The following is a 57,004-nucleotide window of genomic DNA, read 5'->3' as shown; positions in this document are numbered from 1 at the left end:
AAGGGGAGAAGGCTACGCACTCCACCGTCGCGCCATTAAATTTTATCCACGCCCCCAGCCACTCCCCGTATCCTCCACCCATCGCCCTCGTTGGGAACTCTGGTGCGCACCGGGGATCAGAGGGGGGCGGCGGTGTCCGGGCTGGTTGCACAACGGTAGTGCGATCTGGAGGTAATCAGTCCTCCCCAAGTCCGGGCCACGAGCCGGTTTAGTGCTGGTTCCGAGGGGCCTCCCAGGGGGAGGACGAACGGATCAGCCCACCGGTTTCGCGGCAAGAGCACCGATGGACGCGAAACCACCCGCGCCGTATCTAAAACAATCAAAGGCGCGGGATTTCGCGTCCCCTTCCCAAGCTTGGCGCGCGGGAAGTCGGACGCGTATGCGCCACAGCAGGAGCCATCCGGCCACCTGCGTTCTTTGACAATGACCGAGGAGACCCGTTGAAGCTCGCTCGATCACAAGCAGCAAAACTGGAACAGTGAGGTGCGTCCTTCGAGGCTCGCTGCGCTCGCACCTCAGGATGAGGACCCCTGGCAGATGCCACATTTTAATCAGACGGCGCCTCTTCCCCAACGCTCCTCATCCGGAGGTGCGAGCCCGCATAGGGTTAGATGGTGTTGAGCCAACCCATCGGGGCGAGCCTCGAAGGACGCACCTCGCCTACTCGCCTAATCACCAGCCAAGATCCCCGCATCCAGCCGCCGCGCCCGCACTGTTCGCGCCAGCGTCAAACCATCCCAGTCCTTACGCATCACAGACAGCGCGTCTGCCTTGGACACAAGGAGCCCCGCGCGTAAGCCCGGGCGCTTTAACGACAGCCGCTCCCAGAAACCGAGCCGCGTCGGCGTAAAACGCGCCGCACCGCCATCCATCGCAACGTGGCGCCGCACTTCATCGGTCCAGCCATCGACCAGCCGTGCGCCCAGTTCGATCAGCAGCAGCCAATCCCCTCGCGCGCGTTGCATCCCATCACTCAGCGACGCTTCGGCCAAAAACACGCAGCCCGCATGATCTGCCACACGGCTCGTACCATCCGTCGAGCCGCGATCCAGAACGATGACCTCGCGCACCATCCCTTCCACGGCGGCACTCACCAGCGAGGCCAGTGTGCGGGCCAAGGCTTCCTCGTGGTTTCTGGTCTCGATCAAAACGGACAGCATCACTGACATTTACCGGAAGCCGTGCGCAGACGCCATGATCACGGGGAACGATTTTGTTCTTGCTTCGTTCTGTTTGCGCCTCTAGGAATACATTCATCCACACCACGCGATTCGACCGTAGCGTCGATCATCAGGAGCGGGTTTGATGCAGAGTTTCGAACAGATTAGCCGAGCCGACCGGGCAGCCTTCACCAATGGCGGCGCTGCCTTGGCCAATGCCATTGTCGGCGAAAGTGGCATGCGCATTGCGCCCGATCGGCGGCGAGGCCGCTCAGCGGGGATCAATCCGTCCGGGCGGTTCGAGCCAACCAGCCGCCATGTCTTTGACGACGGCTGGAACACGCTGGAAGAGCTACCGCCCTTCAAGACGGAAGTGCAGGTCGAAAAACCTCGCACGATCATCACGCGCAATGAATCACCCGACATCTCCTTCGATCGCTCGATCAATCCCTATCGCGGCTGCGAGCATGGCTGCGTGTATTGCTTCGCGCGACCGACGCACAGCTATATGGGGCTATCCGCCGGGCTGGACTTCGAAGCCAAACTTTTTGCCAAGCCGGATGCGGCCAAGCTCCTGGAAAAGGAGCTCGCCAGGCCGGGCTACGAGGTCCGCACCATCGCAATCGGCACCAACACCGATCCCTACCAGCCGATCGAGAAGACGCATCGCATCATGCGCGAAATCCTGGAAGTGCTTGATGCGCACAACCATCCGGTGGGCATCGTCACCAAGTCCGCGCTTGTCATGCGCGACATCGACATTCTGCAGCGCATGGCCGAGCGCGGTCTCGCCAAGGTCGCCTTGTCAATCACCACGCTCGACCGCAAGCTCGCCCGCACCATGGAGCCGCGTGCGGCCACTCCGACGCGCCGGCTCGAAGCCTTGCGCGCGCTGAACGAAGCCGGCATTCCCGTATCCGTTCTGGTTGCGCCGATCATTCCCGGTTTGAACGATCCGGAAATCGAGCGCATCCTCGATTCGGCGGCGTCGCTCGGCGTGAAGGAAGCAGGCTACGTCTTGCTGCGGCTGCCGCTCGAAGTCGCGCCAATCTTCAAGGACTGGCTGCTGACGCACTACCCCGACCGTTATCGCCATGTGATGTCGCTGGTTCGCTCCATGCGCGACGGCAAGGATTACGATGCCGAATGGGGCAAGCGTATGAAGGGCAGCGGTCCTTATGCCTGGCAGATCGGCCGTCGCTTTGAGCTTGCCGCCAAGCGCCTCGGCCTCAATGCGAACAAGCGCCCTTTGCGGACCGATCTCTTTGAAGCGCCTGAGCCTGCCGGCAAGCAGTTGCAGCTGCTTTGAAGTCGCGCTCGGCCGGCGGGATCTAGGCCGACATGATGCCATTCCGTTTGGCCGGATCGTTCCCTTGGCGGCCAGCGGTTTCCTTTCCGGCAACGCCCCTTATGCCGGGAAGGACTTGCGGAGAATCGGGGGTGGTGCGAGCTTCGCCGCAACATGGCTCGCGCGCGTTCTGATTCTCCGCCCCTCTTCGAGGTTGTCTCGACCCCCGACTTCGCGCGCGAAAAGCGTGCGATCAAGGCCGAGCAGTGGCCGGTCGCCGGCGTCGATGAAGCGGGCCGCGGCCCCCTCGCCGGCCCGGTCGTTGCCGCGGCCGTCATTCTCGACCCTAAGCGCATCCCGAAAGGCCTGGACGATTCCAAGCGCCTGTCCGCCGACGCGCGCGAGGCCTTGTTCGCCAAGATCCTGAAAGGCGCGCTTGCGGTCAGCGTGTCGTCGATCTGCGCGGAATGCGTCGATGACATCAACATCCTGCGCGCCAGTCTGACCGCCATGAAGCGCGCGGTGGACGGCCTGATCCTTCAGCCGAAGCTCGTGATTGCCGATGGACGCGATGTCCCGCCCGGCCTGCCCTGTGCTGGCGAAGCGTTGATCAAGGGCGACCAGCGCTCACAATCCATTGCCGCGGCATCGATCGTCGCCAAGGTCATGCGCGACCGCATGATGACCCGATGCAGCGCGCATCATGATGCCTACGGCTTCGACAGCCATATGGGCTACGGCACCGTTCTCCATCGCGACGCGATCACCGCGCATGGACCCATCTCGCGTCTTCACCGCATGACCTTCGCTCCGCTGAAGGCTGGTCCCGATGTCGGCATTCAAACCGACTTCCTGCCGGAGGAAGAGCTTGCTGATGTGCAGCGGCGCGTTGCAGGCTAGGGCGCGAGCTTAGCTCAGCTCGCCGAAGCGAACGGTTTGGCCACTTCCCGTTAGCACGTGCTGAGATCGTCACTCGACAATCCATCCACGTCTCAACGTAGCCTGAGCTTGAGTGATCTTAGATGATCACTCCAAGACCGGTATGGTTATGTTGCAGCGTGGAGGGCGGCGTCCTCCACCAAACAAAAAGGCCGCTGGATCACTCCAACGGCCTTTCTTCGTTACTGTAAGCTGAACCTTGTCAGTTCAGCTTGGTTTTCACTTCTGCGAGCGACGCCTGGAAGGCATTTGGTGCGGCATCGCCCTGCTGGGCGAGAACCCGTCGCGCGGCTTCAACGGCAATGTCCACCGCGCTGGAGCGAACCGCGTTGACGGCTTCCCGCTCAGCCTGAGCGATCTTCTGCTCGGCCATCGTGGTGCGGCGAGCGACGTATTCGTCGGCCTTGGTCTTGGCGTCCTGGCGCAGGGCTTCCGCCTCGCGACCGGCTGCCGCGACGATGTCGCCTGCTTCCTTTTCGGCTTCCGTACGCTTGCGCTGGTACTCGGCGAGCAGCTGCTGCGCTTCTTCGCGCAGGCGGCGAGCTTCCTCGAGTTCGTCGCGGATGCGATCGGCACGTTCGTCGAGCGACTTCGTCACCAAACCCGGGACCTTGAGGTATACCATCAAGGCGAGAAAAAGGATGAGACCAACGGTTGCCCAGAATGTTGCGTCAAAATGCATGGCGCTCAGCTCCGTTCAGCAGCAACAGCCGAGGCGATTGCAGCACCATCGGCGCGCCCGCCCAAAGCTTCCACGATCGCGGCAGCGGTTTCCTCGGCGATTGCGCCGACTTCCGACATGGCGGCGTTCTTGATCGATGCGATGCGGGTTTCGGCCTCGGCAAGCCTCGTGTCGAGACCGGCTTCGGTCGCGCGACGGCTGGCTTCGGCTTCGGCCTTGGCGCGATCACGCGCTTCCTGGCCGATCACATTGGCCTTGGCGCGGGCATCGGCAAGGTCCTGCTCGTATGCGGCGACGGCCGCATCGGCCTCTTCCTTCATGCGAGCAGCCGTGTCGAGATCCTGTGCGATTCGATCGCGACGGACTTCGAGGATATGGCCGAGGCGCGGCAGAACCACCTTGTTCAGGAACAGGTAGAACAGGCCGAAAATGATCGCCAGCCAGAGAATCTGCGAGGGGTAGAACGTGCTGTCGAAGGGTGGAAACCCTGCGCTATGCTCCGTACCCGCTTCATGCACCGTCGTGCCTTCCATGGCAGGCGGCGTGTTGGTCAGCGGCTCGTTATGCGTGCCTGGTGCTTGTTCTTGCGCAAAAGCGGGCGCGACGAACATCGGCTTCCCCTGTGAATTGAAACCCGACCGCGGTTATCGCGATCGGGAAAGCCTCCGGTACGTCTGTCCAGAACCGCCCCATCAAGGACGGTTCGTCTTCGATCTCAACCGAAGAGCAGGAGCAGAGCGATGAGGAGCGAGAAAATGCCCAGAGCTTCCGTCACCGCGAAGCCGAACACGAGGCGGCCGAACTGGCCGTCAGCAGCCGACGGATTGCGCAGAGCGCCCGAGAGATAGCTGCCGAAGATGTTGCCGAGGCCGAGTGCCGTACCGGCCATGCCGAAGCAGGCAAGTCCTGCGCCGATTGCCTTTGCTGCTTCCACTTCCATTGTAGGCTCCTTTTGAGGGGTCTTTTGTCGAGGATAAACTGAGGCGGGATCCGCCGGTGAAGGATAGCGGCCGTTTAGTGGCCGCCGGGATGCACCGCGTCGTTGAGGTACATGCAGGTGAGAACGGCGAAAACGTAGGCCTGCAGGAAAGCGACGAGGAACTCAAGTCCGGTCAGCGCAACCGTCATGGCCAGCGGCAGGATGGCGCCACCGATGCCCACGGCGCCCATCGCACCAAGCGACGCGACGAAGCCGGCAAAGACTTTCAGCGTAATGTGGCCGGCCAGCATGTTGGCGAACAAACGAACCGAAAGGCTGATCGGGCGCGACAGGAAGGAAATGACTTCGATCAGCGCAACAATCGGCACGATCGCGGTCGGAACGCCGCTCGGGACGAAGATCTTGAAGAAGCCAACACCGTGCTTCATCAGGCCATAAACGATCACGGTCAGGATCACGAACAGCGCCAGCATGAAGGTGACGATGAGGTGGCTGGTGACGGTGAAGAAGTAGGGGAACATGCCGAACAGGTTCGCGACCAGCACAAACATGAACAGCGAAAACACCATCGGGAAGAACTTCATGCCCCCGCTGCCGGCAGAATCCCGCAGCATCCCCGCAATGAACTCATAGGACATTTCGGAGATCGACTGCAGCCGGCCGGGGATCAGGCCGCGGCTGGACGTCGACAGAAACAGGAATGCGCCAGCCGTTGCGACCGTCAGCGCCATGAAAAGCGACGAGTTGGTGAATGAGAAATCCAGCCCGCCGATCTCGATCGGAACCAGGCGGGAGATCTGAAACTGGTGGATCGGATCGTTGGCCACCGCTACCCCTTGCTCTTCCATCGGGCCCGAAGGCCAGTTCACATGATGCGGCGGATGCCGCGTCTTATCGAAATACGACCGAAGCCGCTACTTGCGATCCGTGTCGGCCGGCGGCGCATCCGACGAGTGTAAGCCCGCATCCGCCACAAGCCCCGCAGACCGCAGGACATTCAGAACACCGGCACCAAATCCGAGAAGCAAGAAAATGATCAAGCCCCAAGGAGACGTACCGGCAAAGCGATCAACGATCCAGCCTAGCCCAGCGCCAACGACGATCCCCGCGATGAACTCGCTGGAAAGCTTCATTGCCTGGCCATAACCGGTCGCGCCACGCGATTTTGCATCTCCGGCCCCGACTTGCGTCTCGGGGCGCCGCGACGCCAGTTTGGCGCCAAGGTCGCGCCGACGTCTATCGAGACCGTCGTCGCCTGATGCGTCGGCACCGCCCGTATAGGCCCGCTCGTTGGAAGGATCTTCAGGCCTGTTGTTTCCGGCCATCCGCGTCCTCCCGTCAGAGCAGGCACCCGATAGGACCGCCGCTTCAAAGTCGGCCGCACCATAGTTAGGTCACAATCCCCCGTCAAGCCGCGAAAGTCGCGCTTCACACATGCTTTTTCAGGTTCGAAAACAGGCACTTAGCTTTGTGCGACAATGCGCCCGCAGCGATCCTCGACGCCTGGAACGCGAATCCCCCTTTTCGCGGTCAGCTCCAACCGCCTCCATAGGTGCGGTAGAAGATGTGCAGGCCGATCTTCTTCATCTCTTCCATTGTCTTGTTCCAGCGCGGATTGACATAGGTTGCGTGGTAATGGGTCGATGACCCCACCTCGGGAATGAAGATCTTTCCAGCCGTCACCGCCAGCGCCACTTCCTCCGCCATGCGGTAATGCGAGCGGCTGGTGATGATGTCGGGAATGCCATCGCAGGCAAAGGAGAATTGGCAGCGATTGCGCCAGTTCTTGTTCTGGTAGACGACGCCGCAGATGGTATTCGGGTAGGTCGGGTTGCGCACGCGATTCAGGATCACCTGCGCCACGGCCGCTTGGCCCTTTTCGCTTTCGCCGCGCGCTTCGAAATAGACACCGGTGGCCAGGCACTTCTGCTCGGCAGCGGAAAAGACTTCCGGCGGCAGCGGCTGGCTCATCCAGTCATGATCGCCATCGGCGATTGGCGGGATGAAGCGCCCATCATTGGGATTGCTGCCGCGCAGAAGCGATTCGAAGGGGGATGCGGACGCGTAATCCGGTTCGACAGGCGCGTAAGCCGTTGCGAGAATGTCGGCCTTTTCGTTGGTCACGAGTGCTGCAAGGGCAGTCGGCAGCATCGGATCGGGCTTGCGCACGGCATGCGGGTGAAACTCGGCGGCGATCTGGATCTCCTTGCCGCCGAGATCAGGCTGCACGAAAGCCATCTTGTGATCGTCACCGTTGGTGGAGCGCAGGATCATGCTGGTGCGCTCGAACACCGAACCGGCGGTAAAGGCTTTGGGCGGGGCGACCGGCGCAATGCGCACAATGCGCCCCTTCTTGTCGGAGCGCGTGACGCGATCTTCGTCCGGTGCGTCCGATTTGCCGGCCTTGCCGTTGAAGGCGACGATGCCCAGCGCCTTGGTCTTGCGGCCGGCACCCGAAAGGCTGGCATTCATGACGCTTGCGCCGAACTTCATGTCGGCCTGCTGAACCGATCCGGCAGCGGCTTTTTCGAGATAGGCGTTCCAGCGCGAGCTTACGGCCTCGGCGCCCGAAACCATGCTGGTCATGTCCTGCATCGCGATCTCGGCCGGAAAGCCGACCCAGATACCGAGACCCACGATCAGGGGAGACACAAAGGACCGCAGGCGGTCCGACGCAGCAAACCGCCGCGGCAAAACTCGATCTAGCACCGACCCACTCTCCAGAAACGCAACCGACCCGTTCCCGAAAAGAAATGATCGATTAACCTTGATGAGCGGTTAATTTTGCAGGGTCGCTCAAAGCAAAGCGGCCGGCGCATGGCACCGGCCGCTTCAGAAAAGCGTGATCGTAGGTAACGCGACGAGCCTAGCGGCCTTTGGGCGCAAACGGATTTTCAGACGCGCGCAGCATCATGCGGATCGGCACGCCGGGCATGTCGAAGGCTTCGCGCAAACCGTTGACGAGGTAACGGACATAGGATTGCGGCACGGCTTCCGGCCGGGTGCAGGACAAAACAAAGCCCGGCGGACGCGCCTTCACCTGCGTGATGTACTTGATCTTGAGGCGACGACCGGCGACGGCGGGTGGCGGATGGTGGCCGACCACGCCTTCCAGCCAGCGGTTGAGACGGCCGGTAGAGATACGGCGGTTCCAGACCTCGTGAGTCTTGACGATCCCGTCCATCAGGCGATCGATGCCGCGGCCCGTCTCGGCCGAAACCGGAATGGCGAGCAGCCCCCTCACCTGCGGCAGAAGCCGGGTGGTCTTTTCGTGAAGCTCGATCAGATAAGCCTGCTTGTCTTCGATCAGGTCCCACTTGTTGAAGGCGAGAACCAATGCGCGACCTTCGCGGATGATGAGGTCGGCGATCTGCAGGTCCTGCTTCTCGAACGGGATCGTGGCGTCGAACACGACAACCACCACTTCGGCAAAGCGGATGGCGCGCAGGCCATCGGCAACCGAGAGCTTCTCGAGTTTTTCCTGAACGCGCGCCTTGCGCCGCATGCCGGCGGTGTCGAACAGCTTAAGCTCGCGGCCCTTCCATTCCCATTCAACGGAGATGGAATCGCGGGTAATGCCAGCTTCCGGACCGGTCAGCAGGCGCTCTTCGCCGATCATCTGATTGATCAGCGTCGACTTGCCGGCATTCGGGCGCCCGACAATGGCGATGCGCATCGGCTTGGTTTCGTCATAGGCTGGTTCGGCGTCGGGATCCGTGATGTCCTCGCCGATCAGTACCTCGCCGAGTTCGGCAACCAGCGCATCCGCTTCGTCTTCCTCGAAAGCGCGTTCCTTGCCTATTGCTTCCACTACGGCGTCGCGCAGATCGGCCATGCCGAGACCATGCTCGGCGGAGATCTCGATCGGCTGGCCAAGACCCAGTTCCCAGGCCTCCATCGCGCCTGCCTCGGCAGCGCGGCCTTCGGTCTTGTTGGCGACCAGCACCAGCGGCTTGCCGGCGCGGCGCACGATGTCGGCAAAGGTGCGATCGTCCGGCGTGAGGCCGACGCGCGCATCGATCATGAAGAGGATGACATCGGCTTCTTCGATCGCGATGTCGGTTTGCGCGCGCATGCGGCCGGCCAGCGACTCGTTCGGTGCGATCTCGAGGCCGGCCGTATCGACGACTTCGAATTGCAGATCGTAGAGCTTGGCATCATGAACGCGACGGTCGCGCGTCACGCCCGGCGTGTCATCGACGATCGCGATCTTGCGGCCAACCAGGCGGTTGAAAAGCGTGGACTTGCCGACATTCGGGCGGCCGATGATCGCGAGGGTGAAACCCATGATGCCGGCCTAGTTGACGCCGGAGCCGCGGATCAGCTCGACCATCATCGTGGCGCGCTGACGCAGATTGCCGGGGGCGGCCTGATCGTCAATGATCTGCTGGAACATCGGCAGGGCATCTGCCGGACGGTTTTCCTTCCAGGCCGACAAAGCGAGCGCTTCGCGCGCCGAGTGGCGCAGCGGGTTGGTGTCGGCGTTCAACGGGCCGACGCGCGCTTCCACATCGGCAAAGCTGCCGTGATCCACGAGCACAAGACCGGCGCGCAGCTTGGCGACATCGCGCAGCCCTTGCGGAATGGCGCTGTCGGCAGCCACCTGGTCGAGGGCAGCGACCGAACCGGTGAAGTCGCCCTTCTGAGCAAGCACGGTTGCCATGCGCAGACGCGCGAGCAGCGGATAAGCGCCGACGCCATTGTCTTCGAGCGTTTGCAGGGCGGCAGCGGCTTCATCCGTCTTGCCTTCGCTGGCGAGTTGAAGGGCCTGCGAGAACTGGTCGCCCGACGCGTTGGCTTTGTTGGTCGACCACCAGTCGTAAAGAACCCAGCCGCCGGTCGCGAGAACGATCAGCAGCGCAACAACGATGGCGATCGGGCCGAAGCGGGTCCAGATCGCCTGAGCCTGCGCCTGCCGCATCTCTTGATTGACTTCGCGGAAGAAGGTGTCCGACATCCGTTTCGCTTTGCTCGATTGGCCGGCAAAGAACCGGCGTCCGGCGTAGTGCCGGCTTTGATTGAAGTTCTGCGTTTTAGCGAGTTTTGGCGGGCATGGAAGAGGCCGCGCGAAAAAGCCCAACCCTTCTCTTCAAGTTGGCGTCAGCCGGCGAGCTGCGGCAGGGGATAAACGCCGATCAGCCAGTAATGCACGCGCCACAGGAACAGAAGGTAGAACACGAACGCAACGATCACGGCGATGAGGTCCCACTTCGCCGGACCGGGAGCCGGCGTGCGGACATGACGGCGTTTCACCGAAATGCGGTCGAACACCGCCCAGATGAGAAACGTACCAAACAGCAAGACCGAAGCAAGGTCGCCATTGGCGAGAAGATGCGCGAAGGCCCAAAGCTTGATGGCCACCAGCATCGGATGCTTGAGCTTGGCCTTCAGCTTGCCAGCCGGAAGAGCGTAAACGGCGAGCGCGATGAAGGAGAGCAGCATCAAGAGCAAGGCGACGTGCCGCAGGCCCATTGGCGGCTCATAGAGCACGACGCCCTCGTTGCGTGCCGCACCATAGCCCCAGATCAGCAGGATCAGGCCGAGAAGGGCGAAGACGGAATAGATGCCTTTCCAGGTCCCCTCGCCCATGCGCTCGACTTGGCGCTGCCGCCAGGCGGGCGCGACGATGTCGACGGAATGGATTCCGAGAAACAGGATGATGCCGAGAAGAAGGATCGTCATGAGGCTGGCTTTCAGGCTGGCGCGACTACTTTCCCTAGCACCAAGCAGTGCGGCCGCCCATCCCCTTCGCGTCCGCATCCCCGCCATATTCGGGTTCTAGCCCGCAGCCTCCTTCGAGAGGGGATCGATGTTCGTTCAACGCCATGCCGCTGTCGCCGCCATTCTGGCTGCTGCTTTTCCAACCGCCCTATTCGCTCAGGAGGCGGCGCCTCAGGCTAATCCACAATATGTGGTAATCTCGTTCGATGGCGCGCATGACAATGCGTTGTGGCAGCGAAGCCGCGCGCTGGCGACCCAAACGGGCGCGCATTTCACCTACTTCCTGTCCTGCGTTTACCTGCTTTCGCCGGAAACCAAGTCCGCCTACCAGGCACCGCATCATTCACGCGGCCGCTCGAATGTGGGCTTTGCGGAAACACGCGAGGATGTCGTCGGACGGCTCCAGCAGATCTGGACAGCCCGAAGCGAAGGTCACGAGATCGGTAGCCACGGCTGCGGCCATTACGATGGCAAGGACTGGTCGAAGGCCGATTGGCTGACGGAGTTCGACAGCTTCAGCAAGATCGTGCGCGATGCCTACACCATCAATGCGATCGACGGTGAGCCGGCCGAGTGGAATAGCTTTGCCGAAAACGAAATCAAGGGTTTTCGCGTGCCCTATTTGTCCACCAGCAAGGGGTTGGACGCGGCACTGGCGCAGGCCGGCTTCCAGTATAGCGCCAGCGGCGTCTCGGACGGCCCGGTTGAAGCCGACCGCAAGCCCAAGGTGCCGCTTTACTCCCTGCCGATGGTGCCGGAAGGCCCCAAATCGCGCCGCATCATTGCGATGGACTACAATCTTTATGTTCGTCATTCCGGCGGCAAGGAGAAGACGGAAGACAGCGCGGCCTTTTCCGAGCGCACCTATCAGGCTTTCAAGACCGCCTATGATGCCGAGATAGCGGGCAAGAAGCGCCCCCTCCAGTTCGGCTTCCATTTCGTCTTGATGAACGGCGGCGCCTATTGGGATGCCCTCGAGCGCTTCGCCCGCGAAGTCTGCGTCCGGCCCGACACCAAATGCGTGAGCTATCGCGAACTCGAAGCGCTCACCAGCGCGGCGAAGAGCGCTGGCGGCTGATCGATAGCCTTCAGATGCGGGCTAAGCGCCCCGCCGGGTTGGAGAAGCCGCAGGTTTGACGCCCGACCAGAAGGCGATCGCGCCCGATAGAAGCAGCAGCACTGCGGCGCCTAGCGAGGGTACTAGGAAGCCTCCCGTCCAGGCTGCAACGTAGCCGGCGGCGATGGGTGCGAGAACCTGACCGATCCCAAAGGCGGCCGTCATCACAGCCAGAGCCTTACGCGGCGCTGTTGGCGTGGAGATGCGGCCGGCTGCAAGACCGTAGGCCGTAATCACCATGAAAGTGGAGCCAAGCAACGCGCCGCCGATCAAAGGTCCGACCGCGCCGGGGATCGTCACGCTTGCCAGAACGCCGAGGCTTTCGATCAGGCAGGCGGCGACATAGGCGCCGACCACGCCGACGCGCGCAGCAGCGATCTTCCAGACATGCAGCGACAGGAAGGCCGTGACGCCAGTCACCAGCCAGACACCCGCTTCCATCAACGCACCGCCATTGCCGGCGCGCACGATGGCAATCAGGAAGGTGGCCGTTACCACATAGCCGGCACCGAAGATGCCATAAGCGAGGGTCATGGCCCAGAACGGCCGGGATTTTGGCAGAGGCGGCTCGCGCTCGGCTACCGAACCACCTTTCGCTGCAGGTTCCAGCAGAAGAAAGACAACAAGGGTGCCGGCCAGCGACAAGGCGCCGGACGCGAACCACCCCGACCGCCAGCTGGCTTCCTCGACATAAACGATGCCGGTCAGAACCGACGACAGGGCAATGCCCAGCCCCACGCCGGAAAACACGGTTGCCTGGAGATCCATGCGTCCGGCCTGGCCAAGGCGCGCAAAAACAAGCGTTGTCGTGAAAACCAGGCAAAAGGCGCTTGCCAGGCCGGCTACGAACCGGATCAGCATGAAAAGAAGAAAGTCGTTGCCCAGGCCCATCGCCGCCGCCAACAGGCTGGAGGCCAGGAGGGAGCTCAGGGCGATGACGCGTTCCTTCCCGTGCGCCCAGCCGCCCGCGGCAAGGATCGCCCCCAGCAGGTAACCCACGAAGTTGGCCGATGCGACCCACCCCGCTTGAGACACTGTGAGACCGGCGCCCGTCATCATGGAAGGCAGGAGCGGCGTGAAGACGAAGCGCCCTATCCCCATCGCCGTTGCAAGGCTGGCCATGCCGGCCAAAGCGGTCAAGAGAGCTTTGTTGTGCTGCAAGGCTTGTGCCTACGAATGAGAAGCCGGATCGAGGTGCTTCGAACATATATAAGACATCAACGAGACACCAAAGGAACAAAGTGCCTGAAGCGGCGTTGCGGTGGCGTTCGTAACAGAAGGTCCAGTCTTTTTCATGCGAAGCATTCTCTACATCATTGGCGTGGTGGTTATCGTTCTCTTTATCCTCTCCTACGCCGGTTATCGTTGATCGCTTCACGGAACTTGACGGAAAACCTGCTCCACGACTGATCCTGGAGCAAGGAGAGGGAAGTACAAACCATGTCTTTGGGTGACACAACATCGGGCGTGACCATCGTCGAGACGGGAGCCGGCGAGAAGACCGGTTCTTACGTTGATTGGGCTGCCATCATCGCAGGCGCCGTTCTGGCCACTGCCATTTCATTCGTCCTGATCACATTCGGATCGGCGCTCGGCTTGTCGCTGACTTCGCCCTACGAAGGCGAAAGCACGTCGCTTTGGGGCATCGCACTTGCTGCCGGTCTTTGGCTGCTGTGGGTTCAGGTTTCGGCTTTCGGCGCCGGCGCTTACATCACGGGCCGTCTTCGCCGCCGCGCTTATGATGCGACCGAGCATGAGTCCGACATCCGCGATGGCTCGCACGGTCTGCTGGTCTGGGGCGTTGGTGCCCTGCTAGGTGCTTTCCTTGCCGTGTCCAGCCTCGGCGCTGCGACGAGCACGGCAGCCAATGCCGTTTCGAATGTTGCAGGCGGCGCGGCCAGCGCTGTTGGCGGCATCGCTTCGGGCGCAGGCAATGCAGCGGACAATCCTGCAATTGCCGGCTATGTCGATCGCTTGTTCCGCGGCCAGGCCGGTCAGCCGATCACGCCGGAAACCCGTTCGGAAGTTGGCCGCATCTTCACGTCCTCGATTGCGGACGGTGAGTTCAAGAACGAAGACCGCGATTATGTCGCTGGCTTGATCGCTCAGAACGCCGGCATTCCGCAGGAAGAGGCCCGCGCTCGTGTCGACCAGGCTGTGGCTACGGCTGAGCAGGCTGAGCAGGCTGCTCGTGATGCAGCGGAAGCTGCACGCAAGACGGCGCTCGTAGTCGCCTTCTTCACCGCCGCCTCGTTGGCCGTCAGTGCAGCCGTTGCATTCTTCGCAGCCGGTCTCGGTGGTCGCCACCGCGATGAAGGCGTCATCATCGAAGGTCTCGGCATTCGTCGATAATGCTTCAAGGGAAAAGGCGGGCAGCCGCCTTTTTCCACAGCAGTGTCGGTGTTCGTCAGGAACTCCTCATACACATCAGCGTTACTTCATAGATCCGCTAATCTGAAAGGCTCATAAAATGAACGGTATCATCTATCTCGTCGGTCTGGTCGTCGTCGTTCTCGCGATTCTGTCCTTCCTCGGTCTTCGTTGATCGATTGAACTTTTCGGAAAAACGCCCTGCTCTCAACCGGCGGGGCGTTTTCGTTTGCGCTTGCTAGAATCGGATTTGACAGCAAGCAGCGGGAAGCTGACGATCATCGCCTTGCCTATGATGCGCGGAGCCTCATAAGGACACGCCATGTCGCTCTCTTCTCAATCCACGTTCGATCCACTTCAGGACTCACGCTGGAAGGCTGTGGTGGAACGCGATGCGATCGCCGACGATCATTTCGTTTATGCAGTCCTGACTACCGGCATCTTTTGCCGACCGTCTTGCCCCTCTCGCCGCGCCAAGCCCGAAAACGTCCGGTTCTTCGCAAGAGCTGACGAGGCTGCCGAAGCCGGTTTCCGTCCCTGCCTTCGCTGCAAGCCGCAAGCTGCCTCACTTAAGCAGACGCAAGCACAAGTCATCATCGATGCCTGCAAGCAGATCGAAGCCGCGGAAGAGCTTCCGCAACTGGACGCCCTCGCCTCCTCTGCCGGCCTCAGCCCGTTCCATTTTCACCGACTGTTCAAACAGCATACCGGTTTGACGCCGCGCGCTTATGGAGCCGCCCGCCGCGCCGAGAAGCTCCGCGCCGCTCTCGACGGTGGGAGTGACGTAACGACAGCCATCTACGAAGCCGGCTTCAATGCCAGCAGTCGCGCGTACGACCAGGCGAATGAGGTTTTGGGTATGACACCGGGCGCGTATAAGCGTGGCGGAACGAGTGCGTGCATCCACTTTGCCATCGGCACATGCGCGCTGGGGCACATCCTTGTGGCGCAGAGCAAACGGGGTCTTTGCGCGATTCTGCTCGGCGACGAGCCCGACGCCTTGCTGAAAGACCTGCAAGACCGCTTTCCCAAAGCCGAACTGATTGGTGCCGATCCCGCTTTCGAAGAAACCGTAGCCGCCGTAATCGGCTTCGTAGAAGCCCCGCGCATCGGTCTCGATCTGCCGCTCGACATTCGCGGCACCGCCTTCCAAGAGCGTGTCTGGCAAGCTCTGCGCAACATCCCCGTCGGCAAGACGGTCAGCTATGCGGACTTAGCCGCGCAGATCGGCCAGCCAAGCGCAGTCCGCGCCGTTGCCGGTGCCTGCGCAGCCAATGCACTCGCCGTCGCCATCCCCTGCCACCGCGTCGTTCGCACCGATGGCAGCCTGTCCGGCTATCGTTGGGGTTTGGAGCGCAAGCGCGCGCTAATCGATCGGGAGGCACAAGCGGCGCGGTGAGCGGCCTCTTCCCGATCAGCAGAAATCGCTGGACGGAACAAGGACGCAGAACGCTTTGGCGAAGAGCGACTTCTGCCGCTTATTCCCACTCGATCGTGCCAGGTGGCTTCGAGGTCACGTCATAAACGACGCGGTTGATGCCGCGGACTTCGTTGATGATGCGGGTGGCGGCGCGGCCGAGGAATTCCATGTCGTAGTGGTAGAAGTCGGCGGTCATGCCGTCCACCGAGGTCACGGCGCGCAGCGCGCAGACGAACTCGTAGGTGCGGCCGTCGCCCATGACGCCCACGGTCTGCACGGGCAACAGCACGGCGAAGGCCTGCCAGATTGCGTCGTAAAGGCCGGCCTTGCGGATCTCGTCGAGATAGATCGCGTCGGCTTCGCGCAGGATCTCCAGCTTGTCGCGGGTGATGCCGCCGGGGCAGCGGATCGCGAGGCCGGGACCGGGGAACGGGTGGCGGCCGATGAAGCTGTCGGGCAGGCCGAGTTCCTTGCCCAGCACGCGGACTTCATCCTTGAAGAGTTCGCGCAGCGGCTCGACCAGCTTCATGTTCATGCGGTCTGGCAGACCGCCGACATTATGGTGCGACTTGATGGTGACGGACGGCCCGCCGGTGAAGGATACGCTCTCGATCACGTCGGGATAAAGCGTTCCCTGCGCCAGGAAATCGGCGCCACCGAGCTTGGCGGCTTCTTCCTCGAACACTTCGATGAAAAGCCGGCCGATCGTCTTGCGCTTCTTTTCCGGGTCAAACTCGCCTTCCAGGGCGCCGATGAAGCGATCGGAGGCGTCCACGAGGATGAGGTGGAGATTGTAGTGCTCGCGGAACATTTCGACGACATCCGCCGCCTCGTTCTTGCGCATGAGGCCGTGGTCAACGAGGATGCAGGTGAGCTGCTCGCCGACGGCTTCATGGATCAGGAGGGCAGCAACGGACGAGTCCACGCCACCCGACAGCGCGCAGATGACCCGGCCTGAACCCACCTGATCGCGAATGGCCTGTACGGCATGCTCGCGATAAGCGCGCATGGTCCAGTCGCTCTTGATGCCGGCGATGTGGTGAACGAAGTTGCCGAGCAGCTTGGCGCCGTCCGGCGTATGAACGACTTCCGGATGGAACTGCACGGCATAAAAGCGGCGCTTTTCATCGGCGATGGCCGCATAGGGTGCGCCTGCGGAGGTGCCGACAACACGGAACCCTTCCGGCAGTGCGGTAACGCGGTCGCCATGGCTCATCCAGACCTGATGGCGGGTGCCTTTGGCCCACAGCCCCTCGAACAAGGCGCAATCATCCTGGATTTCCAGGAAGGCGCGGCCGAATTCGCGGTGATGGCCGGCTTCAACGGCGCCGCCGAGCTGAGCGCAGATCGTCTGCTCCCCATAACAGATGCCAAGCACCGGGATGCCGGCGTCGAAGATCTTCTGCGGCGCGCGCGGGCTGCCGATCTCCGTGGTGGAGGCCGGGCCACCGGAAAGGATCACGGCCTTCGGCGCGATGCGGTCGAAGGCTTCATCAGCGGATTGGAAAGGAACGATCTCGGAATACACGCCAGCCTCGCGGACGCGCCGCGCGATCAGCTGGGTGACCTGGCTGCCGAAATCAACGATAAGGACTGTGTCGGGGGCAAGTTCTTCGCTCATGGCGAGCGTCTAATGACATCCTGCGCTTTTCGCAAGCTCAGACAGCGATCGCGCCGCTTTTCAACGCCTCTTCCAGACGATCCACCGCGTAGGCAAGGTTCTCGTCGACGATGTGCAGATAGGCTGTCCAGTCGCCAACATGGGTCAGCTCGGCGGCTCCATCCGAAATCCCGCGCAAGGCGATCAGCGGAATCTTGTAGCGCGTGGCGGCGCGCAGCAATGCAAAGGTCTCCATGTCGACCATGTCGGCATCAATCCGGTCGTAAGCTGCGCCCGACACGATGTTCGCGCCGGTCGACAAGGTGGCCGTTGGAACGTCAGGAATCTGGGAGGCCAGCGGCAGAACGGCCGGCAGATCAAGGAGCGGCGTGACGCCGGCCGGGAAGCCGAGCGGCGAGGCATCCATGTCGCGGTAGGACACGCTGCTGGCCTGATAGACCTTGGTCTGCTCGAGCACACGGCTGCCGGCGGAGCCGAGCGAGACGATGAGGTCGGGCAGCAGGCCGTCATGGTCCAGTTCGGCCAGCGTTGCAGTCAAGACAATGGCCGCTTCAACCGGACCGATGCCCGTCATCAAAGGCTGGAAGCGGGCCTGCAAATACGGACCATATTCCGCCTGCGCCGCCATCACAAACAGCACGCGACGGCCGGCAATGCGCCTGAAGCGTTCAGCCCGCAATGCCGTCTCGGCCTACAACCGTCATCATCGTGCCTGTCATGGTGGCGATCAGCTTCGCTTCGCCATCGGCGCCGAAGGCGTAGGCTTGACCATCTGCCACGATAATGGTGCGGCCGGGCTTGGTAACCTCGCCGCGAAACAGGAAACGCTCCCCTTTACCCGGCGCCAGCAGGTTCACCTTGAACTCGATGGTCAGCACGGCGGCATCGGACGGCATCACCGTGTAGGCAGCATAACCGCAGGCCGAATCCATGGCGATGGAAATGACGCCGGCGTGCAGGAAGCCATGCTGCTGGGTGAGCTGGTCGGCAAAGTCCATCTCGATCTCGACGATGCCCGGCGTGACACTCGTCAGCTTAGCGCCGATCGTGGTCATCACTTTCTGACGGGCGAAGCTTTCGCGAACGCGATCTTCGAAATCTGCCCCTGCAACGAGCTTGCTAGCTGCCATCAAACCTCACGCTCCCCATTGGGCAGCTATGGCAAATGCCAGCCAGTGACGCAACGCCAAGAACTAGTTCGGCTAATTCAACACCATGAGCGAAATGTTGAGATAGGTCGCGAAAGCGGTCCAGAGCGCATAGGGCACGAAGAGCCAGGCCGAAAGCCGATCAACACGCCAGCTCAGGGAAATGAAGGCTAGGATCGTGGCCAGCAGCGCGAAGATAACGACAAGCGCCAGCGCCATCTGCTGCAAGCCGAAGAACATCGGCATCCATAGGAAGTTCAGCACCAGTTGCGCCCACCACAGCTGCATACGGCGGCCGGTCGGTTGCGCTTGCCAGCAGCGCCAGCCGACAAAGGCGATGAAGAGGTAGAGGATGGTCCAGGCCGGCGCGAAGAGCCAATCCGGCGGATTGAAGGGCGGCTTGGAAAGCCCCTGATACCATTCGCCCGGCCGATTGGTGGCGCCGATCAGCAGGCCGCCACCGACAACCAGCAGCAAGAACAGAACGAGAGAGACGATACGCTTCATGATGATGAAGGTAGCGCCTCCCCTTCCTGCGTCTAGATAGTATCAGGCGCGGCGTTCGAGCGCGGCGAAGAAGAAGCCGTCGGTGCCTGTGGTCAGCGGGCTCATGACGATGCCGGAAGCCGAGAAGCGGGCTTTGCCAGTCTCAAGACGTTCATTCCAAAGCGCTTCCTGATCGACGCAGGCGAAGTCCGGATGGCGTTGGAGGAAGGCTTCGACCTGATCCGTGTTCTCTTCGGCGAACACTGAGCACGTCACGTAGGCCAGGCGGCCGCCGGGCTTTACGAAACGCGCGGCGTTATCGAGGATGGCGGCCTGTTCGCCGATGCGGACATCGAGCTGCCGGGTGCTCAGGCGCCATTTCGCGTCCGGGCGGCGGCGCCAGGTACCGGAACCGGTGCACGGGGCGTCGATCAGAACGAGGTCGAGTTCGCCTTCCAGTTTGTCCAGGCTATTCAGGGAGGTAACGGCTTGGACGTTGCGGGTTTCGGCGCGTTTCAGGCGGTCGAAGATGGGGGCCAGGCGGGATTTGTCGGAATCATAGGCGAAGATCTGGCCGCGGTTCTCCATTTCGGCGGCGAGCGCGAGCGTTTTGCCGCCCGCTCCTGCGCAGAAATCAAGGACTTGCATGCCCGGTTTCGCGGAGGCCAAAGTCGCGGCAATTTGCGAGCCTTCATCCTGAATTTCGAACCAGCCCTTCTGAAAGGCGGGTTCGACCTGCACATTTGGATGACGTCCGGAGCCCTCGATCGGGGGGATGCGGATGCCGTTCGGCGAAATGGCAGACGCCATTGCTCCTGTTTCGCTGATATCAGCGAGCACTCGATCGCGGTTGGATTGCAGCCGGTTGACGCGCAGGTCTAGTGGCGGTCGTGCGGCAAGGGCGGCGGCTTCAGCAACCCAATCCTCGCCAAAGGAGCGTTCGAGATGCGGCTGACACCAGTCGGGGATGTCGGCCCGAACGACATCGGGAGCGTCGATCAGTTTCCGAGAAGCGATAGCCAATTTTTCCGTCTCGCTCAGCCGCTCGGGCGCGAAGCGATCGCCATCAAGGGTGCGGTCGAGGCTATCCGCTGTTTCGCCCCATTCCAGCAGCAGGGCACCGAAGGCTGCGGCACGGGGGCTCTCTTCGTCAAGCTGCCAGGCGGCGGAACGACGGCGGCGCAGCGCGTCATAGACGATGTTGCCGATCGCGGCGCGGTCGCCGGCTCCGGCGAAACGATGGGACAGGCCCCAGTCCTTCAAGGCGTCAGCCGCGGGGCGGTGGCGCTTTTCCATGTCGGACAGGACTTCAATTGCTGCCGCAAGTCGACCGCCAAGACGCATATCGGTATTTCCCGTGTTCGGATTGACCCGTTCGCGACCTTGCTAGCGAGATGGCGGGCAAAAGAAAAGGGCCAGGATTGCTCCCAGCCCTTTCAACTTGGTGGACGAAAGCCTCAGCCCTCGAGGCGATCCGGCTTCTGGATGTCGAAGCGGTCCGCGTTCATGACCTTGGTCCAGGCCGACACGAAATCCCGAGCGAACTTCTCCTTGGAGTCGGCTGTGGCATAGACTTCCGCATAGGCACGCAGATGCGAATGCGAGCCGAAGATCAGGTCGATGCCGGTTGCCGTCCATTTCGGCGCCTTGGTCTTGCGATCAACGCCCTGATAGACACCGTTGGCATCCGGTGCCTGCCACTCGGTTGCCATGTCGAGCAGGTTGACGAAGAAGTCGTTCGTCAGCGTGCCTGGCTTGTCGGTGAAGACGCCGTGTTTGGTGTCGGCATAGTTCGCGCCGAGAACGCGCAATCCGCCAAGCAGGACGGTCATTTCCGGACCGGTCAGCGTCAGCAACTGCGCGCGGTCCACCAGAGCCTCTTCCGACTTCAGGAACTTAAGCTTGGTGGAATGCGTGTAGTTGCGGAAGCCGTCATAACGTGGCTCCAGCGGTGCGAAGGACAGGACGTCGGTCTGCTCCTGGGAGGCATCGCCGCGACCGGGTGCAAACGGCACCTTGATGTCGAGACCGGCATCCTTAGCTGCCTTTTCGACGCCCGCAGCACCGGCCAGAACGATCAGGTCGGCGAGAGTCACCGGCTTGCCGAACTCAGCCTTGATCGTCTCGAGCTTCTGCAGAACGGCCTGCAGCTTCGCGGGCTCATTGGCTTCCCAGTTCTTCTGCGGCTCCAGGCGAACGCGCGCGCCATTGGCACCGCCGCGCTTGTCGGAGCGACGGAAGGTCGAGGCCGACGCCCAGGCGGTGGAAACGAGCTGCGCGACCGAAAGGCCGGACGCCAGGATCTTCTCCTTCAAGGCTTCGACATCGCTGTCTGCCAGAGGCTGATTGTTGACGGGAACGACGTCCTGCCAGATCAGCTCTTCCTGCGGCACCCAGGGTCCGAGATAACGCACGCGCGGGCCCATATCGCGATGGGTGAGCTTGAACCAGGCGCGGGCAAAGGCGGCGGCGAACTGGTCCGGGTTTTCGTAGAAGCGACGCGAGATCTTCTCGTAGATCGGGTCAACGCGAAGAGCCAGGTCGGAGGTCAGCATGGTCGGCAGATGCTTCTTCGAGGGATCGAAAGCATCCGGGATCGACGGCTCAGCGTTCTTGGCAACCCACTGCTTGGCACCGGCCGGGCTGGTGGTCAGTTCCCATTCGTTCTCGAACAGGTTCTTGAAGTACAGGTTGGTCCACTTCGTGGGTTCCTGCGTCCAGGTGACTTCGACACCGGCGGTAATGGCGTGGGTGCCGTGGCCGGTCTCGTACTTGCTTTTCCAGCCGAGACCCTGATCCTCAAGCGCACCGCTTTCCGGCTCGGGACCAACGAGCGACGGATCGCCCGCGCCGTGCGTCTTGCCGAAGGTGTGACCGCCGGCGATGAGCGCGACGGTTTCCTCGTCGTTCATGGCCATGCGAGCAAAGGTTTCGCGGATGTCGCGCGCCGAAGCGAGCGGATCGGGATTGCCGTTCGGGCCTTCCGGATTGACGTAGATCAGGCCCATCTGGACGGCGCCCAGCGGCTCGGAAAGCTGGCGCTCACCGCTATAGCGCTCGTCGCCGAGCCAGGTGCCCTCAGGCCCCCAATAAAGCTCTTCCGGCTCCCACACATCGACGCGACCACCGGCGAAGCCGAAAGTCTTGAAGCCCATCGATTCCAGCGCGGCATTGCCGGTCAGGATCATCAGATCCGCCCAGGACAGCTTGCGGCCATACTTCTGCTTGATCGGCCACAGCATGCGGCGCGCCTTGTCGAGGTTGGCATTGTCCGGCCAGGAATTCAGCGGCGCGAAACGCTGCTGACCGGCACCAGCGCCGCCACGGCCGTCGGTGATGCGATAAGTGCCGGCCGAGTGCCAGGCCATGCGGACCATGAGGCCACCATAATGGCCGAAGTCGGCCGGCCACCAATCCTTGTTGTCGGTCATGAGGGCCTTCAGGTCCGTCATCACCGCATCGAGGTCGAGCGTCTTGAATTCTTCGGCGTAATCGAAATCAGCGCCCATCGGGTTCGACAGGTCGGAATTGCGGTGAAGCATCTCGATGTCGAGCGCATCCGGCCACCAGCCGCGATTCGACGGCTTCTTCTTGTCGCCAGGGGCACCGTTCTTTCCACCACCGCCATGGGCTACGGGGCACTGGCCCTCGGTCTTGTCGTCGGTCACTGCATCCATGATTAAACTCCCTGGCGAGGCTGCTGGGTTTGAAGGATCGGCGATCGCCCATCCTCGTTCGGCCTGTGTGGTAACGCGCATCAGCGATAATCGCAAATTGCCATTTCTTCTTGTTTCGATAAGAAGGAGTGATGATCCGAACGAGCCTGCGTCAGCTGGAATATTTCGAGGCGCTTGCCGAAACGCTGCATTTCGGGCGCGCAGCCGCCTTATGCGGGGTAACGCAGCCGGCGCTTTCAGCACAGATCGCGGAGCTTGAGGAGGTACTGGGTTGCCGCTTGTTCAATCGCGCACGACGTGCGGTCAGTCTCACCGAAGAAGGTCAGATATTGCTGCCGCAGGCGACCGGCATCCTTCAATCGACTCGCAGTTTCGAAAGCAGCGGGCGACGCCCTTCCACCATGCAGGGGCGCTTTCGGCTCGGGCTTATTCCGACCATCGCGCCTTATCTGCTGCCCCCTCTCCTGCCCGTGCTGCGGCAGAGTTTTCCAGCGTTCCAGCTGGAGTTACGGGAGGCGCTAACGCCGCATTTGACCGATGCGCTGCTGGCCGGCGAGATCGACGCCTTTGTTGCCGCGCTGCCGATCGAAGACCGGCAGATGATGGCCACGCCACTGTTCGACGAAAGCTTCTTTCTGGCGGTGCCGGCTTCCGATCCTGACTTCACCGCGCCGCCCGTGCCGCCGGACAGCCCGGCGCTTGAACGCCTGATGCTGCTCGAGGAAGGGCATTGCTTGCGCGAACAGGCGCTGGCCGTCTGCACGCAGGTCAAGCCCGTGGCCATGAAGCGCTTCGGCGCCACCAGCCTCACCACGCTCCTGCAAATGGTGGCGAACGGATTGGGCGTGACGCTTATTCCTGAAATGGCGGTTGCGTCGGCCAACACGATTGCGGGGCTGAAGATCGTGCCTTTCGCCAAGCCGGCACCGACCCGTGCGATCGCGCTGTTCCAGCGCCGCAACGGATTGCGCCGCGACGAATGCGAGAAGCTTGCCGAACTAATCCGTGAAACATGGGGCGGAGAAACAAAGCAGACTTAAGCCGGTTTTCCGCTAAGCCTGCCGCGGCTTGTCCGCGTTTGCTTCGCGGCGTGCCAGCACGCTGAGCGCCGCAATCACGATCAGCCCTATGCCGAAGAAGACGTGCTTCAGGATCACGAAGACCGATGCCGTGCGGATCAGTGAATGGCTGACGCCGACGGGATCGACCAGCATGGCCGAGATCATGATGTTCTCGCCGTAATCGACGATGAGATAAGGCAGGATCCAGAGCACGCAGAGCTTGCGCAAAGTCGAATCGGCCAAGCGGCGGAAGAAGGACACGCGGCGGGCGGCATAATAGGTGAAGCCGCCTAGCGCGAAGCCGACAAGAACCGGAAACAGCAGGTCGGCGGTCAGATAATGCCAGACCAGCACCGCCTCGCGGCCGCGGGGCCCGAGTGCGGTCAGCCAGGACAGCGCTTCCATCGGCTTGAAGCCGTCGAAGCGCCAGTCGAGGCTGGCCTGCCCGCCGGTCAGCGGGCGCAGATACAGAAATTCGAAGGCAAGCATGACGAGCGCGACCGGAATGGCCGCGACCGTCAGAACACCGGGATTACGCAGAAAGCGCATCGCCTCGCTTACATCACGCCGGGATAGTTCGGGCTTTCGCGGGTGATCGTCACGTCATGCGCGTGGCTTTCACGCAAACCAGCGCTGGAAATACGCACGAAGGTTGCGCGATCACGCAGTTCGCCGAGCGTCGGTGCGCCGACATAGCCCATGGCGGCACGCAGGCCGCCGGCAAGCTGGTGCAGCACGCCGGAGACTGGCCCCTTATACGGGACCTGGCCTTCGATGCCCTCGGGTACCAGCTTCAGCGTGTCGCGCACTTCCGCCTGGAAGTAGCGGTCAGCCGAACCGCGTGCCATGGCGCCGACCGAGCCCATGCCGCGGTAAGATTTAAAGGAGCGGCCCTGGTGCAGATAGACTTCGCCGGGGCTTTCTTCCGTACCGGCAAGCAGTGACCCGATCATGGCCGCACCTGCACCCGCAGCCAGCGCCTTGGCGAGATCGCCGGAATATTTGATGCCGCCATCGGCGATAATCGAGACGTTCTGCTTATCCGCTTCTTCAGCCGCAGACATCACGGCCGACAACTGCGGCACGCCGACGCCGGCGACGATGCGCGTGGTGCAGATCGAGCCCGGTCCGATGCCGACCTTGACGGCATCCGCGCCGGCATCGATCAGCGCCTTGGTGCCTTCGGCGGTCGCGACATTGCCGGCCATGATGCGCACCGAGTTCGACATCTTCTTGGCCGCCGTTACGGCGTCCAGCACGCGCTGCGAATGGCCATGCGCGGTGTCGATCACCAGGAGATCGACGCCCGCTTCGATCAGGCGTTCAGCACGCTCCATGCCATCCGCGCCGACGGTGGTAGCGGCAGCGACGCGCAGACGGCCCTGCGCGTCCTTGGATGCGTGGGGATTAAGCTGCGACTTTTCCATGTCCTTGACGGTGATCAGGCCGACGCAATAGCCCTGATCGTCCACCACCAAGAGCTTTTCGATGCGGCGCTGATGCAGCAGGCGCTTGGCCTCGTCCTGGCTGACATTATCCTTCACCGTGACGAGGTTTTCCTTCGTCATCAGCTCATGAACCTTCTGGCTCGGGTCGGACGCAAAGCGCACGTCGCGATTGGTGAGGATGCCCAGCAGGCGGCCAACGCGTGGGCCGCCGAGGCCGGCATTGTCCACCACCGGAATACCGGAAATGCTGTGCGTCTTCATGAGGGTCAGGGCATCGGCCAGCGTCGCGTCCGGGCCGATGGTAACGGGGTTCACCACCATGCCGGACTCGAACTTCTTGACCTGGCGGACCTGTTCGGCCTGTTCGATCGGCGTGAAGTTACGGTGGATGACGCCGATGCCGCCGGCCTGCGCCATGGCGATCGCAAGGCGCGCTTCCGTCACTGTGTCCATCGCGGCCGACAGGATCGGCAGGTTGAGTTCGATGTCGTGGGCGATCTTGGTGCGGATGTCGGTCTGGCCCGGCATTACCTCGGAATGACCGGGCTGCAAAAGCACGTCGTCGAAGGTCAGCGCATGTGCGCCCGTGATGGTTTCGATGATGCGCGCCATTATGCCAGTCCTTGCAAAGCGGAAATGAGAAACCGGGCTACACCATAGAGGCGTGCCTGATCTCTTCTTCCGTGTGGAGAATGGCAGTGGCTGCTACCACGCCGACAGGCGAAAGGGAAGACGCCGCCTTGCGTCATCCCCTGCGCTGTCGGCCGTCGGCTCAGACCTGGAACTGGTAGGTTGCAGGCACGAAGCGGAAGCCTTCGGCCAGCGGCTCGACATAGCCGACGGACGGATGCGGCATGTGATAGCCGATAAAGGGCATCTTTTCGGAAGCCAGCATGCCGAAGATCGTCTTGCGCGTAGCAGCCGCCTGCGCCTTGTCGACGTCGAACGACACTTCCCAATCCGGCCGCTGCAAGGACGCGACGAAGTGGTTGGCGGTGTCGGCCGTCAGCAGGAGCTTGCGGCCCTGCGATTCCAGCATAAACACCATATGGCCCGGTGTATGACCCGGTGCCGCCATCGCGGTGATGCCGGGCGTGACGGTCGCCTTGTCCTGGATGAACGTCGTCTTGTCCTTCAGCGGCACGACCTTGGCCTGCACCGCCTTGGCATTGCCTTCGGCCGGCGTGCCCTTGCGGTCCGGTGAGGTCCAGAAATCCCATTCGGTTTGCCCGGTGACATAGCGCGCGCCGATGAAGGCCGGCTGGTCACCTTCGATCAAGCCGTTGATGTGGTCGCCATGCATGTGGGTGATCACAACGGTGGTGATATCCGCTGGGGAGTAACCGGAATCGGCGATGCGGCGCGTCAGCTGGCCCATGCCGGCCTGGCGTCCATCCGGACCCATGCCGGTGTCGAACAGCACCAGCTCGCTTCCGGTATTCACCAGCACGGGGTTGAACTGGTTGATCATGCGCTTGGGCGGCAGGAAATTCTCCACCATCAGCGCTTCCACGTCTTCGGCCTTCTGATCCGCGCCAAAGGTCGGATATGGGCCATCGCCCGGCCGAATGCCATCGAGCAGCACCGTCACCTCGAAACTCCCGAGATTGAAGCGGTGGAAACCGGCATTGCCGACTTCAGGGCGTTGCGGCGCGTCTGCAAAGGCCGCGCGCGTCATGATCTGCGGCGCAACAAGCGCTGCCGTTCCCGCGGCAGCACCCAGTTTGAACAGCGATCGGCGGTCGAAGGCATTGGTCATGGAACTCTCCTGTAACGATAAGGGTTGGCAGCAATGAGGGTCGGCAGAAACAAGGCATGACAGCGGGTATGCTCGGTAAGCTGGCCGAACAGAACGCGCCGGCAATCCCTTTCACACCAACGTTATGCCTTGCGAAGGGTTCGATGCCGGTCCAAAGAAGCCCGGACAACAAAGATAGCCATCTATGGATCGTGTTTCTTCCGCCGAGAACCAGCCTCCTGTGAAGACCGCCGGCTTCAATCGCGCGCTTCCCATCGTGCTCGCCGTCGCCTTGTTCATGGAGAACATGGATTCGACGGTGATCTCGACCTCCCTGCCAGCCATCGCCCGCGACATAGAAACGAGCCCGATCGCGCTCAAGCTGGCGCTGACGGCCTATCTCGTGTCGGTCGCGATCTTCATCCCCGTCAGCGGCTGGATGGCAGATCGTTATGGCGCAAAGAACGTCTTTCGCACGGCGATCGCCGTGTTCGTGATTGGCTCGATCGCCTGCGCCTTTTCCGGTTCGCTCAGTGCCTTTGTCGGAGCGCGCTTCCTGCAAGGCATGGGCGGCGCGATGATGACGCCGGTCGCCCGCCTCGTTCTGGTGCGGGCGACATCGAAGGCCGATCTGGTGAATGCCATGGCGCTCTTGACCATCCCTGGCCTTATCGGCCCGCTGGTCGGACCACCGGTGGGCGGCTTCATCACCACCTACTTCTCCTGGCACTGGATCTTCCTGATCAACGTGCCGATCGGCCTTGCGGGCATCTATTTCGCAGGCCGCATCATGCCGGAAATGCCGGGCATCAAGGGCGCGCGCATCGATGCGGCCGGCTTCGTCATGGCGGGGCTCGCGGCATCCGGGCTGGTGTTCGGCCTGTCAGTTACGAGCCTTCCAGTTCTTCCGATGTGGGTGGGCCTGCTGACGGTCGGCGTCGGCCTCGTTTCAGGCCTGTTCTACATTCGCCACGCTCGACGCCACGCCGCGCCGATCATCGACCTGCGCATGTTCCGCAACCCGACCTTTCGGCGCGCGATCATGGGCGGTACGCTGTTTCGCTTCGGCATCGGCGCAATCCCGTTCCTGCTGCCGCTGTTCTTCCAGCTCGTTTTCAACCTGACGCCGTTCCAGTCCGGCCTGCTGACCTTCGCGTCTGCCGGTGGTGCGCTGATGATGAAGATGCTGGCACCATCACTTTTGCGGCGGGGCGGTTTCCGCACGGTGCTAATCAGCGCCGGCCTGATCGGCGGCATCCTGATCATCGCCAACGGCTTCTTCACCGCTGCCACGCCGCATCTGGTGATCACGGTCGTGCTGCTGTTTGCCGGCTTCTTCCGCTCGCTGTTCTTCACCTCCGCCAACGCGCTGGTGTTTGCCGAAGTGGAGAACAAGGATGCCGGTCAGGCGACCGCGATTGCAGCGGCCTCGCAGCAGATTTCCGTCGCGATCGGTGTGGCCATCGCTGGCGCCATCCTGGAAATTGCACCGATCTTCACTGGCGTTCAGCTGGGGCAATCGACCTTCGTGATCGCCTTCACCATCGTCGGCCTGATCTCGATGCTAGCGATCGTGCCCTTCTTCTTTATGGACCGTAACGCAGGCAGCGACGTATCCGGCCACCGCCGACCACCGCCGCCGGAAGATCCCGTGGCGCAGCAGCCGCCGGTGGTTTAGCCTTCGTTTTCGGCGTCTTCCGCCTCTTCCACGATCTCCGGCGCCCGACCCTTAAAGTCGCGCGCAAGAAGATAAAGCTCGACGGACTCGGCACGCGAGGCAGCCGGCTTGACGTGGTGGACCGACTTGAAATTCTTCTTCAAGCGATCGAGCAACTCGTTTTCCGTGCCGCCCTGGAACGTCTTGGCGAGAAAATGCCCGCCCGGCTTCAGTACGGAAATCGCGAAATCCGCCGCCACTTCGCACAGATGCATGGTGCGGATGTGATCGGTCCGGCTGTGGCCTGTCGTGGGTGCTGCCATATCCGACAAGACGATGTCCGGCGACCCGCCCAATGCCTCCATCAGCCTCGCTGGAGCCTCATCATCCAGGAAATCGAGTTGCAGAAGTTTGACGCCGGGCAGCTCGTCCATTTCGAGATAATCGATACCAACGACACGCTTGTCTTCGTCGCTCGAAGTGACGCGCTGAACCGCAACCTGGCACCAGCCGCCCGGAGCCGCACCAAGGTCGATCACCCGCAGTCCCTTTTTCAGGATGTGGTAGCGGTCGTCGATCTCGATCAGCTTATAGGCCGAGCGCGCACGGTAGCCTTCCATCTTGGAACGATGCACGTAGGGGTCGTTGAGGTGCCGTTCGAGCCAGCGCCGCGACGAATTCTTCAGCTTGGTCTTCTTGATGCGGGTCTTCAGCGCACGCGCGCCGCTTCCCGCCGTAGAACTGCCCGGACGTTTGCTCGGCGGTTTCATCGCGTGCCCTGCCGCTGATTGTTGGTGTTGGTTTGACGGCGCCAAGCGCCATCGTCGCCCATCAGTTCACTTAAAATACCTTCGCGCAAACCGCGATCGGCAACCCGCAGCCGCTCGGAGGGCCAGACAGCGCGGATCGCTTCCAGGATCGCGCAACCGGCGAGCACGAGATCGGCACGGTCCGGCCCGATGCATGGATTGGCCACGCGCTCGGCGAAATCCCATGACACGAGCTTGGCGATCATGGCATCGACATTCGCGCGGTCGAGCCAAAGACCGTCGACACGGCGGCGGTCATAGCGTTCAAGGCCAAGATGCACGCCGGCCAGCGTGGTGACCGTGCCGGAGGTCCCGAGCAGATGGAAATCCGGCCCATTCGCGAGGGCGCCAAGCTTGCCGCGTTCATCGAAGCGGTCGAGCATGCCGGCCACATCGGCAACCATGGCCTGGAAGATCTCAGGCGTCACCGTGCGACCGCCGAAGCGCTCAGCCAGCGAAACGACGCCGACCGGCAAGGAGGTCCACGCCACGATATGGCGCGCCAAACGCGGCCGCCGCTCGCCCGACACATCTACCAGCGCGATCTCGGAAGAGCCGCCGCCAATATCGAACAGCACGACCGCTTTCGTGCCGCGCTCCACCAGCGAGCCGCAGCCGGACACGGCCAGCCGCGCTTCCGTTTCGCGGTCGATGATCTCGAGCTGCAAGCCCGTTTCGCGCTTCACACGATCGAGAAACTCCTCGCCATTGGCTGCCGAACGGCAGGCTTCCGTGGCGATCAGCCGAGCCTGCTTGATGTCGCGCGCGGCGAGCTTGTCGGCGCAGACTTTCAGCGCTTCGACCGCGCGCGTCATTGCGGCATCGCCAAGCCGCCCGGTCGCGGTCAGCCCCTCGCCCAGCCGCACGATGCGCGAAAACGCATCCACCACGCGAAACTGCCCGGAGCGCGTCGGCACCGCGACGAGCAGCCGGCAATTGTTGGTGCCAAGATCGAGTGCTGCATAGGCGGGCTGCGGTGCAGACTTGCGCTCGGCCTGTTCGGGCAGACGGATCTGCACCGGTGCAGGAACAGGTTGCGCAGCAGCGGGTGTCTGGCGGCGCTGGTCCGGCTGGCCTGCGTCGGCACGAACAAGCGCACCGTTGCCGTTCTTTCCGCCCCGGGAACGACGCCGTCGCTTTTTGGCCGACGGCGCCTGTGACTGACCTTCCGCCGGTCGCGCAGACTTGGCGGCAGGCTCGCTCACCTTGCCCGCGCTCTGCGCCTTGTTCTCGTTCTGCGATGCGGCCGACGATTGGACAGGGGCCTGACCGCCCTTGCCGGAGCCCTGCCGGCCGCGCTTCCTCTTGCGCCGCCGCTTGGACGATGGCGGTGACGGCGGCTGCGCCGGGGACCTTGCGGATCGAGAACCAACCCCTTGAGAAGAAGATTCGGCCTCGGCCGGACGTGCGCCCTGCCCCGATCCATGCATCGATCCCCTGTTCGCCGACGCATGGGCGTCGGGATCGGGATCCTTCACGTTTAATCCTTCCGCACCGCGCGCCAAAAGGCAGCTGCAGGTGCATCATGTCTTTGAGTTGGCACCAGCCTAACAGCGAATCGGCCGATCACCAAGGCCGCATATCGAATGTCCGCGCCTGGACCTCATCGCGACGGCTGAACTACGCAATTCCCGGGCTCTAACCGCCTCGAAGCACCATGCAAAGCAAGCACAACCTATTCCCGATCCTTGTCCCGCGGCTTGGCATCTTCGCCCGCATCCTGCGGTTCATCCTGCCAATGATCGATCCCGTCCCCATGCAGGGACAGATCTACCGTCTTGATCTTGCTTAAATCACCCTGCCCCGGCGCATCCAGCGCTTCTTGCACCGCAGTCGCCTCCGGAGCCTCATCCTTCTGCTTCGCCATTATCCTGCTTCTCCCGCTTGGTTGGGCTGTTGCTGGGACAACCGATGGCGGAGTGGTGAAGTTCCCGAGGAGTGCGGGCTCGTGGAAGCTCGGCCGCCGTCCTACTTGGCTCCGAAGCCGGTCAGCATCGTCTTAATGGTTCGAAGAACAATGACAAGATCGAGCCAGGGCGAAAAGTTCTTGATGTAGTAGAAGTCGAAGTGAAGCTTGCTCAGAACGTCATCGACGCTGTGCACATGCCCTTGATTCACCTGCGCCCAGCCCGTGATGCCCGGTCGCACAATATGCCGGTAGCGATAGAAAGGCAGCTTCTCCTCATAGAGTTCGGACAGGGCCATGGCTTCCGGGCGCGGCCCGATCCAGCTCATTTCACCCCGCAGGATGTTGATAGCCTGAGGCAGTTCGTCGATGCGCGTGCGTCGCAGAAAACGTCCTAGCCGCGTGATGCGGGTGTCATTATCCCTAGTAATCGCGGCTTCCCTGCGCTCACCGCGAGGCTGCTCTGCCCGCATTGTGCGGAACTTCACCATCTGGAAAGGCTCGCCGCGATAGCCCATGCGTTGCTGACGGAACAAGGCCGGGCCGGGCGAATCCCATCGAATGGCCAGACCGATCGCCAGAAGGATCGGCGAGAGCACAACCAGCATACTCAGCGCCGCAATCCAGTCGATCGATTGCTTGACCTTCAGATAGAGCATGTTGGGGTTCAGTGACCCCAGCGTGTTCTCCGAAAGATGCTCGATCTCGGTGCGACCGGTGAGAGACTCGCGCACCTGCTTGAAATGATAAACGGGAATGCCCGCCAGCGCCGCATCTGCGATGTAGCGCTCCCAATCATCCGAAAGATCCGCGCGCAGATCGACGACAATTCCGCTGACGCCAGACGGGCGTCCGCTTGGCTGTCGAACCCGATGCCAAATGATGTCTGAGATTTCGGTGAGAACTTCGACGGCACCGCCGGGAATGATCGCGAGTTCGCGCGGCGCCATCCGGCGCGACACCACGCTCATGCCGAAGTACCAAAGCGTCGACATGACGAAGCTGCCGGCCGCCTGGAAGCGGCTGTAATCCAGGCGCCAGAAGAAGATAATCAGGAAGATCGTGCCGTATGACCAGGCAAAGGTCGGCAGAATATAGCCTGCCCCGGCGATCCCAGGCACGGCCCCAAGCCGGCGATAAACCATGTAGCCTAGTAGATGGGCGAGGAAAGCTGCCGCCAAGGTCGTGCGGATGTTTGATCCGGCAAGAACTCCCACACCACCTTCGCTCATCCTGACAAGTGCTGGCAGCAGGATCGCGAAGATCAATCCACCAAGAAGCTGGAACCGCTTCATGCCAAACAAACGACGCTGCGCGCCAAGCCTGGGGATCGACTGGTCAAGTGACGGCATGAATGATTTTCGGGGGCTGTTTCGGCGGCCTGCAACGTACACCAACACCTATATCACGCAACCCTGATATTGAAATTGTCATACAAGGCGTTGTAAGTGCGTGTGGCGACGGTGCTTCGTGTCCGCACTTGTAGGCAGGTGTCGCTCTTGATGGCGCAGGAAGCGTCGCGTACAGCAAGGTACAGACTTTCAGACGAGCCACCATGCTCGTTCAAGCGTGTAGAGCCAAAGGTCGACCTTAAGCCACACCGCGCAAGATAATCAGGTGAACCAGCTTGTTGGCGTTCAGCCGTGAGTTGGCTCGCTTCAGGAGCATGACTGCATGAGACGTATCCTCGTAACGGGCACAGCTGGCTTCATTGGCTTTCATCTGGCCAAGCTGCTGCTCGCCGAGGGTTTTCGCGTCCATGGTTATGACGGCATGACGGACTATTACGATGTCCGCCTCAAGCAGCGCCGCCATGCCATGCTGCTTCAGAACGCAAACTTTTCGGCCACCGAAGGCATGCTGGAGGATCAGGCGCGCTTCGATCAGGTCGCGAATGACTTCGCACCTGATGTGATCGTGCATCTCGCGGCACAGGCCGGGGTTCGCTACAGCCTGGAGAACCCACGCGCCTATCTCGACGCCAATGTGATCGGCACCTTCAACGTCATGGAGGCTGCCAGGCGGCTGCAGGTTCAGCATCTGTTGATGGCGTCAACCTCATCGGTCTACGGCGCCAATGATGAGATGCCGTTTACCGAAACCGAGAAAGCGGACACCCAGCTTACGATCTACGCGGCGACCAAGAAGGCCAATGAGAGCATGGCGCATGCTTATGCTCACCTCTGGACCCTGCCGACGACGATGTTCCGCTTCTTCACGGTTTACGGCACCTGGGGCCGGCCGGATCTCGCGCTCTATAAGTTCGTCGATGCGATCCTGGATGATCGTCCGATCGACATTTACAACCATGGCGACATGTATCGCGACTTCACTTATGTCGATGATCTCGTGCGCGGCATTCGCCTCCTGATCGATGCACAGCCGGTGCGTCCCGCATCCAAGGATGAGATCGAGCCGGGTGACAGCCTGTCGCCGGTTGCGCCGTTCCGCATCGTCAATATCGGCAATTCGGAAAAGGTCAGGCTGCTCGATTTCATCGACGCCATCGAAGACTGCCTCGGGAAGAAGGCGGTGCGCAACTACATGGACATGCAGCTGGGCGACGTGCCGGCGACATGGGCCGATGCCGATCTTCTGCAGCGCCTCACGGGTTACCGCCCACAAACCGATTTCCGTGACGGCATCGCGAAGTTCGTAGCCTGGTTCAGGGATTACTACCAGAAATGAGTGAGCTTTCGCGCATGCTGCCCAAGGATGATGCTACGCTGGCCGTGATCGGCCTCGGCTATGTCGGCCTCCCGCTTGCCGTGGAGTTCGGGAAGCATCGCAAGGTTCTCGGCTTCGACATCAACCAGTCGCGTATCGCCGAACTTCGGGGCGGCACCGACCATACGCTGGAAACCTCGCCCGAAGAGCTGGCGGAAGCCAGGCATCTGAGCTTCACCGCCGATCCGGCCGGACTGGCGGCGGCACAAATCTACATCGTCACCGTTCCAACCCCGATCGACGACAGCAAGCGCCCCGACCTGACCCCGCTCATCAAGGCTTCGGAAACGCTCGGGCGCGTGCTGAAGCGCGGCGATATCGTGATCTACGAATCCACGGTCTATCCCGGCGCCACCGAGGAAGACTGCATTCCGGTTCTTGAGCGTGTTTCGGGTCTGAAGTTCAACGTGGATTTCTTCGCCGGTTACTCGCCCGAACGCATCAATCCGGGCGACAAGGCCCACCGACTGACCACGATCCGCAAGGTCACGTCTGGCTCAACGCCGGAAGTCGCCGACTTGGTCGACGCGCTCTACGGTTCGATCATCGAGGCCGGCACCTACAAGGCTGAGTCGATCCGCGTGGCCGAAGCGGCAAAGGTCATTGAAAACACGCAGCGCGACCTCAACATCGCGCTCATCAACGAACTCGCCATCATCTTCAACCGCATGGACATCGACACGGAAGCCGTGCTGAAGGCTGCCGGCACGAAGTGGAACTTCCTCCCCTTCCGCCCCGGCCTCGTGGGCGGCCACTGCATCGGCGTCGATCCCTATTACCTCACGCACAAGGCCGAAACCCTCGGCTACCACCCGCAGGTCATCCTGGCCGGACGCCGCATCAACGACGGCATGGGCGCCTATGTCGCCGGCCAGATGGTCAAGGCCATGCTCAAGCGCCGCATCCAGGTCAACGGCGCCCGCGTGCTGGTGCTCGGCCTAACCTTCAAGGAAAACTGCCCTGATCTGCGCAACACGCGGGTGGTGGATGTCGTTGCCGAACTGGAAGAGTTCAACATCGCGGTGGATGTTTACGATCCTTGGGTGGATGCGCAGGAAGCCAAGCATGAATATGGCATTGATCTGATCACGAACCCGGCTGCGCAGAGCTATGACGGTGTGATCTTGGCCGTGGCGCATCGCGAATTCGGCGCGATGGGGGCGGACGGAATCCGCGCTTTGGGGGCGGAAGAGCATGTTCTTTATGATCTGAAGCACCTGTTTGAAGCCGCCGAAAGCGACCTGAGGCTGTAAGCTGTCACTCCGAATGCGTCCAAGATAGGTCTTACGGACTTTCCGAGCCCCAATAGTGACATGCTAAAACGCCTCTTCCATGCCGATCCACATACATTCGGTGCCCAGCTTATCCGAGGAGGCCTCGCAAGCCTCGTAGTTCGTATTCTAAGTATAGTTGCCGCCATGGCGGCATCTATAACCCTTGCGCGCTGCCTAGGTGCAGAACAATTCGGCACCTACTCCTTTATTTTCTCAATTATCTCCGTGCTCGCCATTCCAGTACAGCTGGGCCTACCAACTCTCATAGTGCGTGAAACGGCAAAAGCCGAAGCATCAGAGGACTGGCCGCTTGTAAGCGGTTTATGGCGCTGGTCTACGGCGGCAATACTATGCACCTCCTTGATCATGATGGTGTTGGTCGGTGCATGGTATCTAACGCTAAGCCAAGAGATGGACGAAAAGCGAGCATCTGCTTTGTTATGGGCTTTACCCCTGATCCCGATTATAAGTCTGGGACAGGCGAGAGCAGCTGCACTGCGTGGACTTCGTCGCATGTTCGTTGGTCAGTTACCCGATCAAGTTGTAAAACCATTTATGCTTGCTGGGGTGATTTGGATATTATCTGCAAGCAGTCAGATTGATGCAAAGTCTTCCTTGCTCATTCACGCATTAGTTGGCTTTCTTTCATTCATATTAGGAACATTTATTCTCCTCGGCTCGAAGCCAAGTGCGTTGACGAGAAGAATATCGCCGCGAATGGAAGTTTCATCATGGATGAAATCACTTCTTCCCTTATCCTTGATGAGCGGAATGATGTTGATAAACCAGAACGTTGATCTGGTGATGATTGGCTTCCTAATTGATGATAGAGAAGTCGGCATATATCGGACCGCAGTTGCAGCAGCTACCTTTGCAGCTTTCGGACTTATGACAGTTGAACTTGTTGTACAACCCCACATCGCCAGGTTACATGCTCAGAAAAATACGCGCGCGCTTCAGAAATTAGCATCTTACTCGGCTGCGATATCGTTTATTTCTACAATACCGGTCTTTATCGCATTCCTCCTCTTCGGCAAACAGATTATAGCTGTTATATTTGGGGATGAGTATGTTCTTGCTTACACTCCCCTCGTAATCTTGACTCTTTCTCAGTGCTGTTACGCATTCTTTGGCTCCGCTGGAAACATTTTGGCAATGTCAGGAAATGAGCGGGAAAACATAAAGGGTCAGGTTTTAGCTATGATAGCCAATATTTTCTTTAACTTCTTGCTTATACCAATTTTTGGTATTAAAGGCGCTGCAGTTTCTTCTGGTATTGCATTATTTGTCTGGCGATTATCCTATTGGTATTCGGCAAAAAAGATCTTGAATATCGACAGTTCTCCGAAGGCAATTTTATTAAAATAAGGCATCTCGTTATTGATGATATTTGCTTCCATCTAAAAGCGATAAGGATGAACTTGTCCAGCAAAAAGCTTTCTACTCTCTACCTAACCCGAAATGGGCTGATGGAACCGCTTGGGCAAAGTCAAGTCTTCGCCTATCTGCGCGGGCTTTCAAAAGATTATGATATCACTTTGATCACTTTCGAGAAGGCGGAGGATCTGGCAGATGAGGCGGCTTTGGAAAGAGCGCGGAAAGACTGCGCGCGCTACGGCATCCGGTGGTTGCCACAACGCTTCCACGGTCGACCCAAAGGCATTGCTCATGTCTGGAGCATGCTCATCTTCTTTTGGCTTTGTGTGCGTGTAACGTATAGCCGAGGAGCCCAGCTTATTCACGCTAGATCATACATTCCCGCTGCTGTAGCGTTAGTGGCAGGAGCCATTACCCGAACGCCCTTTATCTTTGACATGAGAGCGCTCTGGCCGGAAGAAATGATTACAGCTGGCCGCTTGAGGAGGGGGTCGCCGGCACATCGCGCTATTGCCGCCACAGAGCGCCTTTGTATCAAACGCGCTGCAGCCGTTGTTTCCTTAACTGAGTCTGCCGTTGTACATCTTCAAGAGATTTATCCGCGCGAGATGGCGGAACAACGTCTTGCCATAATACCAACCTGCGCCGATCTCAACCGGTTCGTTCCTGCGCCCTTCCATGACAGCCCTCGCATTTACGGATGCTTGGGAACAATCCTAAGCGGGTGGTTTCGGCAAGACTGGTTGGCGGCGTTTTTTCAGGCCGCTGCTAGGCGTGATGTCAATTCGGAATTTCACATCATCACGCGCGACGACCCGAAAAAAGTGCGCGAGGCGATGGGCGGGAACCCTGCTTTCCAGAGCCGTTTGCAAATCTACTCCATGGCGCCGCACGAGGTGCATAAGGCAGTGCAACGCCAAAGCGTCTCCGCAATGTTCTTTACCGAGGGTTTAAGCAAGCTTGGCAGTTCGCCTACCCGGCTGGGTGAATTGCTCGGTTGCGGCATCCCTGTAGTCGCCAATGCTGGGGTCGGCGATGTCGCGCAGATCATCGAACGAAATTGCGTGGGGGTTTTAGCGCGATCATCCGCTACGGAAGACATGGACGAGGTACTGGACGCCTTGGAAAGGCTTACCGCCGATCCCCATTTGCCATCGCGTTGCCGCAAAACAGCCGAAGAGGTGTTTTCGCTTGAAGCGGGCACACGTGCCTATCGGGAGCTTTACGCCTCCATCCTGCCTCTCCAGACAAGCAAGACTACATGACTCACCTTCTGATCCTCTCTCGTTACGATCGCCAAGGCGCGTCGAGCCGACTACGGACGATGCAGTACATTCCATACTTGCACGAGGCCGGGATGGAGGTGCAGGTCTCCTCTTTGTTCGATGCTAAGTATCTCGCCGGGATGTATCGAGGCGCACAAAGCCCTACTAGCGTCGCAAGCTATTACCTTAAGCGTTTAATGGGTTTGCAAGGATCAAAGAAGCCGGATTTGATCTGGCTTGAGAAGGAAGCATTTCCTTGGCTTCCGTGGTTTATAGAGCAGCGAGTTATCCCGAGAAACGTACCGTTGGTCAGCGATTATGATGATGCAATCTTTCACCGCTACGATCAGCACACCCGCAAACTCGTGAGACGCTTGCTAGGGTCCAAAATCTCCGCTGTCATGTCCCACTCAAATATTGTCACGGCTGGCAACCACTATCTCGCCGAGTATGCACAACAAGCAGGCGCCAAGCGCGTAATGATCGTTCCAACGGTTGTCGATGTCAAAGCCTATAAGCTTAGAACATCTGTCGATCATAACGTTAAAGCCCGGATCGGCTGGATCGGAACCCCGCAAACGTGGCGGACTTTCGGGCAGCCTATTTTTGATCTGGTTCGCCAGACAGCACGCGAAAGCAAGGCGGTCTTCCGAGCAGTAGGTGCCGGTCACGGCTACTCTACCACGGACGAAGTAGAGTTTTTTGATTGGAGCGAAGCTCGGGAGGTCTCCCTGATCCAAGGTATGGACATTGGCATTATGCCCCTGGATAATACGCCTTGGGCTCGCGGGAAATGCGGTTACAAGCTGATCCAATACATGGCATGCGGCCTACCGGTTGTCGCATCGCCTGTTGGGGCCAACAATGATATTGTAGAACATGGTGTGAATGGGTTTTTTGCCAGCAACGATCTGGAATGGAAGCATGCACTCGGGGCTCTTTTGAGAGATCCCGAATTACGCTACCGCATGGGACAGGCCGGCCGTAGAAAAGTCGAACAGTCGTATTCATTACAAGTACACGGTCCGCGAGTTGCCCAGATTTTACGCTCAGCTGCCCGGGCTAATTAGAATGACTAAGTTCCTTCTCAAGGGTCGATATTCACTCATGAAAAACTAGCAAGCGCGACGCATGTTATTATTTTTTGACAATGCCTGGCATGTTTTCGCTGCTTTTATTATTTTTTTCCTCGGAATTCTTATAGCGACAGTTCAACGCAAGGCACTTCTTCTTCCGTCATATCTTTCGATAAATTTATATTTCTTCCACTCTTTGCTTTGCATTGTTTATTACCTGTATTCCTTATCAAATCCCGCCGATTCCACTCGCTATTTCCTTTCTTCTATTAGCTACGAAGGCGGCATATCATCCGGAACTTGGGGTGTAATTTACTTTACATCTATTTTTTCAAATAACCTTGGACTCTCCTATGGGAACGTTTTTCTAATCGCTAATCTCCTAGGTTATCTCGGTTTACTTGGCTTGGCGAGCAGCTTTATGCAAGTCACGACATTTTCTAATCGACGGGCACGCCAACTTTTCATGCTAGTCCTCTTCCTACCTAGCGTCAGCTTTTGGAGTTCAGGATTAGGAAAAGATAGCCTTACCTTCATGGCAAGTGGATTGCTCTGCTGGGGTATCCTAGACGCGAGGCGAAGAGTGTTTATCTTCGTGATTGCAGTTCTCTTGTATCTTTTGGCCAGACCTCATATTGCAGGCATCTTTCTGATTTCACTGGCATTCCCAGCTGTAATACTTTCTAGAACCAGTCTATCGCAAAAAATTATTCTGTCTTGCTTTCTATTTCCATTTGCGTTAGCGGGAATTTTGGTCGGACTTAGCTACGCTGGCTTAGGAGAGGCATCTGATCTCTCAGACGTAGGGGATTATATTGAAAAGCGACAGGGATATAATCTTGGAGGTGGCAGCTCGATTGACATAGCGTCGATGCCGCTTCCTGTGCAACTTTTCACTTACCTTTTTAGGCCGCTTCCTCTAGAGGTTGGAGGGGTGTTCGGCCTAATCTCAGGCCTGGAAAATATGTTTCTTATCGGCTTGTTCCTGTATTTTATTCGTAACGCGATATATGGGCGCAGCATCCTTCCAGCCTTCCCGCGCTACTTCCTGATCATCTTCTCAGGCACCACCCTAGTGATCCTGGCACTGACCACGGCCAATCTTGGCATTGCCCTAAGGCAAAAGTGGATGTTCATGCCCATGTTGCTGCTGTTGGGTTTCTCCTATGTGCCGCGAAGCGCTTATGCGCGGTATCAGGAGCAGGTGAGACGGTTTCAGCATAGACGAGTCCGGCATTTCCCATGAAGCTTGTAGAGCAGCATTCGCTGTCCGCCCGCGGTGCGGTGCAAGAAGCGCCCCGCATGCACATCCTCATCCTCGCCTCCTATGCCCCTTCGCTCCTGAACTTCCGTGGCCCGTTGATCCGGGACATGCTGGCCGCCAAGCACCGGGTTTCGGTTGGAGCGCCGGATATTTCGACCGAACTGCGTCGCCAGTTAGTCGAATTGGGCGCTGAAGTGCATGACACGCCGATGGAGCGGAACGGGACGGGGATGCTGGCTGATCTCCGCTACTGCAAGGGCTTGCGGCGGTTGATCGGCTCCGTTCGGCCGGATGTCGTGCTGACCTATACGATCAAGCCGAATATCTGGGGCGCCTTTGCCGCGCACTCTGTGGGTGTCGCATCGGTGGCGATGGTGACGGGGCTGGGGTATGCTTTTACCGACACCGGCGTTGCGCCGTCGCCCACACAGCGTGTGACTGGGTTGATTGCACGCAGGCTTTATCGCGCTGCCACGAGCCGCAACCGTCGCGTTCTTTTCCAGAACCCCGATGACAAAGCGGATTTTATCCGCGCCGGCTGTCTGGCGGATCCGAGCAAGGTCGGTATGATCAATGGTTCGGGCGTCGATACCGAACATTATGCGCGCCAGCCCCTGCCCTCCGATCCGGTCGTTTTGATGATCGCGCGGCTGCTAGGCAACAAGGGCGTGCGCGACTATGCCGAGGCAGCGTTGCGCTTGCGCAAATCCCATCCTCAGGCGCGCTTCCAGCTTGTGGGCCCGTTCGATGGCGGACCGGATGCGATCGCCGAGGGCGAAGTCGCCGCCTGGACCGCGCAGGGGCTGGAGTATCTTGGTGCAGCCGAGGACGTGCGGCCGCATATCGCGCAAGCCCGCATCTATGTTCTGCCATCCTATCGCGAGGGCACGCCGCGCTCCGTGCTCGAGGCGATGGCGATGGGACGTCCGGTTGTCACGACGAATGCGCCGGGTTGTCGCGAAACGGTTGAGGACGGGGTCAACGGCCGTCTGGTGCCGGTGCGTGATCCGTCTGCCTTGACCGAGGCCATCGCTTACCTGCTCGACCATCCCGCGGAAGCTGAAGCCATGGGTGAAGCCGGTTTCCAGCTCGTTGCCCGCAAGTACGATGTTCGGCAGGTCAACCGTGCGATCATGGAGCTGATGGGATTGCCACCGGCACCTCCCCATACAGCAACTTTTATGCCATAGGGGCGCATAGCCTGAAAGATTGACCTGATGATCGACACGGATACGACGGACAACCTCATCGCACTTGTGCGGGAAATCTTCGGCGAGGGCTTCATCCCACTGCATCGTCCGGTGTTCGAGGGCAATGAGAAGCAGTATCTGATCGACTGCATCGACTCCAACTTCGTTTCCTCCGTCGGCGCGCGTGTGACGGAGTTCGAGGAGCGAATTGCGGCGTTCAGCGGTTCGAAGTTTGCCATTGCCACGGTCAACGGAACGGCCGCGCTTCATGCGGCCTTGATCCTGGCCGGTATTGAGCGTGGCGACGAGGTTCTGAGCCAGGCGCTCACCTTTATCGCCACCTGCAATGCCATCAGCTATATCGGCGCCAAGCCGGTCTTTATCGATGTCGACGAAGACACGTTGGGCATGAGCCCTGTCGCGTTGCGCCGCTGGTTGGAGGCCAACAGCCGGCCCGAACAGGGACGCGCCGTCAACATCACGACAGGCGCGCGGATTGCCGCTTGCGTGCCGATGCACACCTTTGGCTTCCCGGTTCGCATCGCGGAAATCGCTGCGATCTGCGAAGAGTTCGGCATCGCGCTGGTCGAGGATGCCGCTGAGTCGCTCGGAAGCTATGTCGGGGAGCGGCACACCGGGACCTTTGGCAAACTCGCGACCTACAGCTTTAACGGCAACAAGGTCATTACCACTGGCGGCGGCGGCATGATCGTGACGGACGATCCGGAACTCGCCAAGCGCGCCAAGCATCTCACGACCACCGCGAAAATCCCGCACCCTTATGAATTCGTCCATGATGAGGTCGGCTACAATTACCGCCTGCCGAACCTGAATGCCGCTCTTGGCTGTGCGCAGATGGAGAAGTTGCCGGCGATGCTGGCGATCAAGGCCGATATCGCAGCGCGATACCGCACCTTCTGTGCCGAACATGGCTTGCGCTTCGTGGATGCCAGGGAGGGCACGACGCCGAACTGGTGGCTGAACGCGGTCATTCTCAACGACCGTGACGAACGTGACGCATTTCTGTCCTACACAAACGAACATCAAACCATGACCCGGCCCATCTGGCGGCTGATGAGCGAGTTGGACATGTTCTCGTCCTGCCAGAGCGACGGGTTGGATACTTCGCGCTGGTTGTCGGACCGCATCGTCAACTTGCCGTCAAGCGTTCCGGAAAGCGAGTTTCACAGGATCACCAATGAACGTTCTTGACCTCATCGGCCGCGAAACCCCGCTGTTCGACAAGGATGTCGCGCAGCACGAAGCGCATCTCGCCGACACCATCGGCGCCTCGCGCTTCCTAGTTATCGGCGGTGCCGGCTCCATCGGGCAGGCGGTGACGCGCGAAATCTTCAAACGCAACCCGCGCGCGCTCCATGTGGTCGATATCTCCGAAAACAACATGGTAGAACTGGTTCGCGATATCCGCTCAACCATTGGCTACAATGACGGTGATTTCCGTACCTTTGCGATCGACTGCGGCAGCCGCGACTTCAACGCGCTTATCGCGGCTGAGAAAGGCTACGACTACGTTCTGAACCTGTCCGCGCTCAAGCATGTGCGCTCGGAAAAAGACCCGTTCACCCTGATGCGGCTGATCGAGGTGAATATCTTGAACACGATCTCGACGCTTGCTGCGGCGCGGGCGGGCAACGCGAAGAAGTATTTTTGTGTGTCGACCGACAAGGCGGCAAACCCCGTCAACATGATGGGGGCATCGAAGCGCATCATGGAAATGTTCCTGATGCGCGAGAGCCTGAGCCAGCAGATTTCAACCGCGCGCTTCGCAAACGTCGCATTTTCCGATGGTTCGCTCCTGCACGGCTTCAACCAGCGTTTCGCCAAGAACCAGCCGATTTCGGCGCCGAACGATGTTCGCCGCTACTTCGTGACGCCACAGGAATCTGGCGAGCTATGCTTGATGTCCTGCATCCTTGGAGAAAACCGGGACATCTTCTTCCCCAAGCTGTCGGAGACGCTGAACCTGACGCGCTTTTCCGACATCGCGGTTCGCTATCTTCGCGCCCGGGGGTATGAACCCTACGAATGTGGAACCGAAGACGAGGCTCGCGATCGAGCCGCCGAACTCATCGCACAGCGACAATGGCCGGTTTATTTCTTCGCGTCGGACACCACAGGTGAGAAGGATTTCGAGGAGTTCTTCACGAACAAGGAAGTGCTCGACATGGAGCGCTTCGACAACCTCGGCGTGATCAAGAACGAGCCTGTGTTCGACGCCGCGGCATTGGACGATTTCCTCAAACAGATTGAGCGCATCCGTGTCGGCTTGACATGGGACAAGCCTGAGCTGGTCGCGCTGTTCAATGCGATGATCCCGGACTTCGACCACAAGGAAACCGGTCGTTATCTCGACAGCAGGATGTGAGCGGAATGCAAAGGCTTCTTGATATTCTGTTTTCCGGCATTGCCCTGATTGTGCTGTCGCCGCTTCTCATTCCCATCGTCATCTTGCTGCGCCTGACCGGTGAGGGTGAGATCTTTTTCCGTCAGAACCGGGTCGGTCGCGGTGGGAAAATGTTCGGACTGCTGAAGTTCGCCACCATGCTCAAGAACAGCCCTAACCTCGGCACCGGAACTGTGACGGTGCGGGGCGATCCGCGCGTTTTGCCGGTCGGGCGTTTCTTGCGGAAAACCAAGATCAATGAGCTGCCTCAGTTGATCAACATTTTCCTCGGGGACATGAGCATCATTGGCCCACGCCCGCAGACACAGCGCTGCTTCGATGCTTTCCCGAAGCGCTCACAGGATGTCATCGTTGCAGTTCGTCCTGGCCTTTCGGGCATCGGCTCCATCGTGTTTCGCGGTGAGGAAGAGATGATGCACGCCGCAAAAGATCCAAACCGCTTTTATGATCAAGTCATCATGCCCTACAAAGGCACTCTGGAAGAGTGGTATGTCCGGCATGAAAGTGTGTGGCTCTATCTTAAGCTGATCGTTCTCACCGCCTGGGCTGTGGCGCTACCGCGATCGAAAGCGGTTTGGCAGGCCTTTCCAACTTTGCCTTCTCCACCGGCGGAACTGGCGGAAGAGGTAAACTGGCCGGGAGCAGCCGCGCATGCCGTTTGAGCGGGATGTTCATCGGCAGGTTGCTGCATTGCACGTGCAATGTCTCGATCAGGGTTTTCTGTCGAGCCTTGGCCCAGCCATCCTTACCCAGCTTTATCGGGCGATCGACGAAAGCGACGACAGCGTTCTTCTGGTCGAGAAAGACGGCGATAAGGTCATCGGCTTTGTTTGCGGCAGCAGCGGGATGCGTCCGGTTTATCGCCAGATGCTGCGCCATCCAGTTGGTTTAGCGGGAGCCGGTGTGCCCCTGCTGTTCAAGCCCAGGAAGGTCTTGGGCATCCTCGAGATCCTTCGTCACGGCAGGAAGAAGTCGGCGGGGTCTGCCCTCCCCGATCATGAGCTCCTGAGCATCGCCTTGCTTCCTGAGGCTCGGGGCAGCGGACGCGCAGCAGCCTTGTATGCCAGGCTGGCGGACCACTTCCGCAGCCGTCAAATTGGAGCCTTCCGCATTGTGGTTGGCGACGCCTTGGCTCCCGCGCATCGATTTTACCAGAAGATGGGTGCGACGGTCGCTGCGAAGGTTGAGATCCATGCCGGCAAAGGGTCGACCATCTATGTTCAAGACCTCGGAAACGGCGCGTCTTAGCTGACAGGCTGCCGGTCTGTTCGTCCCATTGCGTCTTGAGCCATGCCGCTGAGATGCCAGCCGCATGAGGTAGACGATCAACAAGTTCTACGCGTTCAAGCGCATGCTCGTCATAGAAACAGGTCTGTCCGATCCCGCCCTTCATGTGCTGATCGGCCTAGGCCTTTTCCTGGCAGCCTACGCGCTCAGCCGATCGCCTTGGCGCGCGCTTGTTCTCGTCGGGCTGATCCAGGCGGGCAATGAGATCAACGACTACACGGTGAAGGGTCATCGGGATTTCACCGCTTACCTGATCGACACTGCATTTGACAGCGCGTGGACCCTGGCCCTGCCGCTTGGCCTGACGGTGATCGTCGCAATTGTCCAATATCGCAGAAGGAAGCGATAAGGCTTCGCGCGCTGCTATCGGCGTAGCAAGCTTAAGATCCCTGAACAGGCATCGTGACTGTCTTGCCATTGTGGCGGACGGCGATGCGGCGTTTCTTCATTCCCGATTGAACGCGGAAGTCCGCATGGAAGGTAACGGCGTTGAGCCAGACGAAGGTCACGGCTAGCGCCATTGTTCGCAGCGGGTAATCTACAGCCGAATGGATGAGCAGAAAGACGATGCCGAGAAAGGCCGCCTTCTGGAACTGATTGAAGCGGATCAGCGCGCCTTGCCGAACAAGCAGCAGGCAATACGCGACGATCAGGACGGCCGCCACGATGCCGCCCTCGAAGACAAGCTCGGCATACTCATTATGGGCATGATTGACGAAGCTGCCGAAGATCATGTTCGCGTCTTCATAGACCTGGTAGGCGCGCGGGAACGTACCGTAGCCTACGCCGAGCAGCCAATTTTCCCTAATGCCTTCAAGCGTCGTGCGCAGGAACTCCCAGCGTCCGAACACAACGTCCAGTTCCTTCTGCTCGACAATCGTCCACGTTCCCATGGCGTAAACGCCGAGAACCACCAGCGTGCCAAGCACAGCGGCTACACTCGCGCGCGATTGTGCTCTGAGGAACACGATTGCAGAGATCACCGCTGCAGCACCGATGATCGCTCCGGCGCGCGATCCTGCCGCCAGCAAGATCAGCAAGGTCAGGACGATCGCCAGCCCGGCTGCAAGCCCGCGGTTCTTGAAGGTGGCAAAATAAACAAGGAACGGCAGGGTGAGATAAAGCAGGGAGGCCAAGTGATTGCGGTTCGCAAAAAGTCCCGAATAGATCGAAAACGGGAGGACCCCATCGATCACCTGCCGGCTGGACGCCGAATATTGCACGAAAACGAAGGCTGCATTGCAGGCCACGCCTAGGAGCATGAAAGGCAGAAGCGCGTGCACGAACGGCCCAGGCATCCGCATGATCGCGAGGAAAAGAAGCCCGAGCACGGCCACATAACTGAAGCTCAGCAGCGTGCTTCCGACACCGGTGCTGATCGTCAGCCAACTGATAGATGAGCCCTGAGGCTGCCGGAACGGCTCGATCCGCAGCCATTCTATGAGACCTGAGGGAAGTGGCAGAAGCTGAACAAGCGGTGCCAGCATAACAAGGCCAACGACGATAAGGACAGACCGGTCGATCGGAGCGCCGTCGGATGCCATGAGCACGGGAACAACCGCAAGAAGAATGCAGACCTGCAGCAGCGCATCCGACCACAGGCCGGCTTCGGTCCCTCCCCCCAGAAGGAGAGACAAGGTCATTGCTGTCCCGACAAGGGTTTTGTGCACGTTGTCCCGGCTAGCTCGCTTCATTGGAGCCGCTCGATGGAAACGTTGTGGAAGGTCACCCGGCCCGAATATCGATAAAGCCAGCTGTCGATGGTCAACCCTGAACGGAGTTCCAGACTTTGCGCGGGACAATCACCGACATCAAATTCCACGGCGTTCTCCTTGTTGCGGTAGGTGCCTTCAGCAACATCAAGCCGTGTGATTTCAGTGCCGGGCTTCAAGCACCGCAACCGCCAAAACAGCCCTTTCGGCGCCTTGAGCAGCGCGCCCGATGCATCGACCTTCAGGCGGTAACGCCCAGGCTCCAGAACCAGCGTCTGCCGTAGCTCGACCTCACGAGCCGGCTTGTCGAGGAAACGAACATTCATGCCGTCCTGCGGCGCGACTGTCGAGCTTTCGAGATAGGCTGCCGCCGTATTTCGATAGATCCAGTCAAACGGAACTGGCGTGCCGCCGCTCGGCTCGAAAGACGCGTTGAACACCAGTCCTGCCCGGTTCCAGTCTTGATCGGATAAGGTGAAGAGAAACAGGCGATGAGCACCCTGATAGTCCCCGGCCCGCACAAGCGCGCTCAACACGGTGCGAAGTTCGACCGGGGTGGCGGGAGACTTGCTTGTGCTCAGATCCAAAACGAGCCGGTTCGCCAAGGGTAGTCCGCCATCACTGGTGACCAGCGATCGTATCAAAGCACCGCGCCAAGGCGGGTTGGCCTGCAGCGTCGTCAGCATTTCCGCGTAAGCGGCTGGATCCTGCAGAAGCGGGGCGAGGATCGCAGCCGCGTCGGGGAACTGGTCGCGCCATCGCCGCACGAACAGGTCGATATAGCGCACCGCTTCGGCAGTCTGGCCCTTGTTCAGCGATGCCGTGATCAGGCGCCGCAAAGCCAGCTTCTCGGTCTTCGAGATACGATGAGCAGCAAGGAACTGCGTTTCCGCAAGGGCCTGCTCGTTGGATCGCAGTTCCACCTCGCCGAGTAGCGCACGCAAGCGCGCGTCGACCGGATCACGCGCGATTGCGGCACGCGTTTCCGCATCAAGCCCCGCTAGTTGAGTGGGGTCTGAAGGATTTTGGTTGAGAGCGGCCGTAATCGCTTCAACACGGGCGTCGACATTAAGTGGATCGACGCCCAGCGCGGCATTCGGCTCAGCCTGTAACAGTCTGCCGAGAGCGCCCAGACAAACGAGCAACAGCAGCGCGAAGGCGGCGACGCAGGCCACCGCCCGACGAGGCATGGACATCGGAACCGGATGCGCCGCTCTGCTGGTCATGAGGTCCCTCTAATTGCTCAGCATCGCCTCCATAGGAGTAGTACTGATTGTTCATGTAGCTGTAGGCGTATTTGTAATCGTATTTGCCGACGCTGAACTTGGACATCGCTGCGCCGATCACATGAGCGCCGGAAGCCCGCAGACGCTTCAATGCCAAGGAGGCAGCCTTCCGGGTGACCTGATTGGAGGACACCACCAACAGGGTTCCGCGCGCCAGACGGCCGAGAATCGGCGCATCAGACAGGCCGATCACGGGAGGCGAGTCGATGATGACGAAATCGAAGCGCTCAGCGAGATGACCAATCAGCAGCGCCATACGCTGTGACGACAGAAGGTCGGCTGGGTTTGGCGGGATCGTGCCCGAGGTTATCGTCCAGACGTTCTCCGCGCTGGTGCGACGGATCACCTGCGGCAGCTTTTCCTTGGAAACCGTGTTGGTAAGGACGTTGCTCAGGCCAACGGTATTATCGAGGCCGAACTGGCGGTGAACGGCCGGCTTGCGCAAGTCGGCATCCACAACGACCACCTTGGATCCAAGCACACCGAAATCGCGGGCCAGCTTGTAAACCGTGGTCGACTTGCCTTCGGCCGGTTCAGCGGACGTGACCATCAGGATCTTCGGCGCACCGTCCGCACCGGCAAACTGGATGGCCGTGCGCAAACTGCGATAGGCTTCCGACAATCCAGACGTTGGATCTGTCGCACTTGCCGCCAGCTCCGCCGGCTTCACCTGCGGCAAGATCCCCATGACCGGAAGCGCGAGTTCCTTTTCGAGCTGTTCCGGATTGACGAAGGTGTTGTTCAGCAACTCCAGCACATAAACCACTGCAGCCGCCAATGCAGCAGATAAGGCTAGAGCGAGCGCAAGGTTGATCGGCAGACGCGGCCAGACCGGTGACTGCGGCATCGGCGCAAGGTCGACGATCGAGGCATTCTGCTGCCGCAACTCGGTCGCCACACCGACATCGTTCAGCTTGCCAATCAGACTGTCATACTGGCTGCGGTTGGAATCCACCTCGCGCTTCAGGATCGTATACTGGATGTTTTTGTCCTGATAGGCGACTTGCTCGGCCTGAAGCTCGGTCTGTTTTTGCTGAAGGTCGGCTTCGCGCGATTGCGCTTCCTGCAGTTTCAAACGGACGCCATCCGTGACAACCGCAACACCGCCCTCATATTGCCTGCGCAACTCGCTGATTTGCGCCTGAAGCTGCTGCATTTCCGGAAAACCGGGTTTGAACGTGCTGAGCTTCTGCTGGTACTCGGCCGAAAGACCGGCGATCTCCGAGCGAAGTTTCTGTAAGCCCTCGCTGGACAGAACCTGTTCAAGGCTGCCGCCACGACCCTGGTCGATCTGCTGCACCAGCCGCTGATAGTTCAAGCGCTCTTCGACCGCCTTCGATTGCGCAGCGTTGATCGCCTGGATGCTCGTTTCGATCAGAGAACTGTCCGTGCCGGTCATGGTGATGCCGGCTTCCTTCGCATAGGCGACCAAGGCCTCCTCGGACTTCTGCAGCCTATCCTTGACCTGTAGAACTTGATCCTGAATGAACTGCCGCGCCAGCTCTGACGTTTCGCCAGTTTGATCCACACGCGAGTCGATATAGCTTTGCGCCACACGGTTCGCGACTTCCTGGGCAGTGACCGGGTTTTGATCGCGGAAGGAAATTGTCAGCAGGCTGGTATTCGCAAGGAGGTCAACCGACAGGTTGTCCATCACCCGCTTTATGGCGATCCCTTCCCGCTGTTCCGGCGCGTAGTCAGCCATATCCTCGGAGAAGCGCATGCCGAACGCCCGACGAACGATATTGGTCGGCGCAAAGTCTGGCGCGGGGAACAGAAAGGCGGCTTGTTCGGAAAGGCCCAAGCCAAGCACGACGCGCTGTGCGATTGCACGGCTCTTCAAGCGCTCGCGGGCAGTCAGGAATGCGCGCACGTCAGACGCCTCCGCGACCATTTCCATTTCCTGGAACACGCGGGCAGACGGTGTCATGACTTCCAGCCGGACCGCTGCCTCGTACTTGGGCGTCTGCATCATGGTGATAGCAAAGCCGAGTACGAGACCAATCGCGAGCAGACTTACGATCAGCCAGCGATATTGCAGAACGTAGAAAAAGATTTGCAGCGGGTTGAACGAGTCGCGCTCGTCAACCTCCTGATACCGTCCGTAGCCATAATCGTAGGGAGCAAGATCCGGGCGCAGAGCACCGCCCGGAGCGGCCTGAAGGGCGTTTGGCGAGTAGGGAGAAGGTCGGTCAAGCATGATTGTCTAACTTACCCTCTGCGGCTTAAAGACCGACGCCAATGCGGCTGGCGGAACTTGCCACGCCAAGCGCTTCCTTCAGGTTCTGGAACGCGACCTTGTTGGAAGATGAGAACACAACAACGACGTCACCACCGTAGATGCGGGGATTGGCCCGCTTGCCGGCGCGGATCTGCGCAACATCATACAGCGCGACCAGTTTCTGCCGGCCCACCTGGCGGAACACATAGACCTTGCCAGTATCTGCGACTTTGCTGAAGCCGCCACCGAGCGCAATCGCGTCGATCAATGACGCCGTGGGCGGCAGCTGGTAAACGCCGGCCTTGTTGACTTCACCGTCGATCGTGACCCGACGGGAAGAGGACTCCTTGATCGTGACGCTGACCTGCGGGTTCTGCAGGTAGTTCCGCGCGTAAGCACGCGTGATTTCCTGTTCCAGCACCCGCACCGGCTTACCGGCCGCCTGGACATTTCCGATCAGAGGCAGGTTGATGTTGCCGCTGGGATCGACCTGCACGGCGCGTGACAGGTCGGAGACCTGAAACACGAAGACTTCGAGCGTGTCGGAGGGCGCGATCGGCACTTCCGTTCCACCTGCCGTTTCGGGCGGCGCTGGCAGTTCGGGTACTTGGCGCAGGTCGGCGTCGCCCGGCAGCGCGGCCGATGCGTATCCTGAGGAGGCTGGGGCGCCTTGGGCTATGCCCATGTCGGTTGGTGACGAGGTGTTACAAGCCGCGATGAAAGCAGACACCGCGAATACGACTGCGATACGCAAAGTCTTACAACCCGCCATGATCAACGCCCCTGAAACATGCGCCAGAACTTGCCTGCCCGGCTTTTCGAGACCGCTTCGCGCTTCGCACCGCGTGCAGCGTCCATGCCCACGGCTCTGATCTGCGCATTCCGCAAAATCCGCGCAGGCGTTTCAACGAACAAATTGCGAGCGGTCTCCGCGCCGGCTTTCTCTTCAACAAGCGCATAGGCGGTTGAGAGCACGGGAGACCGGCCCGACACATTGTGTGCATCACTGGCCACCAGATCGATGCGGCCTTCTTCGAGCATCCGGTCCGATAGAGCCTTGGCCTGCGTGCCGAATTGCCCAGTCAAGGAGCCCGCGGTAATCTGCATCAAGGCTCCAAGTCGCCCGACGCTTTCGATCAGATCGTAGTTCTTTGTCACCCAGGTCAAGCGCTCCGGATGCGTGACAACCGGGATATAGTCGGCCTCGATCAGACGCTCGACGAAGGCAACGAAATTCGGCGGCACGACGTGATGCGGCGGCTCAAGTAGAAAATAGCGTGACCCATTCAGGGTCGGCACAACCTTGTCGGCAAGCTTCTGCAGCAGATCAGGCGCGATATGAACATCAGCCCCTATAACAAGCTGAAGGTCGATACTCTCGTCCGACAGAACATTACGCAGAGCCAGAACTCGGCGACCGATACCGGCCGCATCATTATGGTAGAGGCCTGGCAGAATATGCGGCGTACAGGCGAGAATCCGTGTGCCATCAGCCACAGCGACCCTCGCCATAGCGAGGGAAGCAGCGGCATCCGCGGCACCGTCATCACAGCCAGGCAGAATATGGGAATGCAGGTCTATCACTAACCCTGCCAACCCCTCATCAACAAGACCAGAACGGCGAAGAACCGAGCCGCGAACGGCCCGATCGAAGCTTACTGGCTTACGCGGTTATCCGAGTCCGAAGTCGCGGTAGCGATTGCCGCACCACCGATAAGAACAGCCGCCGCAGCCGGCACAGCGTAGGAGGCAACACCGGCGCCACCAGCAGCACCAGGAACAGCGCCATTGTTGTTATTGCGAACCTGGCCCGTTGTGTTCACGGCACCCGTATCGTTCACGGCAACGCAGAGGTTTTCACCCTGCCGCTCGAAGCGCAATTCCTGCTCGCCAGCAAGCGATACCTGGCAGCCACCAGCAACAACCACGGCCGTGCTCTGGACGCTCGTTGCAACGCGATCGGCAGCCGAAATCGACTGGCCAGCCGCCGCCTGCCGTGGGCCCTTGGCGCCAACGATCACAACACGGCCTTCAGAAGACTGGATCGTGCCGAGCGCTGCCGACTGAGCGCCGCTAACGGCGCAGCCGCACGTGGAAGGCTGAGCCTGAGCAACACCGGCTGCCGTCGAAAACATGCCGGCAGCCAACGCACCAGCAACAATCAGTCGAACCATCATCGTCTCACCCGTCCCAAAAGCGTGTTTCGCTTAGCGCCTATATGCCACATATAGCCCAAATGTCTATGAAAAGTTGACTGTACACACGAGGGTGTGCGCAATGCTGACAAAGCTCAAGCGGTATATGCCTCGCTGTAGTGGCCTCAGGAAGCGCCAAAAGCCAAGTCCAGGTTGAAGCGTCCAACAAGACGTTGCACAAAGGCATCATGTTGAAACACTTTGCCTTGTGGCTGTTTTTCGGATCGGCCGCTTGTGTCGCAGCGATTCTTTTTGTTCCCCAAGGGCGGCTCGCCTGCTCAGAGCCATATCTTCACGAAACCAGTCCGGATGGTCGATGGACCCTGACTCTTTGCAGCCGACCGTTGCTGTTTGCCATGCCGGGCGGCGGCAGCGATGCGCCGGGCTGGATCGTTCTGCGCGATCGTGACGGAGCCATCCGTGGCGTGTCCGACCTCAGCATGCTGCAGATGTATGGCGGCGCGGCGCCGGGCACTCCACTCATCTGGGGGCCTCGCCGGGTGGTCAAACCAATGGTTCTCGATCTGCCTATCAGATCGGCAAGTTCGCCCTTTCGACAATGGCTTGATGATCGGATCTGGCGTTGGCGGGCACTTCTAGGCCTCACGCCAACCGACGACGAGCTGCATTGAAGCCTTATTCGACGTGCGGCAGACGGGTCATTGCCCGACGTCGTAGATCGCTGTCGCCAGAACCTGCACGCGATCCTGTCTCCCGCCCGCCTCTTTCGCGCGACTGACGACCAAGATGAATTTCGGCTCCTCGCGAGACCGGAAGCGCGTGGAGATCATCTCGCCCTCGCCTTCCTTACTGACCTGCTCCCATTGCTCGACAAACCCGGGAGAAGAAAGAACCGCTTCCACAATGGGTTGAAGGTCCGCGTCTCCGCCACCGGTGATGTGGCACATGGGGATCTGGTCGGACACGACGAGGACATAGCCGGCATCGAGCTGCGAGTTGATGCGCCAATAATGATTGGCCGTGCGCAAGCCCGGTGGCGGCAGCGATTCGTCTGCAACAGACTTCAGGAGCCCGACCGTGTTGCCGAGCCCCATTGCGGCGAGGAAGGGCTTGGGTCCATCGGCCCAGCTTGCCGGGCGCAACACCCATTCCGTACAGCCGCGTAAAGCGCCAGCCAATCCAGCCTCTAGCGCCGGCTGCGTGTGGGCCGGCAGGGTGACAGCGAGGAATGCGCCGAGCGCCATCAGACATTTGTTCATGCAGAAACCCTAGCGGCGGAAAAAGCGGGCGTCATCTTATTCTCGCGACGCGAAGTGAGACCCGGTTGTTACAAAAACTTGCACGCGGCTCCAGCCTGAACCATCCTCTTGCCAAGGCGCGGAGGATGGCGCTGACTGGAGGATAGTGACGAGATGACAGCGTGACGGAGAGTTCCACCTCGGCCAAGAACCGGTCTGCGCGCGCCGCGGCGTCTATCGGTTCAAGCGTCATTCCCCTGAAATTTGGCGACGATCCGCAAGTCTGGGCCTGCTGGCTTTACTACGAGGACCGTCTCACGCAGAGCGAGATCGCCGAGGCGATGGGGATCTCGCGAGCAACCGTCAACGCCTATCTCGCGGATGCCCGCGAGCGCGGCATCGTCAATATTACCCTAGATCCACAGCGCCTGGCCTCCCTTACGGTGGCACAGGAGCTCAAGCGGCATTTCGGTCTGCATGACTGTCTTGTGGTGCCGAGCTCGGAGCCGGCAGCGTCGCTGATCGACAGGTTGGGTGCGGCGGGGAGCCTTGTGCTTCGGCAGTTCGTGAGGTCCGGTGACACGATCGCCGTGGGATGGGGGCGCACGATCCTGTCGGTGGCAGCGGCCACCACTTTGACAGGCTTGCAGGATGTGCGGGTCGTGCAGGCGACGGGCAGCGTTACCACCGGCCAGCCCGACTCGCCGGAAATCTGCGCCGCGCGTCTCGCCTCCGCAATCCAGGCCGAATGCGTGCCGATTACGGCGCCCAGCATCGTGTCATCATCGGCCATGCGCGACATGCTGATGGCCGAGCCGCTGATCCAGTCGCAATTCCAGGCGCTCAGCCATGCCAGCCGGGCCGTGTTCGGCGTGTCTTCGCTGCGCCCCAACTCCACCATTCATTCCAGCGGCTTTTTCGATCACGCGCCGCTACAAACCTACCTTGGGCTGAATGCCGTCGGGGTGATCGCCGGTCGTTTCATCGACGTTCAAGGGCGTTCGGTGCGCGGGCCGCTGGGTGATCGCACCCTCGGTATTTCGCTGGAATCTTTGCGGGGCATCGAACGGCGCATTGCCGTTGCCGGTGGGATCGACAAGGTGCCGGCGATCCTTGGCACGCTGCGGGGCGGCTATGCCGACATTCTCGTCACCGATGCTGCCACGGGCAAGGCGCTGCTGGAAGCCGATGGGGTCAAGGGTCTCACCCGCCCCACGCAGCGGCCGCAGACAGAGCCTTCAGCCCCGGCTGAAGTGCAGCGTCGTCACGTCAAAAAGTTCTTGAACGATCCGGACGACATCGTCGACGAGATGCTGGACGGCGCGGTGCGTGCGCATGGCGCGTATCTGGAGCCTGTGCCCGGCACGCGACGTGCCTTCATGGCGCGTGAAGCGCCACGCGAAGGGAAAGTTGGCTTAGTGGTCGGCGGCGGCTCAGGGCATGAGCCGTGCTTTCTCGGCTATGTTGGGCCGGGAATGGCCGATGCGGTGGCGGTCGGCAATGTGTTTTCCTCCCCTCCTCCCGATCCGATTGCCAGGGCTGCACAAGCCGTATCCGGCGGCGAAGGCGTGTTGTTCATTTACGGCAATTATGCCGGCGACACGATGAATTTCGAGATGGCCGCCGAGCTCGTTCAAGCCAACGGCATCCCGGTGCGGACGGTCGTGACCACGGACGACATCGCGTCATCGCGCGCCGAAGATCGCGATGGGCGGCGCGGCGTGGCTGGTAACGTATTGATTTTCAAGGCTGCGGGTGCGGCGTGCGACAAGGGCTGGTCGCTTGACGCCTGCGAACGCGCGGCGCGAAAAGCCAATCTCCAAACCTATACGATGGGCGTGGCGCTGGAGCCCTGCTCCATGCCGCAAACGCGGCGCTACAACTTCAGCATCGGCCCGCAGGACATGGAAGTGGGCGTCGGCATCCATGGCGAGCCTGGCGTGGCGCGGGAGCCGATGCAATCGGCGGATGCCGTGGTGGATATGGTGATGAACCGGATTTTCACGGAAATGCCGAGCCAATCGGGGGACCGGGTGGCAGTGCTCGTGAACTCGTTCGGTTCGACGCCTTTGATGGAGCTTTATGTGCTTTATCGGCGGGTGGAACAGCGTTTGAAGACCAAAGGGCTGACTGTTGCAGCGCGGTGGGTCGGGCATTATTGCACCTCGCTCGACATGGTCGGCGCGTCGATTTCGGTGATGCATCTCGATGATGAGCTTGCCGAATTGCTGGCACATCCGTGCGATACGCCGTTTTTCCGAGTTGGGAAATAATGATGCCACAACAATGGCTTATGGGGCTTTCGCCTCAGTCTGCGAAAGAGACTTCATGCAAGATCTAGGATCAAAACGCCTGATCGCGATGTTCAGCCAAGCCGCAGCCGCGATCGATGCGCAGCGGGATCATCTGTCGGATCTGGATGGGGCGATTGCCGATGCGGATCATGGGATGACGATGTCGCTGGGCTTTCGGGCGGTGACATCGGCGCTGGCGAAGCTCGATGCGGAGGTGAGCCCTTCGGAGGTGTTCAGGACGGCAGCGAGTGCGTTTCTGGACGCTGTCGGGGCTTCGACCGGGCCGCTTTATGCGAGCGGATTTCTCAATGCGGCCAAGCGCTTGGATGGTTCAGACGTGCTGGATCCTGCGGCGATGCTGGAGGGGATTGCGGCCGGCATTGCGGCGCGGGGCAAAGGGAGCCGGGGGGAGAAAACGATGCTGGATGTTTGGCTTCCGGCGGCGGAAGCGGCGCAGCAGGCACTTCGAGAAAACCCTGCGGATTTATGGACTTACGTGCTCGGCGCCGCAGCCGATGGGGCTGAATCGACACGCGCGATGATGGCTGTGCGGGGGCGTGCGGCGCGGGTGGGCGAGCGGTCGATCGGGCATATCGACCCTGGCGCGGTGTCGGCCTTGCTCATCGTGGAGGCGATGGCCGACACGCTTGGGAACGAGCCTTCAGAGGGTTAGAAGGCTCAATTCTGCGCACGACTTGCCCAAGTCGCAGCGCAAAACGCGTGCTTTAAGCCGCGCTGCCGTGGTATTTTGCATCGAGCGCGTCGATCGCCTTGACGTTGTCCGCTGAGCGACCGTTCGGATCGAAGTCTGATGCGAGGTAAGCGTCGGCGACGGTCTTCGCGAGCTCGGCCCCGATCACGCGCGCACCCATGGTGATGATCTGCGCATTGTTGGACGACGCTGCCTTTTCCGCTGAATAAGCATCGTGAGTCTGGGCGGCGCGGATGCCGGGAACCTTGTTGGCCGACAGCGCCACGCCGATGCCGGTGCCGCAGCAAAGAATCGCGCGGTCATAGGTACCGT

The 57,004-nt window shown here is 60.4% G+C and carries 54 protein-coding genes (1 of these 54 cut by a window edge); 22 read left to right on the top strand and 32 right to left on the bottom strand.

What is annotated here, in order from left to right:
- Positions 1-668: 668 nt before the first annotated feature.
- On the bottom strand, positions 669-1,169 hold the full coding sequence (locus IE166_RS01110) for a glycosyltransferase (protein WP_308430507.1): 501 nt from the start codon (positions 1,167-1,169) through the stop codon (positions 669-671).
- A 136-nt stretch (positions 1,170-1,305) separates the two neighbouring features.
- Here IE166_RS01110 and IE166_RS01105 point away from each other — a divergent pair, with 136 nt between their 5' ends.
- Together IE166_RS01105 and IE166_RS01100 are read left to right on the top strand one after the other, a co-directional pair.
- The gene (locus IE166_RS01105) at positions 1,306-2,469 is read left to right on the top strand and encodes a PA0069 family radical SAM protein (protein WP_189501051.1); all 1,164 of its coding nucleotides are present in this window, start codon (positions 1,306-1,308) and stop codon (positions 2,467-2,469) included.
- Between the two features lie 153 nt (positions 2,470-2,622).
- Positions 2,623-3,348 carry a ribonuclease HII gene (locus IE166_RS01100; RefSeq protein WP_189501049.1) on the top strand — a complete coding sequence of 242 codons (726 nt, stop codon included), beginning with the start codon at positions 2,623-2,625 and terminating at the stop codon, positions 3,346-3,348.
- 241 nt (positions 3,349-3,589) lie between these two features.
- On the opposite strand, the gene IE166_RS01095 is transcribed toward IE166_RS01100, so the two are convergent.
- The 9 genes from IE166_RS01095 to IE166_RS01055 form a co-directional block, all read right to left on the bottom strand.
- Positions 3,590-4,069: a F0F1 ATP synthase subunit B gene (locus IE166_RS01095; RefSeq protein WP_189501048.1), complete on the bottom strand. Its 480-nt coding sequence runs from the start codon at positions 4,067-4,069 to the stop codon at positions 3,590-3,592.
- Between the two features lie 5 nt (positions 4,070-4,074).
- Complete coding sequence (locus tag IE166_RS01090) at positions 4,075-4,680, bottom strand: F0F1 ATP synthase subunit B (RefSeq protein ID WP_189501046.1); 606 nt, start codon at positions 4,678-4,680, stop codon at positions 4,075-4,077.
- A gap of 104 nt (positions 4,681-4,784) precedes the next feature.
- Complete coding sequence (locus IE166_RS01085; protein ID WP_189501044.1) at positions 4,785-5,009, bottom strand: F0F1 ATP synthase subunit C; 225 nt, start codon at positions 5,007-5,009, stop codon at positions 4,785-4,787.
- Between the two features lie 74 nt (positions 5,010-5,083).
- Positions 5,084-5,836 carry a F0F1 ATP synthase subunit A gene (locus IE166_RS01080; RefSeq protein ID WP_189503164.1) on the bottom strand — a complete coding sequence of 251 codons (753 nt, stop codon included), beginning with the start codon at positions 5,834-5,836 and terminating at the stop codon, positions 5,084-5,086.
- Positions 5,837-5,923: 87 nt separating this feature from the next.
- Positions 5,924-6,334, bottom strand: a complete 411-nt coding sequence (locus IE166_RS01075) for an AtpZ/AtpI family protein (protein WP_189501042.1) — start codon at positions 6,332-6,334, stop codon at positions 5,924-5,926.
- A gap of 205 nt (positions 6,335-6,539) precedes the next feature.
- A complete protein-coding gene (locus IE166_RS01070; protein WP_385964110.1) occupies positions 6,540-7,661 on the bottom strand; it encodes a cell wall hydrolase in 1,122 nt (373 codons plus the stop codon).
- 214 nt (positions 7,662-7,875) lie between these two features.
- Complete coding sequence (der, locus tag IE166_RS01065; RefSeq protein ID WP_189501038.1) at positions 7,876-9,297, bottom strand: ribosome biogenesis GTPase Der; 1,422 nt, start codon at positions 9,295-9,297, stop codon at positions 7,876-7,878.
- Between the two features lie 9 nt (positions 9,298-9,306).
- Positions 9,307-9,966 (bottom strand): tetratricopeptide repeat protein, encoded by a 660-nt coding sequence (locus tag IE166_RS01060; protein ID WP_189501036.1) that lies wholly within the window; start codon positions 9,964-9,966, stop codon positions 9,307-9,309.
- A 143-nt stretch (positions 9,967-10,109) separates the two neighbouring features.
- Positions 10,110-10,691, bottom strand: coding sequence for an NnrU family protein (locus IE166_RS01055; protein WP_189501034.1), 582 nt, complete (start codon positions 10,689-10,691; stop codon positions 10,110-10,112).
- Positions 10,692-10,818: 127 nt separating this feature from the next.
- Here IE166_RS01055 and IE166_RS01050 point away from each other — a divergent pair, with 127 nt between their 5' ends.
- Entirely contained in the window at positions 10,819-11,808 is a 990-nt protein-coding gene (locus IE166_RS01050) for a polysaccharide deacetylase family protein (protein ID WP_189501033.1), read from the top strand.
- A gap of 21 nt (positions 11,809-11,829) precedes the next feature.
- Here IE166_RS01050 and IE166_RS01045 read toward each other — a convergent pair whose 3' ends face one another.
- Positions 11,830-13,008: a YbfB/YjiJ family MFS transporter gene (locus IE166_RS01045; protein ID WP_308430506.1), complete on the bottom strand. Its 1,179-nt coding sequence runs from the start codon at positions 13,006-13,008 to the stop codon at positions 11,830-11,832.
- Between the two features lie 279 nt (positions 13,009-13,287).
- Here IE166_RS01045 and IE166_RS01040 point away from each other — a divergent pair, with 279 nt between their 5' ends.
- Both IE166_RS01040 and ada read left to right on the top strand, forming a co-directional pair.
- A complete protein-coding gene (locus IE166_RS01040) occupies positions 13,288-14,199 on the top strand; it encodes a hypothetical protein (RefSeq protein ID WP_189501031.1) in 912 nt (303 codons plus the stop codon).
- A gap of 340 nt (positions 14,200-14,539) precedes the next feature.
- Complete coding sequence (gene ada, locus IE166_RS01035; protein ID WP_189501029.1) at positions 14,540-15,616, top strand: bifunctional DNA-binding transcriptional regulator/O6-methylguanine-DNA methyltransferase Ada; 1,077 nt, start codon at positions 14,540-14,542, stop codon at positions 15,614-15,616.
- 79 nt (positions 15,617-15,695) lie between these two features.
- Here the strand turns inward: ada and guaA are convergent, their stop codons facing one another.
- From guaA to katG, 6 genes are all read right to left on the bottom strand, one after another.
- Positions 15,696-17,258: a glutamine-hydrolyzing GMP synthase gene (gene guaA, locus IE166_RS01030; RefSeq protein ID WP_189501028.1), complete on the bottom strand. Its 1,563-nt coding sequence runs from the start codon at positions 17,256-17,258 to the stop codon at positions 15,696-15,698.
- A 37-nt stretch (positions 17,259-17,295) separates the two neighbouring features.
- Positions 17,296-17,937: a 5'-methylthioadenosine/S-adenosylhomocysteine nucleosidase gene (locus IE166_RS01025; protein WP_189501027.1), complete on the bottom strand. Its 642-nt coding sequence runs from the start codon at positions 17,935-17,937 to the stop codon at positions 17,296-17,298.
- Entirely contained in the window at positions 17,927-18,388 is a 462-nt protein-coding gene (locus tag IE166_RS01020; protein ID WP_189501025.1) for a PaaI family thioesterase, read from the bottom strand. The genes IE166_RS01025 and IE166_RS01020 overlap by 11 nt, the downstream gene beginning before the upstream one ends.
- A gap of 72 nt (positions 18,389-18,460) precedes the next feature.
- Positions 18,461-18,913 carry a TspO/MBR family protein gene (locus tag IE166_RS01015; protein ID WP_189501023.1) on the bottom strand — a complete coding sequence of 151 codons (453 nt, stop codon included), beginning with the start codon at positions 18,911-18,913 and terminating at the stop codon, positions 18,461-18,463.
- 42 nt (positions 18,914-18,955) lie between these two features.
- Positions 18,956-20,236: an RsmB/NOP family class I SAM-dependent RNA methyltransferase gene (locus IE166_RS01010; protein WP_189501021.1), complete on the bottom strand. Its 1,281-nt coding sequence runs from the start codon at positions 20,234-20,236 to the stop codon at positions 18,956-18,958.
- A 113-nt stretch (positions 20,237-20,349) separates the two neighbouring features.
- Complete coding sequence (gene katG / locus IE166_RS01005) at positions 20,350-22,569, bottom strand: catalase/peroxidase HPI (RefSeq protein WP_189501019.1); 2,220 nt, start codon at positions 22,567-22,569, stop codon at positions 20,350-20,352.
- A gap of 131 nt (positions 22,570-22,700) precedes the next feature.
- Here katG and IE166_RS01000 point away from each other — a divergent pair, with 131 nt between their 5' ends.
- Positions 22,701-23,609: a hydrogen peroxide-inducible genes activator gene (locus IE166_RS01000; protein ID WP_189501018.1), complete on the top strand. Its 909-nt coding sequence runs from the start codon at positions 22,701-22,703 to the stop codon at positions 23,607-23,609.
- Between the two features lie 12 nt (positions 23,610-23,621).
- On the opposite strand, the gene IE166_RS00995 is transcribed toward IE166_RS01000, so the two are convergent.
- The 3 genes from IE166_RS00995 to IE166_RS00985 all read right to left on the bottom strand — a co-directional run bounded on the left by IE166_RS00995 (position 23,622) and on the right by IE166_RS00985 (position 26,837).
- A complete protein-coding gene (locus IE166_RS00995) occupies positions 23,622-24,179 on the bottom strand; it encodes a hypothetical protein (protein WP_189501016.1) in 558 nt (185 codons plus the stop codon).
- 8 nt (positions 24,180-24,187) lie between these two features.
- Complete coding sequence (gene guaB, locus IE166_RS00990; RefSeq protein WP_189501014.1) at positions 24,188-25,690, bottom strand: IMP dehydrogenase; 1,503 nt, start codon at positions 25,688-25,690, stop codon at positions 24,188-24,190.
- Positions 25,691-25,850: 160 nt separating this feature from the next.
- Positions 25,851-26,837, bottom strand: a complete 987-nt coding sequence (locus tag IE166_RS00985) for an MBL fold metallo-hydrolase (protein ID WP_189501012.1) — start codon at positions 26,835-26,837, stop codon at positions 25,851-25,853.
- Between the two features lie 184 nt (positions 26,838-27,021).
- On the opposite strand from IE166_RS00985, the gene IE166_RS00980 reads away from it, so the two are divergent.
- A complete protein-coding gene (locus IE166_RS00980; RefSeq protein ID WP_189501011.1) occupies positions 27,022-28,494 on the top strand; it encodes an MFS transporter in 1,473 nt (490 codons plus the stop codon).
- Here the strand turns inward: IE166_RS00980 and IE166_RS00975 are convergent.
- The 4 genes from IE166_RS00975 to IE166_RS00960 form a co-directional block, all read right to left on the bottom strand.
- Positions 28,491-29,243: an RlmE family RNA methyltransferase gene (locus IE166_RS00975; protein WP_189501010.1), complete on the bottom strand. Its 753-nt coding sequence runs from the start codon at positions 29,241-29,243 to the stop codon at positions 28,491-28,493. The two genes, IE166_RS00980 and IE166_RS00975, sit on opposite strands and share 4 nt — an antisense overlap.
- Positions 29,240-30,712, bottom strand: a complete 1,473-nt coding sequence (locus IE166_RS00970) for a Ppx/GppA phosphatase family protein (protein ID WP_244641385.1) — start codon at positions 30,710-30,712, stop codon at positions 29,240-29,242. The genes IE166_RS00975 and IE166_RS00970 overlap by 4 nt, the downstream gene beginning before the upstream one ends.
- A gap of 245 nt (positions 30,713-30,957) precedes the next feature.
- Positions 30,958-31,149 (bottom strand): hypothetical protein, encoded by a 192-nt coding sequence (locus IE166_RS00965; protein ID WP_189501008.1) that lies wholly within the window; start codon positions 31,147-31,149, stop codon positions 30,958-30,960.
- Positions 31,150-31,250: 101 nt separating this feature from the next.
- Positions 31,251-32,540, bottom strand: coding sequence for a sugar transferase (locus IE166_RS00960; protein WP_189501007.1), 1,290 nt, complete (start codon positions 32,538-32,540; stop codon positions 31,251-31,253).
- A 322-nt stretch (positions 32,541-32,862) separates the two neighbouring features.
- On the opposite strand from IE166_RS00960, the gene IE166_RS00955 reads away from it, so the two are divergent.
- The 12 genes from IE166_RS00955 (at position 32,863) to IE166_RS00900 (ending at position 45,422) form a co-directional block, all read left to right on the top strand.
- A complete protein-coding gene (locus tag IE166_RS00955) occupies positions 32,863-33,876 on the top strand; it encodes an NAD-dependent epimerase/dehydratase family protein (protein WP_189501006.1) in 1,014 nt (337 codons plus the stop codon).
- Positions 33,873-35,168: a Vi polysaccharide biosynthesis UDP-N-acetylglucosamine C-6 dehydrogenase TviB gene (tviB, locus tag IE166_RS00950; RefSeq protein WP_280514851.1), complete on the top strand. Its 1,296-nt coding sequence runs from the start codon at positions 33,873-33,875 to the stop codon at positions 35,166-35,168. The genes IE166_RS00955 and tviB overlap by 4 nt, the downstream gene beginning before the upstream one ends.
- 60 nt (positions 35,169-35,228) lie before the next feature.
- Positions 35,229-36,557, top strand: a complete 1,329-nt coding sequence (locus tag IE166_RS00945) for a flippase (RefSeq protein WP_189501004.1) — start codon at positions 35,229-35,231, stop codon at positions 36,555-36,557.
- The gene (locus tag IE166_RS00940; protein ID WP_244641278.1) at positions 36,494-37,831 is read left to right on the top strand and encodes a glycosyltransferase; all 1,338 of its coding nucleotides are present in this window, start codon (positions 36,494-36,496) and stop codon (positions 37,829-37,831) included. The genes IE166_RS00945 and IE166_RS00940 overlap by 64 nt, the downstream gene beginning before the upstream one ends.
- A gap of 59 nt (positions 37,832-37,890) precedes the next feature.
- Positions 37,891-38,901: a glycosyltransferase family 4 protein gene (locus tag IE166_RS00935; RefSeq protein WP_244641277.1), complete on the top strand. Its 1,011-nt coding sequence runs from the start codon at positions 37,891-37,893 to the stop codon at positions 38,899-38,901.
- Between the two features lie 61 nt (positions 38,902-38,962).
- The gene (locus IE166_RS00930) at positions 38,963-40,153 is read left to right on the top strand and encodes a hypothetical protein (RefSeq protein WP_189501001.1); all 1,191 of its coding nucleotides are present in this window, start codon (positions 38,963-38,965) and stop codon (positions 40,151-40,153) included.
- Entirely contained in the window at positions 40,150-41,361 is a 1,212-nt protein-coding gene (locus IE166_RS00925; RefSeq protein ID WP_210312935.1) for a glycosyltransferase family 4 protein, read from the top strand. The genes IE166_RS00930 and IE166_RS00925 overlap by 4 nt, the downstream gene beginning before the upstream one ends.
- A 27-nt stretch (positions 41,362-41,388) precedes the next feature.
- Positions 41,389-42,573, top strand: a complete 1,185-nt coding sequence (locus IE166_RS00920; RefSeq protein WP_189500999.1) for a LegC family aminotransferase — start codon at positions 41,389-41,391, stop codon at positions 42,571-42,573.
- The gene (locus IE166_RS00915; RefSeq protein ID WP_189500997.1) at positions 42,560-43,747 is read left to right on the top strand and encodes a UDP-N-acetylglucosamine 4,6-dehydratase; all 1,188 of its coding nucleotides are present in this window, start codon (positions 42,560-42,562) and stop codon (positions 43,745-43,747) included. The genes IE166_RS00920 and IE166_RS00915 overlap by 14 nt, the downstream gene beginning before the upstream one ends.
- Before the next feature lie 5 nt (positions 43,748-43,752).
- Positions 43,753-44,448, top strand: coding sequence for a sugar transferase (locus IE166_RS00910; protein WP_189500996.1), 696 nt, complete (start codon positions 43,753-43,755; stop codon positions 44,446-44,448).
- The gene (locus IE166_RS00905) at positions 44,438-45,034 is read left to right on the top strand and encodes a GNAT family N-acetyltransferase (protein WP_189500994.1); all 597 of its coding nucleotides are present in this window, start codon (positions 44,438-44,440) and stop codon (positions 45,032-45,034) included. The genes IE166_RS00910 and IE166_RS00905 overlap by 11 nt, the downstream gene beginning before the upstream one ends.
- Before the next feature lie 103 nt (positions 45,035-45,137).
- Positions 45,138-45,422 (top strand): hypothetical protein, encoded by a 285-nt coding sequence (locus tag IE166_RS00900; protein ID WP_189500992.1) that lies wholly within the window; start codon positions 45,138-45,140, stop codon positions 45,420-45,422.
- 31 nt (positions 45,423-45,453) lie between these two features.
- Here IE166_RS00900 and IE166_RS00895 read toward each other — a convergent pair whose 3' ends face one another.
- The 6 genes from IE166_RS00895 to IE166_RS00870 form a co-directional block, all read right to left on the bottom strand.
- A complete protein-coding gene (locus IE166_RS00895; protein WP_189500990.1) occupies positions 45,454-46,716 on the bottom strand; it encodes an O-antigen ligase family protein in 1,263 nt (420 codons plus the stop codon).
- 47 nt (positions 46,717-46,763) lie between these two features.
- On the bottom strand, positions 46,764-47,981 hold the full coding sequence (locus IE166_RS00890) for a tetratricopeptide repeat protein (protein ID WP_189500988.1): 1,218 nt from the start codon (positions 47,979-47,981) through the stop codon (positions 46,764-46,766).
- On the bottom strand, positions 47,887-50,271 hold the full coding sequence (locus IE166_RS00885) for a GumC family protein (RefSeq protein WP_189500986.1): 2,385 nt from the start codon (positions 50,269-50,271) through the stop codon (positions 47,887-47,889). Before IE166_RS00885 ends, IE166_RS00890 begins: the two co-directional genes overlap by 95 nt.
- A 25-nt stretch (positions 50,272-50,296) precedes the next feature.
- Positions 50,297-51,064: a polysaccharide biosynthesis/export family protein gene (locus IE166_RS00880; RefSeq protein WP_189500984.1), complete on the bottom strand. Its 768-nt coding sequence runs from the start codon at positions 51,062-51,064 to the stop codon at positions 50,297-50,299.
- Between the two features lie 2 nt (positions 51,065-51,066).
- Positions 51,067-51,876: a tyrosine-protein phosphatase gene (locus IE166_RS00875; protein WP_244641275.1), complete on the bottom strand. Its 810-nt coding sequence runs from the start codon at positions 51,874-51,876 to the stop codon at positions 51,067-51,069.
- A 71-nt stretch (positions 51,877-51,947) separates the two neighbouring features.
- Entirely contained in the window at positions 51,948-52,469 is a 522-nt protein-coding gene (locus IE166_RS00870) for a hypothetical protein (RefSeq protein ID WP_189500980.1), read from the bottom strand.
- Between the two features lie 191 nt (positions 52,470-52,660).
- On the opposite strand from IE166_RS00870, the gene IE166_RS00865 reads away from it, so the two are divergent.
- A complete protein-coding gene (locus IE166_RS00865; protein WP_189500978.1) occupies positions 52,661-53,119 on the top strand; it encodes a hypothetical protein in 459 nt (152 codons plus the stop codon).
- A 27-nt stretch (positions 53,120-53,146) separates the two neighbouring features.
- Here the strand turns inward: IE166_RS00865 and IE166_RS00860 are convergent, their stop codons facing one another.
- Complete coding sequence (locus IE166_RS00860) at positions 53,147-53,707, bottom strand: hypothetical protein (RefSeq protein ID WP_189500976.1); 561 nt, start codon at positions 53,705-53,707, stop codon at positions 53,147-53,149.
- 215 nt (positions 53,708-53,922) lie between these two features.
- On the opposite strand from IE166_RS00860, the gene IE166_RS00855 reads away from it, so the two are divergent.
- Together IE166_RS00855 and dhaL are read left to right on the top strand one after the other, a co-directional pair.
- Positions 53,923-55,959: a bifunctional sugar-binding transcriptional regulator/dihydroxyacetone kinase subunit DhaK gene (locus IE166_RS00855; protein WP_244641384.1), complete on the top strand. Its 2,037-nt coding sequence runs from the start codon at positions 53,923-53,925 to the stop codon at positions 55,957-55,959.
- A gap of 55 nt (positions 55,960-56,014) precedes the next feature.
- Positions 56,015-56,653, top strand: a complete 639-nt coding sequence (gene dhaL, locus IE166_RS00850; RefSeq protein ID WP_189503159.1) for a dihydroxyacetone kinase subunit DhaL — start codon at positions 56,015-56,017, stop codon at positions 56,651-56,653.
- Between the two features lie 52 nt (positions 56,654-56,705).
- On the opposite strand, the gene derI is transcribed toward dhaL, so the two are convergent.
- A protein-coding gene (gene derI / locus IE166_RS00845) for a D-erythrulose-4-phosphate isomerase (RefSeq protein ID WP_189500973.1) crosses the window boundary here: on the bottom strand, positions 56,706-57,004 show its 3' portion. It continues 169 nt past the right edge of the window; only the last 299 of its 468 coding nucleotides appear in the window; its start codon lies off the right edge, out of view; its stop codon occupies positions 56,706-56,708.

The organism is Tianweitania populi, assembly GCF_014652875.1.
Lineage (GTDB): Bacteria > Pseudomonadota > Alphaproteobacteria > Rhizobiales > Rhizobiaceae > Tianweitania > Tianweitania populi.
Note: the sequence above shows the minus strand (reverse complement) of the source record. Positions and strands in the feature narration are given on the sequence as shown.

Excerpts from the sequence above, each read along its gene's own strand:
- IE166_RS01110 (WP_308430507.1), bottom strand. The coding sequence starts at position 1,169 with ATGTCAGTGATGCTGTCCGTTTTGATCGAGACCAGAAACCACGAGGAA.
- IE166_RS01105 (WP_189501051.1), top strand. The coding sequence starts at position 1,306 with ATGCAGAGTTTCGAACAGATTAGCCGAGCCGACCGGGCAGCCTTCACC.
- IE166_RS01100 (WP_189501049.1), top strand. The coding sequence starts at position 2,623 with ATGGCTCGCGCGCGTTCTGATTCTCCGCCCCTCTTCGAGGTTGTCTCG.
- IE166_RS01095 (WP_189501048.1), bottom strand. The coding sequence starts at position 4,069 with ATGCATTTTGACGCAACATTCTGGGCAACCGTTGGTCTCATCCTTTTT.
- IE166_RS01090 (WP_189501046.1), bottom strand. The coding sequence starts at position 4,680 with ATGTTCGTCGCGCCCGCTTTTGCGCAAGAACAAGCACCAGGCACGCAT.
- IE166_RS01085 (WP_189501044.1), bottom strand. The coding sequence starts at position 5,009 with ATGGAAGTGGAAGCAGCAAAGGCAATCGGCGCAGGACTTGCCTGCTTC.
- IE166_RS01075 (WP_189501042.1), bottom strand. The coding sequence starts at position 6,334 with ATGGCCGGAAACAACAGGCCTGAAGATCCTTCCAACGAGCGGGCCTAT.
- der (WP_189501038.1), bottom strand. The coding sequence starts at position 9,297 with ATGGGTTTCACCCTCGCGATCATCGGCCGCCCGAATGTCGGCAAGTCC.
- IE166_RS01060 (WP_189501036.1), bottom strand. The coding sequence starts at position 9,966 with ATGTCGGACACCTTCTTCCGCGAAGTCAATCAAGAGATGCGGCAGGCG.
- IE166_RS01055 (WP_189501034.1), bottom strand. The coding sequence starts at position 10,691 with ATGACGATCCTTCTTCTCGGCATCATCCTGTTTCTCGGAATCCATTCC.
- IE166_RS01050 (WP_189501033.1), top strand. The coding sequence starts at position 10,819 with ATGTTCGTTCAACGCCATGCCGCTGTCGCCGCCATTCTGGCTGCTGCT.
- IE166_RS01040 (WP_189501031.1), top strand. The coding sequence starts at position 13,288 with ATGTCTTTGGGTGACACAACATCGGGCGTGACCATCGTCGAGACGGGA.
- ada (WP_189501029.1), top strand. The coding sequence starts at position 14,540 with ATGTCGCTCTCTTCTCAATCCACGTTCGATCCACTTCAGGACTCACGC.
- guaA (WP_189501028.1), bottom strand. The coding sequence starts at position 17,258 with ATGAGCGAAGAACTTGCCCCCGACACAGTCCTTATCGTTGATTTCGGC.
- IE166_RS01020 (WP_189501025.1), bottom strand. The coding sequence starts at position 18,388 with ATGGCAGCTAGCAAGCTCGTTGCAGGGGCAGATTTCGAAGATCGCGTT.
- IE166_RS01015 (WP_189501023.1), bottom strand. The coding sequence starts at position 18,913 with ATGAAGCGTATCGTCTCTCTCGTTCTGTTCTTGCTGCTGGTTGTCGGT.
- IE166_RS01010 (WP_189501021.1), bottom strand. The coding sequence starts at position 20,236 with ATGCGTCTTGGCGGTCGACTTGCGGCAGCAATTGAAGTCCTGTCCGAC.
- katG (WP_189501019.1), bottom strand. The coding sequence starts at position 22,569 with ATGGATGCAGTGACCGACGACAAGACCGAGGGCCAGTGCCCCGTAGCC.
- IE166_RS01000 (WP_189501018.1), top strand. The coding sequence starts at position 22,701 with ATGATCCGAACGAGCCTGCGTCAGCTGGAATATTTCGAGGCGCTTGCC.
- IE166_RS00995 (WP_189501016.1), bottom strand. The coding sequence starts at position 24,179 with ATGCGCTTTCTGCGTAATCCCGGTGTTCTGACGGTCGCGGCCATTCCG.
- guaB (WP_189501014.1), bottom strand. The coding sequence starts at position 25,690 with ATGGCGCGCATCATCGAAACCATCACGGGCGCACATGCGCTGACCTTC.
- IE166_RS00985 (WP_189501012.1), bottom strand. The coding sequence starts at position 26,837 with ATGACCAATGCCTTCGACCGCCGATCGCTGTTCAAACTGGGTGCTGCC.
- IE166_RS00980 (WP_189501011.1), top strand. The coding sequence starts at position 27,022 with ATGGATCGTGTTTCTTCCGCCGAGAACCAGCCTCCTGTGAAGACCGCC.
- IE166_RS00975 (WP_189501010.1), bottom strand. The coding sequence starts at position 29,243 with ATGAAACCGCCGAGCAAACGTCCGGGCAGTTCTACGGCGGGAAGCGGC.
- IE166_RS00970 (WP_244641385.1), bottom strand. The coding sequence starts at position 30,712 with ATGCATGGATCGGGGCAGGGCGCACGTCCGGCCGAGGCCGAATCTTCT.
- IE166_RS00965 (WP_189501008.1), bottom strand. The coding sequence starts at position 31,149 with ATGGCGAAGCAGAAGGATGAGGCTCCGGAGGCGACTGCGGTGCAAGAA.
- IE166_RS00960 (WP_189501007.1), bottom strand. The coding sequence starts at position 32,540 with ATGCCGTCACTTGACCAGTCGATCCCCAGGCTTGGCGCGCAGCGTCGT.
- IE166_RS00955 (WP_189501006.1), top strand. The coding sequence starts at position 32,863 with ATGAGACGTATCCTCGTAACGGGCACAGCTGGCTTCATTGGCTTTCAT.
- tviB (WP_280514851.1), top strand. The coding sequence starts at position 33,873 with ATGAGTGAGCTTTCGCGCATGCTGCCCAAGGATGATGCTACGCTGGCC.
- IE166_RS00945 (WP_189501004.1), top strand. The coding sequence starts at position 35,229 with ATGCTAAAACGCCTCTTCCATGCCGATCCACATACATTCGGTGCCCAG.
- IE166_RS00935 (WP_244641277.1), top strand. The coding sequence starts at position 37,891 with ATGCAGTACATTCCATACTTGCACGAGGCCGGGATGGAGGTGCAGGTC.
- IE166_RS00930 (WP_189501001.1), top strand. The coding sequence starts at position 38,963 with ATGTTATTATTTTTTGACAATGCCTGGCATGTTTTCGCTGCTTTTATT.
- IE166_RS00925 (WP_210312935.1), top strand. The coding sequence starts at position 40,150 with ATGAAGCTTGTAGAGCAGCATTCGCTGTCCGCCCGCGGTGCGGTGCAA.
- IE166_RS00920 (WP_189500999.1), top strand. The coding sequence starts at position 41,389 with ATGATCGACACGGATACGACGGACAACCTCATCGCACTTGTGCGGGAA.
- IE166_RS00915 (WP_189500997.1), top strand. The coding sequence starts at position 42,560 with ATGAACGTTCTTGACCTCATCGGCCGCGAAACCCCGCTGTTCGACAAG.
- IE166_RS00910 (WP_189500996.1), top strand. The coding sequence starts at position 43,753 with ATGCAAAGGCTTCTTGATATTCTGTTTTCCGGCATTGCCCTGATTGTG.
- IE166_RS00905 (WP_189500994.1), top strand. The coding sequence starts at position 44,438 with ATGCCGTTTGAGCGGGATGTTCATCGGCAGGTTGCTGCATTGCACGTG.
- IE166_RS00900 (WP_189500992.1), top strand. The coding sequence starts at position 45,138 with ATGCTCGTCATAGAAACAGGTCTGTCCGATCCCGCCCTTCATGTGCTG.
- IE166_RS00895 (WP_189500990.1), bottom strand. The coding sequence starts at position 46,716 with ATGACCTTGTCTCTCCTTCTGGGGGGAGGGACCGAAGCCGGCCTGTGG.
- IE166_RS00890 (WP_189500988.1), bottom strand. The coding sequence starts at position 47,981 with ATGTCCATGCCTCGTCGGGCGGTGGCCTGCGTCGCCGCCTTCGCGCTG.
- IE166_RS00885 (WP_189500986.1), bottom strand. The coding sequence starts at position 50,271 with ATGCTTGACCGACCTTCTCCCTACTCGCCAAACGCCCTTCAGGCCGCT.
- IE166_RS00880 (WP_189500984.1), bottom strand. The coding sequence starts at position 51,064 with ATGGCGGGTTGTAAGACTTTGCGTATCGCAGTCGTATTCGCGGTGTCT.
- IE166_RS00870 (WP_189500980.1), bottom strand. The coding sequence starts at position 52,469 with ATGATGGTTCGACTGATTGTTGCTGGTGCGTTGGCTGCCGGCATGTTT.
- IE166_RS00860 (WP_189500976.1), bottom strand. The coding sequence starts at position 53,707 with ATGAACAAATGTCTGATGGCGCTCGGCGCATTCCTCGCTGTCACCCTG.
- dhaL (WP_189503159.1), top strand. The coding sequence starts at position 56,015 with ATGCAAGATCTAGGATCAAAACGCCTGATCGCGATGTTCAGCCAAGCC.